51 protein-coding genes, 1 other RNA gene and 1 pseudogene (1 of these 53 cut by a window edge) are annotated in these 57,102 nt (G+C 60.1%); 36 read left to right on the top strand and 17 right to left on the bottom strand.

Going from position 1 to position 57,102, the window contains the following annotated elements:
- Nucleotides 1-94: 94 nt before the first annotated feature.
- The 8 genes from PMI31_RS14645 to PMI31_RS14610 all read left to right on the top strand — a co-directional run bounded on the left by PMI31_RS14645 (nt 95) and on the right by PMI31_RS14610 (nt 8,932).
- Nucleotides 95-685 carry an NAD(P)H-dependent oxidoreductase gene (locus tag PMI31_RS14645; protein ID WP_008018839.1) on the top strand — a complete coding sequence of 197 codons (591 nt, stop codon included), beginning with the start codon at nt 95-97 and terminating at the stop codon, nt 683-685.
- Nucleotides 686-844: 159 nt separating this feature from the next.
- Complete coding sequence (locus PMI31_RS14640; RefSeq protein ID WP_008018837.1) at nt 845-1,756, top strand: LysR family transcriptional regulator; 912 nt, start codon at nt 845-847, stop codon at nt 1,754-1,756.
- 103 nt (nt 1,757-1,859) lie between these two features.
- On the top strand, nt 1,860-2,753 hold the full coding sequence (locus tag PMI31_RS14635; RefSeq protein ID WP_008018835.1) for an NAD-dependent epimerase/dehydratase family protein: 894 nt from the start codon (nt 1,860-1,862) through the stop codon (nt 2,751-2,753).
- A 223-nt stretch (nt 2,754-2,976) separates the two neighbouring features.
- The gene (locus tag PMI31_RS14630; RefSeq protein WP_008018833.1) at nt 2,977-4,422 is read left to right on the top strand and encodes a SulP family inorganic anion transporter; all 1,446 of its coding nucleotides are present in this window, start codon (nt 2,977-2,979) and stop codon (nt 4,420-4,422) included.
- 221 nt (nt 4,423-4,643) lie between these two features.
- On the top strand, nt 4,644-5,993 hold the full coding sequence (locus tag PMI31_RS14625) for a GntP family permease (protein ID WP_008018832.1): 1,350 nt from the start codon (nt 4,644-4,646) through the stop codon (nt 5,991-5,993).
- 14 nt (nt 5,994-6,007) lie between these two features.
- Entirely contained in the window at nt 6,008-6,868 is an 861-nt protein-coding gene (locus PMI31_RS14620; RefSeq protein ID WP_008018830.1) for a MurR/RpiR family transcriptional regulator, read from the top strand.
- Between the two features lies 1 nt (nt 6,869).
- Nucleotides 6,870-8,327: an N-acyl-D-amino-acid deacylase family protein gene (locus PMI31_RS14615; RefSeq protein ID WP_008018828.1), complete on the top strand. Its 1,458-nt coding sequence runs from the start codon at nt 6,870-6,872 to the stop codon at nt 8,325-8,327.
- A gap of 236 nt (nt 8,328-8,563) precedes the next feature.
- A complete protein-coding gene (locus PMI31_RS14610; protein ID WP_008018827.1) occupies nt 8,564-8,932 on the top strand; it encodes a glyoxalase superfamily protein in 369 nt (122 codons plus the stop codon).
- A 26-nt stretch (nt 8,933-8,958) separates the two neighbouring features.
- Here PMI31_RS14610 and gliR read toward each other — a convergent pair whose 3' ends face one another.
- The gene (gene gliR / locus PMI31_RS14605; protein WP_008018826.1) at nt 8,959-9,987 is read right to left on the bottom strand and encodes an AraC family transcriptional regulator GliR; all 1,029 of its coding nucleotides are present in this window, start codon (nt 9,985-9,987) and stop codon (nt 8,959-8,961) included.
- Nucleotides 9,988-10,196: 209 nt separating this feature from the next.
- Between gliR and PMI31_RS14600 the strand changes: the two genes are divergently transcribed.
- From PMI31_RS14600 to PMI31_RS14565, 8 genes are all read left to right on the top strand, one after another.
- Nucleotides 10,197-11,792 carry an FAD-binding oxidoreductase gene (locus PMI31_RS14600; protein ID WP_008018825.1) on the top strand — a complete coding sequence of 532 codons (1,596 nt, stop codon included), beginning with the start codon at nt 10,197-10,199 and terminating at the stop codon, nt 11,790-11,792.
- A 5-nt stretch (nt 11,793-11,797) separates the two neighbouring features.
- On the top strand, nt 11,798-13,387 hold the full coding sequence (locus tag PMI31_RS14595) for a glycerol-3-phosphate dehydrogenase/oxidase (RefSeq protein WP_008018823.1): 1,590 nt from the start codon (nt 11,798-11,800) through the stop codon (nt 13,385-13,387).
- 20 nt (nt 13,388-13,407) lie between these two features.
- Nucleotides 13,408-14,976 carry an FGGY-family carbohydrate kinase gene (locus tag PMI31_RS14590; protein ID WP_043302384.1) on the top strand — a complete coding sequence of 523 codons (1,569 nt, stop codon included), beginning with the start codon at nt 13,408-13,410 and terminating at the stop codon, nt 14,974-14,976.
- Nucleotides 14,977-15,217: 241 nt separating this feature from the next.
- Complete coding sequence (locus PMI31_RS14585; RefSeq protein ID WP_008018821.1) at nt 15,218-16,519, top strand: hypothetical protein; 1,302 nt, start codon at nt 15,218-15,220, stop codon at nt 16,517-16,519.
- A gap of 41 nt (nt 16,520-16,560) precedes the next feature.
- On the top strand, nt 16,561-18,516 hold the full coding sequence (locus tag PMI31_RS14580; protein ID WP_008018820.1) for a DUF1302 domain-containing protein: 1,956 nt from the start codon (nt 16,561-16,563) through the stop codon (nt 18,514-18,516).
- A 161-nt stretch (nt 18,517-18,677) separates the two neighbouring features.
- Complete coding sequence (locus PMI31_RS14575) at nt 18,678-20,051, top strand: DUF1329 domain-containing protein (RefSeq protein ID WP_008018819.1); 1,374 nt, start codon at nt 18,678-18,680, stop codon at nt 20,049-20,051.
- A gap of 87 nt (nt 20,052-20,138) precedes the next feature.
- Complete coding sequence (locus PMI31_RS14570) at nt 20,139-20,384, top strand: FitA-like ribbon-helix-helix domain-containing protein (RefSeq protein ID WP_008018818.1); 246 nt, start codon at nt 20,139-20,141, stop codon at nt 20,382-20,384.
- A complete protein-coding gene (locus tag PMI31_RS14565) occupies nt 20,381-20,800 on the top strand; it encodes a type II toxin-antitoxin system VapC family toxin (protein WP_008018817.1) in 420 nt (139 codons plus the stop codon). Before PMI31_RS14570 ends, PMI31_RS14565 begins: the two co-directional genes overlap by 4 nt.
- Nucleotides 20,801-20,925: 125 nt before the next feature.
- On the opposite strand, the gene PMI31_RS31870 is transcribed toward PMI31_RS14565, so the two are convergent.
- Nucleotides 20,926-21,789 (bottom strand): methyl-accepting chemotaxis protein, encoded by an 864-nt coding sequence (locus PMI31_RS31870; protein ID WP_443217004.1) that lies wholly within the window; start codon nt 21,787-21,789, stop codon nt 20,926-20,928.
- Nucleotides 21,784-22,710 (bottom strand): annotated as a pseudogene (locus tag PMI31_RS31865) (methyl-accepting chemotaxis protein); the annotation flags it as partial. The pseudogene PMI31_RS31865 and the gene PMI31_RS31870, both read right to left, overlap by 6 nt.
- Before the next feature lie 394 nt (nt 22,711-23,104).
- On the opposite strand from PMI31_RS31865, the gene PMI31_RS14555 reads away from it, so the two are divergent.
- The 4 genes from PMI31_RS14555 to PMI31_RS14545 all read left to right on the top strand — a co-directional run bounded on the left by PMI31_RS14555 (nt 23,105) and on the right by PMI31_RS14545 (nt 26,089).
- Nucleotides 23,105-23,776 carry a histidine phosphatase family protein gene (locus PMI31_RS14555; RefSeq protein WP_043302382.1) on the top strand — a complete coding sequence of 224 codons (672 nt, stop codon included), beginning with the start codon at nt 23,105-23,107 and terminating at the stop codon, nt 23,774-23,776.
- Between the two features lie 33 nt (nt 23,777-23,809).
- Nucleotides 23,810-24,643, top strand: coding sequence for a phosphatase PAP2 family protein (locus PMI31_RS14550; protein WP_008018814.1), 834 nt, complete (start codon nt 23,810-23,812; stop codon nt 24,641-24,643).
- Nucleotides 24,644-24,715: 72 nt separating this feature from the next.
- Nucleotides 24,716-24,943: a hypothetical protein gene (locus PMI31_RS30945; protein WP_008018812.1), complete on the top strand. Its 228-nt coding sequence runs from the start codon at nt 24,716-24,718 to the stop codon at nt 24,941-24,943.
- Nucleotides 24,944-25,093: 150 nt separating this feature from the next.
- Nucleotides 25,094-26,089 (top strand): metallophosphoesterase, encoded by a 996-nt coding sequence (locus PMI31_RS14545; RefSeq protein WP_238539289.1) that lies wholly within the window; start codon nt 25,094-25,096, stop codon nt 26,087-26,089.
- A 189-nt stretch (nt 26,090-26,278) separates the two neighbouring features.
- On the opposite strand, the gene PMI31_RS14540 is transcribed toward PMI31_RS14545, so the two are convergent.
- Nucleotides 26,279-27,685, bottom strand: coding sequence for a DUF2252 domain-containing protein (locus tag PMI31_RS14540; protein WP_008018810.1), 1,407 nt, complete (start codon nt 27,683-27,685; stop codon nt 26,279-26,281).
- A 142-nt stretch (nt 27,686-27,827) separates the two neighbouring features.
- Here PMI31_RS14540 and PMI31_RS14535 point away from each other — a divergent pair, with 142 nt between their 5' ends.
- Entirely contained in the window at nt 27,828-28,736 is a 909-nt protein-coding gene (locus PMI31_RS14535) for a YeeE/YedE thiosulfate transporter family protein (RefSeq protein ID WP_008018809.1), read from the top strand.
- A 59-nt stretch (nt 28,737-28,795) separates the two neighbouring features.
- Here the strand turns inward: PMI31_RS14535 and PMI31_RS14530 are convergent, their stop codons facing one another.
- Entirely contained in the window at nt 28,796-29,257 is a 462-nt protein-coding gene (locus tag PMI31_RS14530) for a cysteine hydrolase family protein (RefSeq protein ID WP_008018808.1), read from the bottom strand.
- A gap of 296 nt (nt 29,258-29,553) precedes the next feature.
- On the opposite strand from PMI31_RS14530, the gene PMI31_RS14525 reads away from it, so the two are divergent.
- Complete coding sequence (locus PMI31_RS14525; RefSeq protein ID WP_008018806.1) at nt 29,554-29,817, top strand: hypothetical protein; 264 nt, start codon at nt 29,554-29,556, stop codon at nt 29,815-29,817.
- Nucleotides 29,818-29,914: 97 nt separating this feature from the next.
- Here PMI31_RS14525 and ssrA read toward each other — a convergent pair.
- The 8 genes from ssrA to PMI31_RS14490 all read right to left on the bottom strand — a co-directional run bounded on the left by ssrA (nt 29,915) and on the right by PMI31_RS14490 (nt 39,085).
- Nucleotides 29,915-30,311: a transfer-messenger RNA gene (gene ssrA, locus PMI31_RS29950) on the bottom strand.
- A gap of 94 nt (nt 30,312-30,405) precedes the next feature.
- On the bottom strand, nt 30,406-30,684 hold the full coding sequence (locus PMI31_RS14520) for a hypothetical protein (protein ID WP_008018805.1): 279 nt from the start codon (nt 30,682-30,684) through the stop codon (nt 30,406-30,408).
- A 334-nt stretch (nt 30,685-31,018) separates the two neighbouring features.
- Entirely contained in the window at nt 31,019-31,294 is a 276-nt protein-coding gene (locus PMI31_RS14515; RefSeq protein ID WP_008018804.1) for a hypothetical protein, read from the bottom strand.
- A 192-nt stretch (nt 31,295-31,486) separates the two neighbouring features.
- Nucleotides 31,487-34,297: an FAD-binding and (Fe-S)-binding domain-containing protein gene (locus tag PMI31_RS14510; protein WP_008018803.1), complete on the bottom strand. Its 2,811-nt coding sequence runs from the start codon at nt 34,295-34,297 to the stop codon at nt 31,487-31,489.
- Nucleotides 34,294-34,965 carry a LutC/YkgG family protein gene (locus PMI31_RS14505; protein WP_008018802.1) on the bottom strand — a complete coding sequence of 224 codons (672 nt, stop codon included), beginning with the start codon at nt 34,963-34,965 and terminating at the stop codon, nt 34,294-34,296. Before PMI31_RS14505 ends, PMI31_RS14510 begins: the two co-directional genes overlap by 4 nt.
- Entirely contained in the window at nt 34,965-36,419 is a 1,455-nt protein-coding gene (locus PMI31_RS14500; protein ID WP_008018801.1) for a LutB/LldF family L-lactate oxidation iron-sulfur protein, read from the bottom strand. The genes PMI31_RS14505 and PMI31_RS14500 overlap by 1 nt, the downstream gene beginning before the upstream one ends.
- Complete coding sequence (locus PMI31_RS14495; protein ID WP_008018800.1) at nt 36,416-37,240, bottom strand: (Fe-S)-binding protein; 825 nt, start codon at nt 37,238-37,240, stop codon at nt 36,416-36,418. Before PMI31_RS14495 ends, PMI31_RS14500 begins: the two co-directional genes overlap by 4 nt.
- A 150-nt stretch (nt 37,241-37,390) precedes the next feature.
- On the bottom strand, nt 37,391-39,085 hold the full coding sequence (locus tag PMI31_RS14490) for a lactate permease LctP family transporter (protein ID WP_008018799.1): 1,695 nt from the start codon (nt 39,083-39,085) through the stop codon (nt 37,391-37,393).
- Nucleotides 39,086-39,347: 262 nt separating this feature from the next.
- On the opposite strand from PMI31_RS14490, the gene PMI31_RS14485 reads away from it, so the two are divergent.
- A complete protein-coding gene (locus tag PMI31_RS14485; protein WP_008018798.1) occupies nt 39,348-40,115 on the top strand; it encodes an FCD domain-containing protein in 768 nt (255 codons plus the stop codon).
- Nucleotides 40,116-40,215: 100 nt separating this feature from the next.
- Here PMI31_RS14485 and smpB read toward each other — a convergent pair whose 3' ends face one another.
- Nucleotides 40,216-40,698, bottom strand: a complete 483-nt coding sequence (gene smpB, locus PMI31_RS14480) for an SsrA-binding protein SmpB (RefSeq protein WP_007988707.1) — start codon at nt 40,696-40,698, stop codon at nt 40,216-40,218.
- 117 nt (nt 40,699-40,815) lie between these two features.
- Between smpB and PMI31_RS14475 the strand changes: the two genes are divergently transcribed.
- Genes PMI31_RS14475 through PMI31_RS14465 form a run of 3 tightly spaced genes read left to right on the top strand, consistent with a single transcriptional unit; the run spans nt 40,816 to nt 42,968 of the window.
- On the top strand, nt 40,816-42,219 hold the full coding sequence (locus tag PMI31_RS14475) for a sodium-dependent transporter (RefSeq protein WP_008018797.1): 1,404 nt from the start codon (nt 40,816-40,818) through the stop codon (nt 42,217-42,219).
- A gap of 7 nt (nt 42,220-42,226) precedes the next feature.
- A complete protein-coding gene (locus PMI31_RS14470; RefSeq protein WP_008018796.1) occupies nt 42,227-42,661 on the top strand; it encodes a type II toxin-antitoxin system RatA family toxin in 435 nt (144 codons plus the stop codon).
- Nucleotides 42,654-42,968, top strand: coding sequence for an RnfH family protein (locus PMI31_RS14465; RefSeq protein ID WP_008018795.1), 315 nt, complete (start codon nt 42,654-42,656; stop codon nt 42,966-42,968). The genes PMI31_RS14470 and PMI31_RS14465 overlap by 8 nt, the downstream gene beginning before the upstream one ends.
- Nucleotides 42,969-43,028: 60 nt before the next feature.
- Here the strand turns inward: PMI31_RS14465 and PMI31_RS14460 are convergent, their stop codons facing one another.
- Nucleotides 43,029-43,556 carry an outer membrane protein assembly factor BamE gene (locus PMI31_RS14460; RefSeq protein WP_008018794.1) on the bottom strand — a complete coding sequence of 176 codons (528 nt, stop codon included), beginning with the start codon at nt 43,554-43,556 and terminating at the stop codon, nt 43,029-43,031.
- 97 nt (nt 43,557-43,653) lie between these two features.
- On the opposite strand from PMI31_RS14460, the gene fur reads away from it, so the two are divergent.
- Nucleotides 43,654-44,058, top strand: coding sequence for a ferric iron uptake transcriptional regulator (gene fur / locus PMI31_RS14455; protein WP_003197684.1), 405 nt, complete (start codon nt 43,654-43,656; stop codon nt 44,056-44,058).
- 79 nt (nt 44,059-44,137) lie between these two features.
- Here the strand turns inward: fur and recN are convergent, their stop codons facing one another.
- On the bottom strand, nt 44,138-45,811 hold the full coding sequence (gene recN, locus PMI31_RS14450; protein WP_008018793.1) for a DNA repair protein RecN: 1,674 nt from the start codon (nt 45,809-45,811) through the stop codon (nt 44,138-44,140).
- Nucleotides 45,812-46,052: 241 nt separating this feature from the next.
- On the opposite strand from recN, the gene grpE reads away from it, so the two are divergent.
- The 8 genes from grpE to PMI31_RS14410 all read left to right on the top strand — a co-directional run bounded on the left by grpE (nt 46,053) and on the right by PMI31_RS14410 (nt 56,522).
- Nucleotides 46,053-46,619: a nucleotide exchange factor GrpE gene (grpE, locus tag PMI31_RS14445; protein WP_007988694.1), complete on the top strand. Its 567-nt coding sequence runs from the start codon at nt 46,053-46,055 to the stop codon at nt 46,617-46,619.
- A 103-nt stretch (nt 46,620-46,722) separates the two neighbouring features.
- Nucleotides 46,723-48,639: a molecular chaperone DnaK gene (gene dnaK / locus PMI31_RS14440; protein ID WP_008018792.1), complete on the top strand. Its 1,917-nt coding sequence runs from the start codon at nt 46,723-46,725 to the stop codon at nt 48,637-48,639.
- A 296-nt stretch (nt 48,640-48,935) separates the two neighbouring features.
- Nucleotides 48,936-50,060: a molecular chaperone DnaJ gene (dnaJ, locus tag PMI31_RS14435; RefSeq protein ID WP_008018791.1), complete on the top strand. Its 1,125-nt coding sequence runs from the start codon at nt 48,936-48,938 to the stop codon at nt 50,058-50,060.
- A gap of 9 nt (nt 50,061-50,069) precedes the next feature.
- Complete coding sequence (gene dapB / locus PMI31_RS14430; RefSeq protein WP_008018790.1) at nt 50,070-50,876, top strand: 4-hydroxy-tetrahydrodipicolinate reductase; 807 nt, start codon at nt 50,070-50,072, stop codon at nt 50,874-50,876.
- Between the two features lie 259 nt (nt 50,877-51,135).
- The gene (gene carA / locus PMI31_RS14425; protein ID WP_008018789.1) at nt 51,136-52,272 is read left to right on the top strand and encodes a glutamine-hydrolyzing carbamoyl-phosphate synthase small subunit; all 1,137 of its coding nucleotides are present in this window, start codon (nt 51,136-51,138) and stop codon (nt 52,270-52,272) included.
- 116 nt (nt 52,273-52,388) lie between these two features.
- Nucleotides 52,389-55,610, top strand: a complete 3,222-nt coding sequence (carB, locus tag PMI31_RS14420) for a carbamoyl-phosphate synthase large subunit (RefSeq protein ID WP_008018788.1) — start codon at nt 52,389-52,391, stop codon at nt 55,608-55,610.
- Between the two features lie 2 nt (nt 55,611-55,612).
- Nucleotides 55,613-56,089 carry a transcription elongation factor GreA gene (gene greA / locus PMI31_RS14415; protein ID WP_043302388.1) on the top strand — a complete coding sequence of 159 codons (477 nt, stop codon included), beginning with the start codon at nt 55,613-55,615 and terminating at the stop codon, nt 56,087-56,089.
- Between the two features lie 28 nt (nt 56,090-56,117).
- On the top strand, nt 56,118-56,522 hold the full coding sequence (locus PMI31_RS14410; protein WP_008018786.1) for a hypothetical protein: 405 nt from the start codon (nt 56,118-56,120) through the stop codon (nt 56,520-56,522).
- A gap of 9 nt (nt 56,523-56,531) precedes the next feature.
- On the opposite strand, the gene PMI31_RS14405 is transcribed toward PMI31_RS14410, so the two are convergent.
- Nucleotides 56,532-56,840, bottom strand: coding sequence for a YhbY family RNA-binding protein (locus PMI31_RS14405; RefSeq protein ID WP_007942889.1), 309 nt, complete (start codon nt 56,838-56,840; stop codon nt 56,532-56,534).
- A 105-nt stretch (nt 56,841-56,945) separates the two neighbouring features.
- On the opposite strand from PMI31_RS14405, the gene rlmE reads away from it, so the two are divergent.
- Nucleotides 56,946-57,102, top strand: partial view of a 23S rRNA (uridine(2552)-2'-O)-methyltransferase RlmE gene (rlmE, locus tag PMI31_RS14400; protein WP_008018785.1) — the start only. The gene runs 476 nt beyond the window's last position; 157 of the gene's 633 nt are visible here — the first part of the coding sequence; its start codon is at nt 56,946-56,948; the stop codon falls past the right edge of the window.

The following is a 57,102-nucleotide window of genomic DNA, read 5'->3' as shown; positions in this document are numbered from 1 at the left end:
GGGTCAAATGAATTTTGCCAAATCGATGCTTATTCCGCGCGAGGCAGATCGTTAACCTGCCGCCATCGAATTCCTGACCTTCCCGAGATCACTCATGAAAAAAGTCCTGTTGCTCAATGGCTGCAAAAAATTTGCGCACTCCGATGGTCGCTACAACACCACCCTGCATGAAGCCGCGTTGAGCGTGCTGGATCGCGGCGGCGTGGATGTCAAAACCACCTTCATCGACGAGGGCTACGACGTCGCCGAAGAAGTGGCCAAGTTTCTCTGGGCCGACGTGATCATTTACCAGATGCCCGGCTGGTGGATGGGCGCGCCGTGGACCGTGAAGAAGTACATCGACGAAGTCTTCACCGAAGGCCATGGCAGCCTCTATGCCAGCGACGGCCGCACCCGCTCCGACGCCTTGCAGAAGTACGGCAGCGGCGGCCTGATTCACGGCAAGCAGTACATGTTGTCGCTGACCTGGAACGCCCCGCAGCAAGCCTTCGACGACCCGAGTGATTTCTTCGAAGCCAAGGGTGTGGACGCGGTTTACTTCCCGTTCCACAAGGCCAACGAGTTCCTTGGCATGACCGGTTTGCCGACCTTCCTGTGCGTGGACGTGATGAAACGCCCGAACATCGAGGGTGACGTGGCGCGCTATGAGCAGCATTTGGCTGAGGTGTTTGGCCTGAAGGCCTGAGGCTCCGCTACTATCGATATCTGGAACCAGAACCTGTAGGAGCCGGCTTGCTGCGGGCGGCGTTCCGACGATGGCGATCTAGAGGACGCTATCGCCAGCAAGCCGGCTCCTACGAAGAGCGATTGATGCGCGTCGCTGAGCTATCGATAAGGAACACACGTGAAAGCCAGATCCGATGAATTGCAGATTTTCGTCTGCGTGATTGAATGCGGGTCGATTTCTGCGGCGGCCGAGCAGGTCGGGCAAACGCCGTCGGCGGTCAGTCGTACGCTGTCGCGACTGGAGGCCAAGCTCGACACCACGCTGATCAACCGCACCACGCGGCGCATGGACCTGACCGAAGAGGGCAAGTACTTCTTCGAGCACGCCAAGCGGATTCTCGATCAGATGGACGAGCTCGAAGAGCGTCTGTCCTCACGCCAGCAAACGCCGTCCGGGCGTTTGCGCATCAACGCGGCATCGCCGTTCATGCTGCACGCCATCGTGCCCTACATCGATGAATTCCGCCGGCTCTACCCCGACATCCAGCTCGAACTCAACAGCAATGACTTGATCATCGACCTGCTGGAACAGAGCACCGACATCGCCATCCGCATCGGCACCCTGACCGACTCGACCCTGCATGCCCGCTCCCTGGGTTGCAGCCCGTTGCACATCGTCGCCAGCCCCGCCTACCTGGAAAAGCACGGCACGCCGACCGCCGTGGCTGACCTGGCCAACCATACGCTGCTGGGGTTCACCCAGAATGAAGGCCTCAACCAATGGCCGCTGCGTTATGTGCAGGGCGATCGCTGGCCGATCCAGGCGTCGATCAGCGCCTCCAGCGGTGAGACCATCCGCCATCTGGCCCTGGACGGCCAGGGTATCGCCAGCCTGTCGCATTTCATGACCATCGAAGACATTCGTGCCGGACGCTTGAAAGTGTTGTTGGCCGAGTTCAACAGCGGTTATCGCCAGCCGATCAACGCGGTGTACTACCGCAACTCGCAGCTGGCCCTGCGGATTCAATGCTTCCTGGACTTTATCCAGGGCAAGTTGGCGGATTATGCGAGCGCAGACTTCAAGGGTTGATTCGTGATTCTTGCGCAAGAGTGAATTGGGCCGGCAGGGATTTTTCGCCAGGGATCGCTGCTGGATACTCCTTGCATCACTTATCAACGCAGGGAGTTTCTCCATGAACGTATTCGTTACCGGTGCTCCCGGTTTTATCGGCGGCTCCATCGCCACGGGTCTGGTCCAGGCCGGCCACAACGTCACCGGTCTGGCGCGCAGCGCCGAACAAGCTGATGAACTGCGTGCACTGGGCATCACACCGGTGATCGGCACCCTCGACGACTCCGCCCTGTTGGCCGATCAGGCGCTGGCTGCCGACGCGGTGATCAACGCCGCCAGCAGCGACCATCGTGGTGCGGTGCAAGCATTGCTCGATGCCTTGCGCGGTTCCGGCAAAGTGTTCCTGCATACCAGCGGTTCGAGCATTGTCGGTGATGCCTCGGGCGGTAAATCCAGCGATGTCATCTACTTCGAAGGCAACCTGCCGGAGCCGACTGTCGACAAGGCGGCGCGAGTGGCCATCGATAACCTGATCCTGGCGGCGGCCATGGACGGGGTGAACTCGGCGGTGATCTGCAACACGCTGATCTATGGTCACAGCCTGGGCGTCCATCGTGACAGCGTGCAACTGCCGCGCCTGCTCAAACAGGCGCGTAAAAGCGGCGTGGTGCGCCATGTCGGCACCGGCCAGAACATCTGGTCCAACGTGCACATCGAGGACGTGGTGGCGCTGTACCTGCTGGCGCTGACTCAAAATGTTCCCGGCACCTTCTACTTCGTCGAAAGCGGTGAAGCGTCGTTCATCGACATGACCACCGCCATGGCCCAGGCGCTGAACCTTGGCGAACCGCAAGACTGGCCGCTCAAGGACGCCGAAGCCGAGTGGGGCTATGAAATGGCCAACTATGGTTTGGGTTCCAACAGTCGGGTGCGTGGCAGTAAGGCGCGGGAGCTGCTGGGCTGGGTGCCGAAGCGGACGTCGGTGGTTGAGTGGATTCGCGGCGAGATGGTGTGAGTTCGCTGTAGACCGCGTCATCGTTCATCGTCGGAACGCCGCCCGGGGCAAGCCCGCTCCCACAGTGTCCGCGTCGTACACGAAGTCTGTGAACGCCATAGAGCCTGTGGGAGCGGGCTTGCCCGCGATGGCGTTTTCGAAGTCCCTGCAACTGGCCGGGCCGCCCCCGATTCCGTAACATCCGCACACTCATTTCTCGTCTCTCCCAGTGTGCGTTCCCCCCATGAAAGCAAAACGTCTACGCGCCGATGTCCTGGCCGGACTCACCACTTCCTTCGCCCTGCTGCCCGAGTGCATCGCCTTCGCGTTGGTGGCGCATCTCAACCCGCTGATGGGGCTCTATGGTGCATTCATCATCTGCACCCTGACCGCACTGTTCGGCGGACGACCAGGCATGGTGTCCGGAGCGGCCGGCTCGATGGCCGTGGTGATCGTCGCACTGGTGGTGCAACACGGCGTGCAGTATTTGCTGGCCACGGTGTTGCTGAGCGGACTGATCATGATCGCGTTCGGGCTGCTCAAGCTCGGCAAGCTGGTGCGCATGGTGCCGTACCCGGTGATGCTCGGTTTCGTCAACGGCCTGGCGATCGTCATTGCCCTGGCGCAACTGGAACACTTCAAGAACGGTGAGGCCTGGCTGAGCGGCACGCCGCTGTACATGATGCTCGGGCTGGTCGCGGTGACCATGGCCGTTGTCTATGTGATGCCGCGCCTGACCCGTACGGTGCCGCCGGCGCTGGTGGCGATTCTCGGTGTGGGCCTGGCGGTGTACCTGCTGGGCCTGCCGACCCGCACCCTGGGCGACATGGCGCACATTGCCGGTGGCTTGCCGACGCTGGCGCTGCCGGACATCGCGTGGAATCCGGACACCCTGCGGATCATCGCGCCCTACGCGATCCTGATGGCGCTGGTCGGGTTGCTGGAAACCCTGTTGACGCTGAACCTCACCGACGAAATCACCGAGAGCCGTGGTTACCCGGATCGCGAGTGCGTGGCGCTGGGGGTGGCGAATGTGGTGTCCGGTGCGTTCGGTGGCATGGGCGGTTGCGCCATGATCGGTCAGACCATGATCAATCTCAGTTCCGGCGGTCGCGGGCGCGTGTCCGGGGCGGTGGCCGGGGTGTCGATCCTGCTGTTCATCCTGTTTCTGTCGCCGCTGATCGAGCGCATTCCATTGGCCGCGCTGGTCGGGGTGATGTTCGTGGTGTCGCAACAGACCTTCGCCTGGGCCTCGTTGCGGGTGCTGAACAAAGTGCCGCTGAACGACGTGCTGGTGATCATAGCGGTGACGGTGATTACCGTTTTCACCGATCTGGCCATCGCGGTGCTCTGCGGCATCATCATTGCGGCGCTGAACTTTGCCTGGCAGCAGGCCCGCCAGCTGTATGCCGACAGTCATCTGGAGAGCGACGGCAGCAAGTTGTATCGGCTGCATGGCACGCTGTTCTTCGCCTCGACCACACCCTTTCTCAATCAGTTCGATCCGGCCAATGACCCGCCGCAAGTGACCCTGGATTGCCGCCACCTGAGCTTTGTCGATTACTCAGCCATCGCTGCGCTGGGCACCTTGCGCGAGCGCTACACCAAGGCCGGCAAGCACCTGCGGGTGCTGCATTTGTCCGAACGCTGCAAGAAATTGCTCAAGCGCGCCCGGATGCAGCACGACTGACCTTAGACATTCGATTTTTCCCACACTGAGCGTGGGAAAGATCTGTCTTTCGGCGATGAAAATTCGTACAGCCGACTTTCATAATTCGCGACACGCCATGTCTCTGTACGACACCTCTTACCCGTGCACGAAAATTACTTTCACCTCGTTTGAAAATCGCCTGTCGAAATGTTTTAAGAGTTTCACAAATATTTCGACGTGACCCTCTCGAGGAGTACCGCATGACCCCGTCCTTCGGCTATTGGCTGCTGGTGTATGCCGCCGTTGCCATCATCGCGCTGATCGTTCTGATCGCCCGTTACCGGCTTAATCCGTTCATTGTCATCACCCTGATTTCCCTTGGCCTGGCGCTGGTCGCCGGGATGCCACCGTCCGGTGTGGTGGGGGCGTACGAGGCCGGTGTCGGCAAAACCCTGGGGCACATCGCGCTGGTGGTGGCGCTGGGGACCATGCTCGGCAAGATGATGGCCGAGTCCGGTGGCGCCGAGCAGATGGCGCGCACGCTGATCGACCGTTTTGGCGAGAAGAACGCGCATTGGGCGATGGTGTGCATCGCGTTTCTGGTCGGGCTGCCGCTGTTCTTCGAAGTCGGTTTCGTCTTGCTGGTGCCGATTGCCTTTACCGTGGCGCGGCGCGTGGGCGTATCGATCCTGATGGTCGGCTTGCCCATGGTCGCCGGGCTCTCGGTGGTGCATGCACTGGTGCCACCGCACCCGGCGGCGATGCTGGCGGTACAGGTGTATCAGGCATCGGTAGGGCAGACGTTGCTGTACGCGATCCTGATTGGTATTCCGACGGCGATCATTGCAGGTCCCCTGTACGCCAAATTCATCGTGCCGCGTATTCAATTGCCGGCGGAAAACCCGCTGGAGCGCCAGTTCCTGGAACGTGAACCCCGCGACAGCCTGCCGGGTTTCGGCATCACCATGGCGACCATCCTGTTGCCAGTGGTGCTGATGCTGATCGGCGGCTGGGCCAATCTGATTTCCACGCCGGGCAGTGGCTTCAACCAGTTCCTGTTGTTCATCGGTAACTCGGTGATCGCGCTGTTGCTCGCCACATTGCTGAGCTTCTGGACCCTCGGCCTGGCCCAGGGCTTCAACCGCGAATCGATCCTCAGGTTCACCAACGAATGCCTGGCGCCGACCGCGAGCATTACGCTGCTGGTGGGCGCCGGTGGTGGCTTGAACAGGATTCTGGTGGACGCCGGCGTCACCGACCAGATCGTTGGCCTGGCCCACGAATTTCATCTGTCGCCGCTGTTGATGGGCTGGCTGTTTGCCGCGCTGATGCGCATCGCCACCGGTTCTGCCACTGTGGCCATGACCACCGCTTCAGGTGTAGTCGCCCCGGTGGCCATTGGTCTGGGTTATCCCCATCCGGAGTTGTTGGTGCTGGCGACGGGCGCCGGGTCGGTTATCTTTTCCCACGTTAACGACGGCGGTTTCTGGTTGATCAAGGAATACTTCAACATGACCGTTGCCCAAACCTTCAAGACCTGGACCGTGCTCGAGACATTGATCTCGGTCGTCGCCTTCGGCCTGACCGTTGGCCTTTCTTACCTGATTTAGCCGGAGTCACCTGCATGGACATCCTCTACCAGATTCGCGCCCGTCAGGATTCCTTCAGCGCCGGTGAAGGACGCATCGCCCGCCTGATGCTCGACGACGTAGGATTTGCCGCCTCCGCCAGCCTCGATGAACTGGCGCTGCGGGCAGAGGTCAGCACCGCGACGCTGTCGCGTTTCGCCCGCACGGTCGGCTGTAAAGACCTGCGCGACTTGCGTTTGCAACTGGCCCAGGCCAGCGGCGTTGGCAGCCGGTTTCTCGACCCGGCGGGCACGCCCGAGCAGTCGGCGTTCTACGGGCAGATCGTGAGTGACATCGAATCGACCTTGCGCCAGCACCTGGCGGCGTTCGATGAATCGCGTTTCGCCGATGCGGTGAAACTGCTGGGCAAGGCGCGGATGATTCATGCTTTCGGCATGGGCGGCTGCTCGACCCTGTGCAGCGACGAATTGCAAGTGCGTCTGGTGCGCCTCGGTTATCCGATTACGGCGTGCCACGATGCGGTGATGATGCGCGTCACCGCCGCCAGCCTCAGCGCTGAGCACGTGGTGATTGTCTGCTCGCTGACCGGGATCACCCCGGAGCTGATTGAAACGGTGGAGCTGGCGCGCAACTATGGCGCGCGCATTCTGGCCATTACGCTCGCGGGTTCACCGCTGGCGCAACTGGCCGACATCGTCCTGCCCCTGCAAAGTGCCGAAACCTCGTTCATCTACAAACCCACGGCAGCGCGCTACGGCATGCTGCTGGCCATCGACGTGCTCGCCACCGAGCTGGCCCTGGCCAATCCTGAAGACAATCAAGAACGTCTGCGGCGGATCAAACTCGCCCTGGACGAATACCGCGGCGGCGACGATCACTTGCCGCTGGGAGACTGACATGCAGTACGACACGCTGATTCGCAACGCCCTGATCATCGACGGCAGCAACAGCCCCGGTTACCCCGCCGACGTGGCCATTCTCAATGGGCGCATCGAGCGTATCGGCGACTTGCGCGATGCCCACGCAAATGAAGAAATCGACGCAGCGGGGCAGGTGCTGGCGCCGGGCTTCATCGACGTGCACACCCATGACGACACCGTGGTGATTCGTCAGCCGCAGATGTTGCCCAAGCTCAGCCAGGGCGTGACCACGGTGATCGTCGGCAACTGCGGGATCAGTGCCTCGCCGGTGAGTTTGCGCGGCGATCCGCCGGATCCGATGAACCTGCTCGGCACGGCCGCGGCGTTCGTTTATCCGACCTTCCGCGACTACCGCACGGCGGTCGAAGCGGCGAATACCACGTTGAACGTTGCCGCACTGGTCGGCCATACGGCGTTGCGCAGCAATCATCTGGACGACCTGTTTCGCACCGCCACGGCCGATGAAATCAGCGCGATGCGCGAGCAACTGCGTGAAAGCCTTGAAGCCGGCGCCTTGGGCTTGTCCACCGGCCTTGCCTATGCCAGCGCCTTCTCGGCATCGACCGATGAAGTGATGCAACTGACCGAAGAGTTGACGGCATTCGGTGCCGTCTACACCACCCATTTGCGCAGCGAATTCGAACCGGTGCTGGAGGCCATGGACGAGGCGTTCCGGATTGGTCGCCATGCACAAAGCCCGGTGATCATTTCCCACCTCAAATGCGCCGGCGCCGGTAACTGGGGGCGTAGTCCGCAGTTGCTGGCGTCCCTCGAACAGGCGGCGAAGACCCACCCGGTCGGTTGCGACTGTTATCCCTACGCCGCGAGTTCATCGACCCTGGACCTCAAGCAGGTGACCGATGCCCACCGCATCACCATCACCTGGTCGACCCCGCATCCGGAAATGGGCGGCCGCGACCTGATGGACATCGCCGCCGAATGGAATGTGCCGCTGCTGGATGCCGCCCGCCAACTGCAACCGGCCGGTGCGGTGTACTACGGAATGGATGAGGCGGACGTCCGGAGAATCCTCGCGCATCCATTGTCGATGGTCGGCTCGGATGGCTTACCGGAGGACCCGTTCCCACACCCGCGCTTGTGGGGCGCATTCCCCCGGGTGCTCGGACATTTCAGCCGTGACGTAGGACTGTTCCCGCTGCACACCGCCGTACACAAAATGACCGGGCTGTCGGCGGCACGCTTCGGTTTGAAGGAGCGCGGTGAAATCCGTGAAGGTCATTGGGCGGACCTGGTGTTGTTCGATCCGGCAACCATCCGCGATGTCGCCGATTTCAACGACCCACAGCGGGCGGCGCAAGGCATCGAGGGCGTATGGGTCAACGGTGTGTTGAGTTACCGCGAGGGCCAGGCCAACGGGCGCAGGGAGGGGCGGTTCCTGGCTCGGGAAGGGGATTTGCGTACGGGGTTTGAGTGAGTTTCGAGGACTGCGTCACAGTGGTGGCATTTTGAGATTAAAGAATGACATTTCCGGGCCGAAGGACTGATATCAAGCCCGACAACCATGATTGTTCGGTTACGTATTCTGTAGGAGCGAGCTTGCTCGCGATGGTCGTTAACGATAACGCGTTTTGACTGGCTAAACGCGGTGCCTTTGACTCCATCGCGAGCAAGCTCGCTCCCACAGGTCTTTCACCGTCTGGGAGCAATTCGATGAGCTTCGGCAAAACCACTCCGGTCCTGCGTATTTTCGACGAAGCCAAGGCAGTGGAGTTCTATGTCGACTTCCTCGGTTTCAAGATCGACTGGCAGCATCGATTCGAAGCGAATTTCCCGCTGTACCTGCAAATCTCCCGTGGCGAATGTGTGCTGCACTTGTCCGAACACCATGGCGACAGCACGCCGGGTTCCGCGTTGCGGATCGAGACGGATGAGCTGGAGTCGTTTCAACAGCAACTGTTGGCCAAGGAATACAGCTTTTCCCATCCACAGATTCAGGCCATGCCGTGGGGCAGCCAGGACATGACCATCGCCGACCCCTTCGGCAATCGGTTGGTGTTCACCAACGCAATCAGCCTCTGAGCCTTCAGCCCCTCAGACTTAAGCCTTCAGCCTTCGTTCTCCACCCGGTGGGTTTGGCGAAACTCGCCAGGCGGCATCCCGCGCCGGCTTTTGAACGTGCGGTGAAACGAGCGGGGTTCGGTGAAACCCAGGTACTGGGCGATGTCCTGAATCGGCAAGGTGCTGTTGAGCAGGTAATGCTCGGCCAGTTCCTGGCGCAGGTCATCGAGGATCTGCTGGTACGACGTACCGGCCTGATGCAACTGGCGTTGCAGCGTGCGCACTGACACGGCGAGATGCTCGGCCACCTGCTCTTTGCGTGGCAGACCTTCCTTGAGCAACTGGCGCAGGATGCTTTTGACCCGCTGTTCCAGCGATGCATCCTCCAGCGTGGCCATCAATCCTTGGGCATGTTCTTCCAGCGTACGCAGCAATTGCGCATCGGCCTGGCGCAATGGCAACTGCAAATACGGCAACGGGACAATCAGCGCCGAATACGGCTGGTCGAACAGTACCGGGCAGTCGAAGAACTGCTCGTACTGTGCCAGCGTCGTGTCGGCCGGACGTGCATGTTCCAGCCAGACGGCGGCCGGCGACATATAAGTGTCAGCGATCCAGCGCGCGTATTGCAGCCAGGAACCGAGCACGTTTTCCACCAGGTGCCGGCGAATTCGCGGGCGTTGATGGCGGCATGTCCAGATCAGGTGCACGTTGCTGTCCTGCACCTCGGCGCGGCTGACGCCCATGTCACCCACCAGCTTCTCGAACGGCATGATGCGGCTCATGGCGTCGCCCAGTGTCGCGCAGTTCATGGTGATGTAACCCAGCACGCTCCAGGAGTTGGGCAACACAAAACGCGCAGCGTTGAGACCGAACAACGGATCGCCCGAGTGTTCGCAGAAATAATCGAGCAGCCGTTCATGGGCTTCACCCGGCAAGCGCAGGCTGTTGTCACTCAACTGCTGCGCCTGCAACCCGGCAGCCGCCAACGCAGGCTCGATGGCCATGCCCAGTTGTTCGGCATGACGCAGGTATTTGAGCAGCGGCGGAACTGAAGTGAAGCCCAGGGATTGCATGATCGTTTCCTTTGATCAAGGCCCGCGTGCGCGGATGAATGCCCTGAAAGGTAATTTGAAACCACGGCTAAAGTAAATGGCTGACGCTTGCCCGACGTTTGACTCAATTGGCTACTCGAACTGGCCGGATGCGACCGTGACACTTTCCGGCGGCTGACTAGTATGGGGACCTGAAATATCACTGATCAGAACCGCAAAAGGACACACGCATGCGACGCTGGAACGGCTGGGGAGATGCAACCACGGTGGTCGAACTGCCGGCCCAGGGCACGAGTTTTCTCGCCAGGCGGGTGGGCGACGGTCGAGCGCTGCCCGATGCGACACTTGAGACGGCATTGGCCCGCGTGCCCCCGTCGCGGTTGCCGCAGCACTTCCTGTACAGCGTGGATGCCCATGATCGCTTGCTGCATGCTCGCGGCCAGAGCCTGCCGGACTGGCTGGCGTTGCGTGAAGGCGCGTTGGGCAATTATCCCGACGCCGTGGCCTTTCCCGTGAGTGCCGAACAGGTTCGCCAGTTACTGACGCTCGCCTATGAGCAGGACCTGTGCCTGATTCCTTATGGCGGCGGCACCTCGGTGGCCGGTCACATCAACCCGCCGAGTTCCGCGCGGCCGGTGGTGACGGTTTCCCTGGCCCGCATGAATCGCCTGCTGGATCTCGACGAAGAGAGCCTGCTGGCCACCTTCGGCCCCGGCACCAGCGGACCGCAGGTGGAAAGTCAGTTGCGTGCCCGGGGTTACACCTTGGGGCATTTCCCGCAGTCGTGGGAGCTATCGACCCTGGGCGGTTGGGTTGCCAGCCGCTCCAGTGGCCAGCAGTCGTTGCGCTATGGGCGCATCGAGCAATTGTTCGCCGGCGGGACACTGGAAACCTTCGCTGGCCCATTGGAGATTCCCTCCTTCCCGGCCTCGGCGGCCGGCCCTGATCTGCGCGAGGTGGTGTTGGGCTGCGAGGGCCGTTTCGGGATCATTTCCGAGGTGAAGGTACGGGTCAGCGCATTGCCCGCCGATGAACGTTTCTACGGGGTATTTCTGCCCGATTGGCCCAAGGCGCTGCAAGCCATCCGCCAGTTGGCCCAGGCGCGCGTACCGCTGTCGATGCTGCGCCTGTCCAACGCGGTGGAGACCGAAACCCAGCTGGCGCTGGCCGGTCACCCGCAGCAGATCGCCTGGCTGGAAAAGTACCTGGCCCTGCGCGGCGCCGGTGCGGGCAAATGCCTGCTGACGTTCGGCGTGACCGGCAATCGTCGGCAAAATGCGCTGTCCCTGCGTCAGGCCCGGCAGCACCTCAAGGCGTTTGGCGGGGTGTTTACCGGCACCTTGCTCGGCAAGAAGTGGGCGCAGAACCGTTTTCGTTTTCCCTACCTGCGCGAAAACCTGTGGAACGCCGGTTACGTGGTGGACACCCTGGAAACGGCCACTGACTGGAGCAACGTCGATAACCTCCTCACGCTGGTTGAAAACAGCCTGCGCGACGCCTTGGCTGCCGAAGGCGAGAGGGTGCATGTCTTCACCCACCTTTCCCATGTCTACGGCGAAGGATCGAGCATCTATACCACCTATGTGTTTCGCCCGGCGGCGGACTACCCAGCGACCCTGGCGCGCTGGCAGGCACTCAAGCAGGCGGCCAGCCAGACTATCGTCGACAACCACGGCACCATCAGTCACCAGCATGGCGTGGGCAAGGACCACGCACCGTACCTGCTACGGGAGAAGGGCGCGCTGGCGATGGAGACCCTGCAGGCACTGAGTCGGCATTTCGATCCGGCCGGGCGACTGAACCCTGGCACGCTGTTGCAGGAGTGACGGCCATGAGCCTGGACTGGAACGCGGCGTGGCGACAGCAGGTGCTGCCGACGCTGGTGCATGAAACCTGGGACCTGATCGTCATCGGCGGCGGCATCAGCGGCGCCGGTATCCTGCGCGAAGCCGCGCGCCGAGGGTGGCGTTGCCTGCTGCTGGAGCAGCGCGATTTCGCCTGGGGCACCTCCAGCCGCTCCTCGAAAATGGTCCATGGCGGCCTGCGATACATCGCCAAGGGCCAGTGGCGCCTGACCCGCGATTCGGTCCGCGAACGCCAGCGCCTGCTCGACGAAGCGCCAGGGCTGGTGGAGCCAATGAGCTTCATGATGCCGCATTACCGTGGCGGCTTTCCCGGGCCGCGGGTGCTGGGTGGTTTGCTGTCCGTCTATGACGCATTGGCCGGGCGACGCAGCCATCACTTCCATGACGCGCAACAACTGCGTTATCTGGCGCCAGGGGTGAAGGAAGATGACTTGCTGGGCGGCACCTGTTTTGTCGATGCGCTGACCGATGATGCCCGCCTGGTGATGCGCGTATTGGGCGAGGCCCGGGCCGACGGCGCCGTGGTGCTCAACGGTGTGCGCGTGCAGCAATTGCTGCGTGAAGAAGGGCGCGTTTGCGGCGTTCAGGTCGAAGACTGCGAGGGTGGCGGATTACTGACATTGCGTTGTGGTGTGCTGGCCGTGGCCACCGGCGCGTGGGCCGAGCGCTTGCGCCCGCCCGATGCCCCTCGCCAGTTGCGCCCGTTGCGTGGCAGTCATTTGTTGTTGCCGGGCTGGCGCCTGCCAGTGGCACAAGCCTTCACCTTCCTGCACGAGCGCGACCGTCGCCCGGTGTTCGTTTTCCCGTGGGAGGGTGCCACGGTGATCGGTACCACGGACCTCGATCATCACGGTGATCTGGACCAGAGCGCGAGCATCAGCCTTGAGGAACTCGACTATCTGCTGGCTGCCTGTAGCCAACAGTTTCCCCAGGCCGAGGTGGTCGCTGCCGATGTGCTGTCGACCTGGTCGGGCGTGCGACCGGTGGTGGGCAGCGCAGCAGGTGAACTCCAGCCCTCGAATGAAACCCGTGAGCATGTGCTGTGGCAGGAACCGGGTTGCGTGACCCTGGCCGGCGGCAAGCTGACCACCTTTCGCCCGCAGGCGATCGAAGTGCTCAAGGCCTGTGCGAGCATGCTCGGCCGGCCCTTCGATGATGACGCCGCACCGGTGTTCGCCAACGTGCCGCCGCTGGCGATACCGGGGCTCAGCGCCAACCGGTGGCGGCGCCTGGCCGGGCGGCATGGCCGTGACTTGCCGAGGCTGGCGAAACTGATCGCGGAACTGGGCCATGACACCGTCGGCGGCACTGACACCTTGTGGGCGGAGCTGGCCGTTGCCTGCGATATGGAAATGGTCCTGCACCTGGATGACCTGCTGCTGCGCCGGACTCGCCTGGGCCTGTTGCTGCCTCGAGGCGCCGAAGATTATTGGCCGGCGATTCGCCGACTCTGTCAGCCGCGGCTGGGCTGGGATGACGAGCGTTGGCAACAGGAGCAGCAGCGCTATCTGGCGTTGTGGCAACGCCATCATGGTTTGCCGGATGCCGCGCATTGATGCCCATTGAAGAGAGCTCCATGGATAACCACCCGAACAAGCGTTACCTGTTGGCCATCGACAATGGCACCCAGAGCGTGCGCGCGCTGCTCTTCGACCTGCAGGGCAATCTGCTGGGCAAAGGCAAGGTCGAGTTGCAGGCCTATTACTCGACTCAGCCCGGCTGGGCCGAGCAGGACCCGGAGTATTACTGGGCCAAACTGGGTGAGGCCTGCCAGCAGTTGTGGCAGCAAACCGGCATCGATCGCTCGCAGATTGCCGGTGTATCCCTGACTACCCAGCGCGGCACAGTGATCAACGTCGATGCCCAGGGCAGGGCGCTGCGTCCGGCGATCCTGTGGCTCGATCAACGCCAGGCCGAAGTCGAAGGCGGTATCAAGGGACCGTGGGGCTGGCTGTTCAAACTGGTCGGCGCGCAAGCCACAGTGGACTACTTTCGCGCCCAGGCCGAGGCCAACTGGATCGCCCGCCACCAGCCTGAGGTCTGGGCGGCGACCGACAAGTTTTTGCTGCTCTCGGGGTTTCTCACCCATCGCCTCTGTGGGCGCTTTGTCGATTCCGTAGGCTGTTGCGTCGGTTACCTGCCGTTCGACTTCAAACGCCTGAAATGGGCTGCACCCGCCGACTGGAAATGGCAGGCGCTGGCGGTGTGCCCCGAGCAACTGCCGAGCCTGCACAAGCCCGGTGAAACCCTGGGCTATATCAGCGCCGAGGCCAGCCGCCACACCGGCATTCCCGAGGGGCTGCCGCTGATCGCCGCGGGGGCCGACAAGGCCTGCGAAGTCGTGGGTTCCGGCGTCGTCGACGCCGGCACCGTGTGCCTTTCCTACGGCACCACAGCGACGATCACCAGCACCCGGTCGCGCTACCTGGAAATCGTCCCGTTGATTCCGCCTTACCCGTCGGCGGTGCCGGATCAATTCAACTGCGAGGTGATGATCTATCGCGGCTACTGGATGGTCAGCTGGTTCAAGAACGAGTTCGGCCTGCGCGAGATGCAACAGGCCAAAGCCCAGGGTGTGGAGCCTGAGCAACTCTTCGATGCGCTGGTCGACGCCGTGCCGCCGGGCTCCATGGGCCTGATGTTGCAGCCCTACTGGTCGCCCGGCATCCGCGAGCCGGGTGTGGAAGCCAAGGGCGCGATGATCGGCTTCGGCGACGTGCATACCCGCGCGCACATTTACCGGGCGATCCTTGAAGGTCTGGCGTATGCCTTGCGTCAGGGCATGGAGAAGATCGAGAAGCGTTCGAGGGTCTCCATCACGCGCTTGCGCGTCGCTGGTGGAGGTTCGCAGAGTGATGCCGCGATGCAACTCACGGCGAACATTTTCGGCCTGCCGGCCGAGCGTCCGCATGTCTACGAAGCGTCCGGCCTGGGCGCGGCCATTTGCTGCGCGGTGGGGCTGGGGCTGTACGCGGATTTCCCCACGGCGACGGCCGCCATGACTCGGGTCGGTGCGGTATTCATGCCGCAACCCGAGGCGCAGCAGATCTATGAGCGACTGTACAAGGAGGTGTACCTGCGCATGTATCGACAGCTCAAGCCGTTGTACCAAAGCATCCGCAAAATTACCGGTTACCCCGCCTAGGAAAACACCCGGGAACCCTGTGGGAGCGAGCTTGCTCGCGATGGCGGTATATCACTCGGCAACTATGTCGACTGACACTCCGCTATCGCGAGCAAGCTCGCTCCCACAATGTTCGGTGGTGTTTTCATGCCACCTGGCGTGGCGCTATCGGAGAACTTTTCTGGTGAGATTGGACAGTGTCAGGGGCAGGGGCGGTTGTTAGGCTCAACTCTCACTGCACATCCAATAAGAACCAAAAGCAATGAAGCTGACATTCCTCCTGTTGCTGCTTTGTGCAACGGCCCCGACGGCCTGGGGCTGGTCCAACCATACGGTGGGCAGCTACCTGGCGTTGCAGGACCTGCCGGCGTTGCGCGATGCGCCGCCGGTCGAAGTCGAGCCACTGGAGCAGTTTCTCGCGCAGCAGTATCAAGCCGTGAGCGCGCTGCTGGACGAGCAGGAACGCTTTGCCCGCGAGCACTTCGCCCAGTACCCACCGCGCCCCGACAGCCTGAAATTGCCAGCCGTACCTGGGGACAATCTGCGCCACGACTTCCTCACCGCGCTGCGGATCAATCCGCAAATTCATCTGGCAATGGTCATTCAGCCGCTGCCCGGCAAGGATCTGCCCGAGCGTGAACACCTTACGGCCGAGCAGGTCATGGTCGAGCAGACGCTCTCGCCATGGAATCGCCAGCGCTTCATCCGCATAACCGAACACGAACAAGTCACGCCCCTGGCCGTGTTGGCCAGCGCCGCTGACGAGCCTGATTACGGCCACGACATCAACCTGTTCAGCGACAACCCCGGCGAAGTCGGCGCGCTATACGGCTTCGGCCCGCAGCCCTTCGGTGACGCGCGGTTTCAGTACAGCTCCCAGGCGCCGTTCCATATGGGCTTCTTCCATGAGAGCCCGGTGGTGTACGCCGCTGCCGGATTTCTCGAACGCAGCTGGCCGGACTGGCGCGCCTATCAATACATGGGGTTGGCGCGACTGGCCTTTGCCAGCGGCCATTCTTACTGGGGCTATCGCTTTTTGGGCTGGGGCCTGCACCACATTCAGGACCTGACCCAGCCTTATCACGCCAAGCCATTGCCCGGCGTCGACCTCGCCAGTCTTCTTCTGTTGGAAGGCAAGGCACTGGCCGGTTTCGCTGCCGACAAGCAGGCGTCCATCGAACGCGTTGCGACCCGGCACATGGAAGTGGAGAAGTATCAGTCGACCTGGCTGCGTCGTTTGCTGCGCGCGGGTCAGCCCCATCCGATGCTCGACGCTTATGCCGATTCTGCCCAGGACGCCCATTACCCGCCGTACTCGGTGGACTACCTGCGTGAAGTGGTGAGTGCCGAGTCCGTCGACGCATCCGCAGCGTTCGATGACGCCATCGGCCAGTGGCTGGACACCGCACCGATCACCAGCGATTTCAGCAGCGGTAATCAGCTGCAGCGCGAAGACTTCGACCATCCGGCACTTAACCAACAGCTGTTCAAACTGCTGGGACATTTCGGTGCGCACAGCCGGATTTATGCCGGTGCGGGATTGGCGCCCCAACCATCGCAGTAACGCACACAAAAACAATAAATCCAGGGAAAGAGGAACGGATCATGAGCACTCGATTTCGCCTGTCTGGCGCGGCGCTTCCCGGCGTTGGCCTGGCAGGGCTGCTGCAACTGTGCGCGGTCGACGGCGTGCAGGCCGGGGAGTTCAGCGTGCTGGACAATCAGGTCACCGGTTCATTCGACAGTACCTTGTCTTATGGCCGCTTGTGGCGGGTCCAGGGCCGGGACAAGAACAACGACGACATCAACACCAACGACGGCAATCGCAACTTCGACACCGGGCTGGTTTCCGAGGTGTACAAGATCACCTCGGAGCTCGAGGCCAACTATCAGAACTACGGGATGTTCGTGCGCGGCACCGCGTTCTATGACACCCAACTGATGGACAAGCGCAACGATTACTTGCGCAACAACAACCCGTCGCAACCCAGTCAGAGTTTCCCGCAGGATGACCATTTCACCAGCCAGACCCGCGATATCGCCGGCAGTCGGGTGGAGTTGCTCGACGCCTACCTCTATGGCAATTGGGACGTCGCGCAGATGCCGGTCACGGCACGTATAGGGCGCCAGGTGTTCAACTGGGGCGAGGGGATTTTCTACCGTGGCGGGATCAACACCACCAACCCGGTGGATGCGGCCAAGTACCGTTTGCCCGGGGCCGAAGTCAAGGAAGTGCTGGTGCCGGTGGAAGCGCTCAGCTTCAACATCGGCCTGACCGACACCCTGACCATGGAAAGTTTTTACCAGACCAACTGGAAGGAAACCCGCATCGACCCGGTCGGCACTTTCTACTCGCAGACGGACCTGTTCGCCGACGGCGGCAACACCGCCTACAACAATTTTACCGGTACCGCGCTGGACACCCCGGTGCCTGGCTTCGGCAACGTGATTGGTCTGTACAGCGCGCTGGGCAACAACCCGGTACTCAACCAGGCCCTGAGCACCACCGGCCTGTACGCCAAAGGGGTCACCCCTGCCTTTGGCAACACCGTCAAAGTGGCCTCGGTCGGCAAGGATTTCAACGCGCGCAACGACGGCCAGTTCGGTTTCGCTTTTCGCTACATCGCAGAAGAGCTCAACAGCACCGAGTTCGGCTTGTACATGGTCAACTATCACGCCAAGGAACCGACCATTTCCGCCGATCTGGGCGGGTACAAGGGCATCGACATGAATGCCCTGACCAACCTGTTGACCGGTGTCGCTGGCAGTCAGGCGGGGCAACTGGCCAACGGTCTGGCGACCGTGGATGTGCTGGGCAATATCCAGGCGCATCGGCGCTACGCCGAAGACATCCGCATGTACGGCTTCAGTTTCAACACCACCCTGGGCCAGGCGTCGGTGTTTGGTGAAGTGGCTTATCGGCCGAACCTGCCCATCGGGGTCGCCGCCACCAACGACCTGATCGGCGACCTGGCCAACGGCGCTGCCGCCGCGGCGGCCGGCCAGACCATCAACATTGGCGGGCAGCAGGTCACGCTCGCCAGCCAGATCAATAACGCTGAGCGGGTGGAAGCGTTCAACACGTCCTTAGGCACCATTTACAACTTTGGCCCGAGCCTGTCATTCGACTCGATGTTCGGCGTGTTCGAGCTGGCGTCCGAGCACCTGCGCGGTAGCAGCCTGCAATACACCGCCTTTGACGGCAGTACCCGTTACTTCGCGGGCACCGGTAACTTTTCCTATGTGTCCGGCGGCGAACGCAGCGACCAGGTCAACCGCAACTCCTACAGCTACACGGCGATGCTCAACGGCACCTGGAACGACGTGTATGCCGGGGTTAACGTCTCGCCATATGTCGTCTACAAGGATGACTTCGAGGGCAACAGCTATCAGGCGGGCAATGTCATCGAGGGCCGCAAGGCCTACACCCTGGGGATCAAGGCCAACTACCAGAACAAGCTGGAGGCCGAGCTGCAATACACCGAGTTCTATGGCGGCGGGCAGGACAACGGCCTGCGTGACCGCGACAACGTCGGCTTCAACCTCAAGTACTTCTTGTGAAAGCTCATCCCCCCTGTGGGAGCGGGCTTGCCCCGGGCGGCGTTCCGACGATGACGGCAGCACATTCGACATCAATGTTGGCTGACCCACCGCTATCGCTGGCAAGCCAGCTCCCACAAGTGCCGGGTGCAGTGCATCTGCCTTTAATTCGGAGAACGATTATGTTTGATACTTCACGACTGACCAAGACCACGCTGGCGCTGTTCCTGAGCCTGGCCGCCGGCAGCGCGCTGGCCGCCGTCACGCCCCAGCTGGCCGAGCAATTGAAAACCACGCTGACGCCGCTGGGAGCCGAGCGTGCCGGCAATGCCGCCGGGACCATACCGGCCTGGAGCGGTGGCATCACCCAGGCCCCGGCGGGCTACAAGCCTGGCCAGCATCACCTGGACCCCTATGCGGCGGACAAGCCGCTGTTCACCATCACCAAGGCCAACCTCGATCAGTACAAGGCTCACCTCAGCCCGGGTCAGATCGCCCTGTTCAACAGCTACCCCGACAGCTTCCAGATGCCGGTCTATCCCTCTCGCCGATCGGGTTCGGCGCCGCAGTGGCTGTATGACAACACCTTGAAAAATGCGACCTCGGCCAAGCTGCTCGATGGCGGGACCGGTTTTGCCGATGCCTACGGCGGTGTGCCGTTCCCGGTGCCCAAGGACGGGATCGAGGTGCTGTGGAACCACATCACCCGTTATCGCGGCATCTATGTGGTCCGGCGTGCCTCCGAAGCGCCGGTACAACGCAACGGCAGCTTCGCGCTGGTGACCTCGCAGCAGGAAGGGCTCTTCAACTATTACCGCCAGGGCGGGCAGTTTGCCGACCTGAAAAACATCCTGTTCTACTACCTGGCGTTCGTGAAGAGCCCGGCCCGGCTGGCCGGCGGTGCGGCGTTGGTGCACGAGACCCTGGACCAGCTCAAGGACCCGCGTCAGGCCTGGGTCTACGACGCGGGCCAACGCCGTGTGCGCCGGGCGCCGAACCTCGCGTATGACACCCCGATCGCTTCATCCGACGGCCTGCGCACGGCGGACGATACCGACCTGTTCAACGGCTCGCCAGACCGCTACGACTGGAAGCTCAAGGGCAAGCAAGAGGTCTACATTCCCTATAACAATTACAAAGTCGGCAGCCCTGAGGTGAAGTACGCGCAGTTGCTCACACCGGGCCACCTCAACCCGCAATTCACCCGTTATGAGCTGCATCGGGTCTGGGTGGTCGAAGGCACGCTCAAGCCGGGCGCGCGGCATATCTATTCCAAGCGCGTGCTGTTTCTGGACGAGGACAGCTGGGGCGCCGCACTGGTGGATCAATATGACGGACGAGGGGAGTTGTGGCGGGTGTCGATGGCCTACCTGAAAAACTTCTACGACCTGCCCACCACCTGGAGTGCACTGGACGTCTTCCATGACTTGCAGGCGCGTCGTTACTACGTGCAGAACCTGGACAACGAAGAACCGGCCACCGTGGACTTCGCCCAACCGGTACCAGAAGACGCGTACTTCATGCCGTCGGCGTTGCGCCAGCGCGGGACGCGGTGATATTGGCCATTCGGAAGATGACCGGGTTTTGGTTGAACAGAATGTGCTAGCCTGCAATCAATGATTTCATTGATTGCAGGAGGCGTCATGGCCAGCATCACAATTAGAAACCTTGATGAAAAGCTCAAGGAACAGTTGCGTATCACAGCGGCTCATAACGGACATTCCATGGAAGAAGAGGCTCGCCTGATTCTGGGCAGGGCCTTGGCGACTGTTGATCGCGCCGGTGGACTTGGAAGCAGGATCCGCAACAGATTCAGCGACCTCGGCGGAGTTGAGCTTGATTTGCCAGAGCGTTCAGAGAAAGCAACGGCGGTGGATTTTTCTGAATGATAGTGCTCGATACCAACGTTTTTTCAGAGTTTATGCGAGTTGAGCCTGAAGCCCGGGTGCTTGCCTGGGTTGATGCGCAGCCATCGATGGATCTGGCAGTCAGTGCGGTAACGGTGGCAGAAATACTCCACGGCATTGCGCGCCTGCCTTCTGGCAAGCGCAAACAAAAACTTGAAGCCCATGCCATGGCAATGTTCGAAGAGGACTTTGCCGGACGCATTTTGCCGTTCGATGCTCATGCCGCTGTTGAGTACGCAACGTTGACAGCAGGTGCTGAAGCAAATGGGCGTGTGGTTTCAATGGCAGATGCGCAAATTGCCGCCATTTGCCGAAGCCATGGGGCTGCCATAGCCACCCGCAATGTTCGGGATTTCGAGTTCAGCGGTGTTGAAGTAATAGATCTCTGGATGAGCTGAGCTCCCCCTGTAGGAGCGAGCTCGCTCGCGATGGTGGTCAACGATAACGCGTGCATTCTGAATGACCGCAGCCCTGGCAAGTTCTTCGCGAGCAAGCTCGCTCCTACAGGGCGAGCCTGAAGTCATCACACGCGGAAGTGGCTCACCATCTGCTGCAATTGACCACCCAGCCGCGCCAGCTCAACGCTGGACTTGGCGGTCTCATCGCTGGCGGTCGCAGTCTGTTCAGACACGTCGCGCACGTTGATGATGCTGCGGCTGATCTCTTCGGCCACGGCGCTTTGCTGTTCGGCAGCGGCGGCGATCTGCTGGTTCATCGACTGGATATTGGACACCGTGCGGGTGATGTTCTCCAGTGACTCGCCGGCCTTGCGGGTCAGGGCCACGCTGCTGTCGGTGAGGGTGCGGCTGTTGTTCATCACGGCCGACACTTGTTGCGTGCCGTTCTGCAGGCCGGCCACCAGGCCTTCGATTTCCTCGGTGGATTTCTGCGTGCGCTGGGCCAGGCCACGGACCTCGTCGGCCACCACCGCAAAACCACGACCGGCTTCCCCGGCGCGGGCCGCTTCGATGGCGGCGTTGAGCGCCAGCAGGTTGGTCTGCTCGGCCACGGCCTTGATCACGTCCATGACGCTGCCGATCTTGTCGCTTTCCTGTTGCAGCACGCTCATGGCTTCGGTGGAACGCGCCACTTCGCTGGCCAGACGCTCGATCTGGGCGATGGCTTCGTTGACCACCTTGTCGCCTTCACGGGCTTCGCCGTCCGCCGCCGCAGCGGCTTGGGAGGCTTCTTCTGCGTTGCGCGCGACTTCCTGCACGGTGGCGGTCATCTCGTGCATGGCGGTCGCGACCTGATCGGTCTCGACTTTCTGACTGTTGACCCCGGCGCTGGTCTGCTCGGTCACGGCCGACAGCTCTTCGGCGGCGCTGGCGATCTGGGTGACGCCGTCGCGGATGCCGCTGATCAAGTCGCGCAGGGTCACGCCCATGCGTGCGATGCCTTGCTGCAACACGCCGAGTTCGTCGCGACGGGTGACCAGCACGTTCTGGGTCAGGTCGCCGCTGGCAATGCGGTCGACCACCGCCAGGGTTTCGCGCAAAGGACGGGTGATCTGGCGAGTGATGACCACGGCGGCAATGACGCCCACCAGCAAGGCCAGCAACGTGCTGACCAGCTGCAAGGTGCGCGCCCGGGCGCTTTCGGCGTCACGCCGGTCGAGCTGGATCTGATACAGCTGATCGCTCTGGGACACAATGGCGGCGCCCTGGTCGGTCATTTCCTTGCGCGCTTGCACCGCGTTATTGCTCGCGGCCTTGTAGGCCTGCAAGGCGCTGCGGTAGTTGCCCAACGCAGCCTCCAGCTGACGCAAGGCGTCTTGTTGGGTATCGGCGAAATGCGCGTTCAGCGGTTTCAGGCTGGCGATGGCGGCGTCCAGTTGGCCGAGCGCTTTTTGCTCGGTCTCGGCATTGGTACTGGCGGTGTAGCCGCGCACTTCGTAGCGGGCCAGCAGAAACGCTTCCCTGGCAGCCGTAATGGCCTGGAACTGTTCAAAGCGCTGGTCGCTTGGCGGCATTTGCTGCACGCGGGTATTGATGTCGTTGATCAGCGTGTTGGCGGTTTCGGCGTTGGTACTCATGGCGTCGCGGGCGCTGTTGCCGGCGCGATAAGCGTTGCGCATTTTGCCGAGGGACATCTTGTAGGCGTCGATGACGGCACCCTGCTCTCGGAGCAGCTTGAGGTTTTCCGGGCTCTTGAACTTCGCCAGCAGGGCTTGTTGCTGGGCCGAGAAGGCGTCGAGGGTGGTCTGCACGCTCTGCGCGGCGGTTTCGTCGCCGTTGGTCAGCATGTATTGCAGGCGAACCACGCGCAGCTTGGTCAGGCCGGCGTTGAGCTGGGTGATGTCACTCATCCAGTTGCTGCGGTCAATCAACCCGCCCAGGCTGGTCCAGCCGGTCAGGGCGAGGACGCAGGTCAGTGCCAGGACCAGGCCGAATCCCAGGCCCAGTTTCAGGTTCACGCTGATGTTGCCGAACCAGCTATTCATCAAATTCCTCCAGGAACGTAGTGCTTCTATTTCGTCGGTTGGCTGGAAGATTGTTTTTTTTGGGGGCCGCCAAGCTGTGTAAGCAGGATGTATCGGCAGCAATCCTGGGAGCTGAAAGGTTTTTGTGCGGCGAATTCTGTAACAAGGTTTTTGCAGCGTTTTAAGCTTTTTTTCACATGTCTTTCACCCGCCGGCAACGCACGTTTCTTTAACCTTTCGGGATCTAATGAGGTGGTCTGTGCCGGCGAGGCGGCTTGATGTGGAATTAAGACTGAGTCTTTTCGGGATAAAACGCTTGATCGATCTGAACCGCTTCGCCCGTTATCGCAATGCTGCGGTGGTGTTGGCCTCGGCGCTGTTGGTTGTCCCGCTGACCGTGTTTTTGCTGCGTCCCGCCACTGCGCCGGACCTGGCTCACGGCAATGTAGCCGGTACACAGGCCTTGATGACAGGATGGGCCAAGGGCGACATGATCGTGCTGGTGCGCCACGTCGAGCGCTGCGATCACTCCTCGGCACCTTGCCTAGTGGGCAACGATGGCATTACCGCGCGCTCTCGCAGTGTTGCCGAGAGTCTCGGGGCACAGTTCAAACGCCTTGGCCTGGACAAGGCCGATATCTACAACAGCCCGATCCTGCGCACGGCACAGACCGCCAACTTCATGTTCAACAAGGTTGGCACGGGGGAGGACTGGCTGATCAGTTGCAAGGGCACCATGCTGCGCGACGCGCTTGCGCACAAAGTGGCCGGGCGTAACCTGGTTCTGGTGACCCACAGCGAGTGCATGGAACAACTGGAAAAAGACCTGAAGCTACCGCCTACGACGCTGGGTTATGGTGCTTCGCTGTTTATTTCCGCCGAAACCCCGCAAACTCCGCGCATGCTTGGTTTCATCGATGCCTCTGACTGGAGCTCGGTGAACACTCATTGAGTTTTCCCTCCTTTTTTTGAATCAGGATTCACAATGCTGACCGCTTCTCGCTACCGCTTTTACTGGGTGAATTTCGGTATTCCGCTGGCCTGCGCGGTCGTGGTGTTCCTGATGTTCGACATGACCACAATCGACATTGCCTTCAACAATTATTTTTTTGATCCGGTGACGCAGACGTACCCGTTGGACCAATCCCATCTGTTCGAAAAAATTACCCATAAATGGGCGCGGATCATTCCGAACTGGACCGGCGAAATTGCGATTATCGGTGCCTTGCTGTCGTTTCTCTGGCCGCGTCTGAAGGCTGAAAAGCACTCGAAAATCATCGCTTTCCTGGAAAAAATCAAAGTCGCACCGGTGCTGCGCTTTGCCACCCGGCACCGTCGGGACTTTCTCTATGTGGTGTTCGCGTTTTCCATCAGCACCGGGGTCATTCACTACCTCAAGGGCCACACCAGCGTGTATTGCCCGATCGAGACCACCCAGTACGGCGGCAAAAAGGAGCACGTGGAGTGGTATGAAAATTTCGACCTGCTGAAAGTCGCCGGTGACGGTCGCTGCTGGCCGGGCGGACATGCGTCGGGTGGTTTCACCATGCTGGCGTTGTACTTCGTGGCTCGCCGTTATCGCTGGCGCTATTCCAAGGCGATCATGTACGGCTCGCTGACCCTCGGTTTCATCTACGGCACAACGCGGGTGTTGCAGGGCTGGCATTACATGTCCCACACCCTCTGGGCCGGGATCTTTGTGTGGCTGGCGTGTTTGCTGACGGCGCTGGCGTTTTACGGGCGAGCGAGGCTGGAACAGCCGGTGCTTTCCAAAGCGCAACAAGCGGTGCCGGCGACTCAGGCTCAGCCCGTGAATTGAGTTGGCTTTGAACAGAAAAACCCGCAACCCGAAAGGGCTGCGGGTTTTTTGTTGCCTGGGGGGGAGCCTTCAGTGAGCTCGGGGGAGTCTGTTCTAGTCATTATCCAGGTGCATTTCCATGGCAACTCCGGCGACCCGCGTTTCGGTGGAGCCTTGCAATGGGTGGTTGCCAAGGGCGAAGAAAAACAGCAGGCAACACAGTGCAAACAGCAGTGGGACAGGGCGCGACATGACTTCTGGCTACCGGAAAAGGAAGGCCGAAAAAAAGGCTGGAAAAAAGTATACGGAACGCTTTCTTAACGAAGCTTGAACAACTGCTGTGATCTATTAGGGGTTAAGGTCGACCTTCATTTCGCCAACCAATCTGACATTCGATGCCCGGTGAGTCCCTGATTGAATCGCACAAATCCCCCCTCGCAATTTATAAAACGCCTGGTGCTCAGAAGGGGCGTGCTCGGCTCAAGCATTGCCCTTGTTCTACTGCTGATCGCGGGCAGTTACTGGCTATTCACGCCGCCGTCACCCTATGTTCCGCTGAGCGGCCTGGACCCCGCGGCAGTGTCGTTGATTGCCGTGGGCGATCAAGGCAGCGGTGACCTGCAACAGTGGCGAGTGGGGCAAGCCATGGAGCGCGTCGCGGCCCGGGAGGGGCGCCTGGACATGGTGGTTTTCCTCGGCGACAACTTCTACGGCAAGCCATTGACCGGGACTCACGATTATCGTTGGGGAACCCGATTCGAACGTGTCTATTGGGGGCACTGGCTCAGCCATGTGCCGTTTTACGCCGTGCTGGGTAACCACGATTACCCGGTGTCGCAAAAATACGAGATCGAGTACGGCCAACAGCGCAAGGGGTCGGGTCGCTGGCAGATGCCGGCGAATTTCTACGTCAAGGATTTCGGTGACGTCGACGGGCGACCATTGGTGCGAATGGTGTTCCTCGACACTTCGGCGCCACGTGAACGTCTGCAGCAGCAAATCGACTTGATCGATCAGGCGTTCCAGGCACCCGGACCGGCTCCGGTATGGCGAATAGCCGCGTCCCATCACCCGGTGCGCAATCAAGGCGAGCATGGCGAAGAGTCGGATCTGGTTACCCGGCTGTTGCCAGTGTTGCAACGCAACCACGTCGATCTGCTTTTGTCGGGTCATGATCACAACCAGCAATTGCTGTTGCGTGCTGGTGAACCCGCGTGGGTGATTTCCGGGGCGGGTGGCCAGAAACTGGATGTCCTGCAAACGCCAACGCCGAATAGCACCTTTACTGCCTCACGGGCTGGTTTTGCCAAACTCGACCTGAGTGCCACTCAACTCAGGCTGGGGTATTACAACGACCGAGGCTATCTGGAATCCGGTTATCGCTGGGCCAGAGACTGCCAGTGGATGGCCAAAGGCTGTTTGCTGCCCGAGCAATCGCAAGGGAATGGCGCGCAAGCGGCACAGTGATGGGCAGTGTCGGCCGGATAAAATCAGCGGTGGCCGTCAGACAAAATCGCAGGCAAAAAAAAGCCCGCGGGAGGGCGGGCAAACCGTAGTTTCTTGAATGAGCCAGTGCAATGTACAGGCAGGAACGCAACCGTGGGGTGAAGAAAAATTCATCTCGACCAAAGCCCTGTACCAGAGCTTGCGACACCGTTACGGCAAATGATCCGCGGCAAAATCGGCTTCCGACCGTGCACGCAATCGGCCCTTGCGGCAGGCTTGCTGGAACTGCTCGAAATCGCGCTCGTTCTGCTCGGTATAACCCCGGGCGTATTTGTAGAGCGCGTCGGCCAGTGCCTCGCTCTTGCCGATGTAGCCGCTGATCACTGCCGCGCGCCCGGAAGACTTGGCATGGGCACGAGCCAGGGCCCGGCCGCAGAGCCGTCCATAGGCCGCGAATGCGTCGCCATCGAAGGTTTCGAGTTCGGCGGAGATTTTCATATCGCGCAATTGCCGCACATAGAAATGCCGCCCGCTGGGACCGGTGGTCCAGCCGAGGAACAAGTCGCTGGCCGACTGCATCAACCGCTGACCGTCGACCACTCGCTGCCCTTCATGCCGCACCCGCGACTTGGCCTTCACGTAGCCGGCGAGCACCGAGCGCCGCGCCTCCTTGAATTGCAGGAACAACGGGAACTCCTGATCGTCGGTCAGCAGCGCCACCAGGCAACGGGTGCCGACACTGCCGACGCCCACCACTTTGAACGCCATGTCCTGAACGTGAAAACGCGACACCAGATCGCGGCGGTCCGCTTGCAGGGTGCCGCGATAGTCGCGCATGAAGGTGTCGTAGAGCGGACGCCAGTCCGAGAGGCGCAACCAGTCATCATCGGCGTCCAGCAGCGTGGTGTTCTTGTGCAGGTGGAAAATTTCCGGCAGGTCATCGCGAATAATCAGACGACCATGGGCGTCGCGTTCGCTGATTTTTGGCAGCAGTTCGGCATGGGTGCGACGCTCGGCTTTTTCGATGGCGCGTTGCACGTGTTCCAGGGTGCTTTTGTTGGCCTGTGCCAGCAGGTCGTCATAGCTGATGGATTCGTACCAGGTTTCCAGCGAACTTTGTTCGGCGCATTCGAGCATGGTTTTCTGATAGGCCCCCACAACCTGATGGCAAACCGTCTCTTCAACCGTTTCCCCATGACGCAGATCGTGAGCCGCCACCAGGAAACTCGCCACCAGACGTTTCAAGTCCCACTCCCACGGTCCGGGATGGGCTTCGTCGAAGTCGTTGACGCTGAACAACAGGTTGCGCTCAGGCGTTGCGAACCCCCCGAAATTCATCAAGTGGCAATCGCCGCAAATCGGCGAAACCAGCCCCATGTTAGAAGTGCCCGCCAAGTCGTGGGCCTGCAGCAGCGCATTGCCGCGATAGAAGGTGAACGGTGACACCAGCATGCGACCGTAGCGCAACTCCACCAGCGATTTGACGCGTCCTTCACTCGACGCCTTGATCAGCGGTATCGGGTCGCGGGCGACATTTCCCAAGGACGCTTGCGAACGGCGCGAGCACTTCTTGCGCGCATTCTTGCCTTGCTTCAAACGGTCGGTGAGGGTGGTCATGGGGGCCTATTCGACAGGTGTTGTAGGGCGTTTGCGAATGGAGTGTAGAAGGGCTTTGCGGGTTCATCCGAAGTGTTTGCCCAGCGACTAATCTGTCTGTCAGGCATCGACCCGATGCGACCACCTGGAAACAAGGAGGCCTGTGTATTCACTGCTCATTTCGCTATTGCTGGCGTTCCTCATCGGCTGGGTGTCTCAGCGCATGGGCATGTGCCTGGTCAATGCCATGGGGCTGCTGCTCAAACGCCGGCCGACCCTGTTCGTGTCGCTGGTCAGTTGCGGTTTGTTCGGTCTTTTACTCGCGCCGGTCTATGCCTTGTCTGGCGTCAGTCAGCCGCTGTTCATCCCCGAGGTTGGCTATCTGTCACTGGTCGGTGGCGGAGTGCTGTTCGGCCTTGCCTCGGTGCTCAACGACGGATGCAGCGTCGGTACTCTCACCAAGCTCGCCAGCGGCAACCTCAACAAGGCCTTTACCATCCTCGGTTGGGTGCTGGGCATCGTGCTGTGGCATCACCTGAACATGCTGACCGAACAGCGGGCGCTGCAAATGCCGATGATCACTGGCCGTCATTACTGGCTGGTCATCGGCATCGTGCTGCTGATTCTTCTGTACTTGATCCGGATTCACGGCGACAAACACCTGGTGCTGTCGAGCCTGTTGCTGGGCGCCCTGACCGGTGCTCTCTACACCTTCGAACCGCAGTGGACGCCCAGCGTGTTCTTCTATGATCTTTCGCAAATGTTCCGGGGCCCGGGCGACACCTCATTGACCACCCCGCGTGTGGCGGTGTTCGCCATGCTGATGCTGGGCATGCTCTGTTACACCTTGCATCGCCGCACGTTCAACTATCAGCGGTTCGCAGTGATGACCGCGGGCAGGCACCTGCTCGCGGGCGTGTTGATGGGGACCGGCGCGTCGATGATGCTGGGTGGCAATGACTCGCAGATTCTGTTGGTGTTTCCGACGCTGACCTGGGTGGGGGCGGTGCCGTTGGTGTCGATTGTATTGGGGATATTGGTGGGGGTTGGGGTGAGGCGGCTGCGTGGTTGATTGATCGCGGCTTTGAGTTGGTGGATCTCAAACGACAGCTTTAGCGTGAATGCAACAGCTTACAAATCCACCCATTTTACCGTGTGCTTGAAATGATGCTCCCAAAGCCTGACCCCTAACCCGCCCGTCCGGTCCAGCGACGACCCCACCGTCAAATCCGTAATCAGCGTCGGCTGCAAACCTGCATCAAACAGCGCAAACCCCGCCGCCAGGCAGCAGGTTTCGGTCTGCAGGCCACACACCAGCACGCGCTCGACATTCAGGCTTTTCAGGTAGTCGATGGTTTCCGCTGTGGGCGCGTAGCCGTGCTTGATAAAGATGCGGTCGGCGGGGATCAGGCTGTCATCGCCCGGCGCGGGGTGCCAGCCGAGCTGTTTTTCAAAGGGGGTTATGGACTCGTCGTGGCGCTCGACCGTGGCGACACTGGGCAGGGTGCCGATGAGAGCCTGGATACCGTCGACCAGCCACTGCGGCGGGGCGAAGCTGGGTTGAACGTCGATGATCAGGAGGGCTTGGTGCATGAGCTTCTCGGGGGGAGATGGCTGTGAGATAGGCGACTGTGAATGCAACATATTCTGGAGGGTCTCGCTGGCCTCTTCGCGGGCAGGCCAGTTGCAAAGCTAAGTCGTTAGGGATGTCCTTATTGAAATCATGCACATAACAACCATTGCGCGACTGCTGATGCGACCCTATCGTCAGATTTTACGTACCACAACGTGTTTTTGTGAGTTGTGAGCGTACGATGTAATGCACGTTTTCGCGGAATTCCCGGGTGAGTAATCGAAGTGACTGATCGATAAAGCGTTGGAGAAAAATCATGATTCGCAAGCGCTACTTGAAAGCCTTGGCAATGCTGCTCATCGCCGCTGGCGTGCAGTGGGTGACGCTACCTGCCTACGCGACCGAGCAGGGTCAACAGCGGCGTGAAGCTCGCGATACCAGGCAGGAAGGGCGCTCCGCTGCCCGGCAAACCAAGGATGATTGTAGAAGGGGCAATGACAAGAGCAATGTTGAATGTCGCCAGGACAAGCGCAGTACCAAGCAGGATACCCGTCGCACAGCCCGGGATATCAAGTACTGATCGGTTGGCGTGAGGCCTGCTTCAGACTGTTGTAGAGCTTGCGATACACCCAGAAACAAGAAAGCCCGCACAAGGCGGGCTTCGTTGGTGTCTCAATTGGTGGAGCCGGGGGGATTTGAACCCCCGTCCGCCAGTACTCCGCTGTCGGTACTACATGCGTAGCCGTGTCTATTAAGTTAACCCTCAGCGACCCGACGGGCAGGGTGCTTTGGGCGAGTTGTGTAAGTTTTAGCCGCTTCGTCCACAACGTACTGCACGGCGATTCTGTTCTATATGACAATCACTTTGGGTTTACAGACATCCCCTGGTGATTGCTGGACCCGAAGGTACCAGAAGCTCAGGGCTAAGGCTGCTTACGCAGCGAGAGCGAATTCCTGGCCGTAGTTTTCGTCATTGGCAACTATAAGTAGTTGCAACAGTGGATTTACGAGTTCTGTTACCAACTCGGCATGCACCTAAAGTTTCGCAACCGGCGTCGAATCCTAAACGGCCCCGAGCCTGATGCTCTGTGAATCAAGTGAGCAGCAGGCACATACAGTGTACGTCATCACGCTCCGGAAGGCCAACCCGAAGGTTGGCCACCGCAAATCATGGGTTGGGCTCGTTGCTCTGTTTGTCAGCAAGTGCCAAGGCCTGGGTGGCCTCGGTGACGCATTTTCTGTCGTCTCCGGAAGCTTGTGAGGCTTCGGCGCTGGACATCAGTCTTTTGATCTCCATTGTGGTGTTTCCGGAGGTCGCCGGCAGCGCATTCACTTTGCCTTTGAGCTCTTGCAGCTTGCTCCTGCAAAGGTTGTTGTCCGCAGCAAATACGGGAGAGGTCAACATTGCAGCAGAAATGAGCAAACCAGCGAGTGCGGTACGTTTCATGGATATCTCCTGGAGCGGATGGTCTCGGTGCTGACGTGTGAGGGGGCGGTCAGGCCGAGTCCGAAAAACAGCCACGATTGATGGGCCCTGTCTAAAAGACTGCGACGCAACGCAAGAATTCGGTTTTTTCAGAAAACGTGTCGAGTTTTTTCCAGCGATGCGCACGGTCACACATTTCCAGACCCCAGATGCACAAAACCCGCTTCTGGCGGGTTTTGGTTTGCTTCGTATCGGACGCAGCCGGGCTTTGAACTCCCGGCTGCCGGTACTCCGTTGTCGATGTACGCCAACAAGGCCCGGAAGGCCAGCCCGAAGGCTGGCCCCGAGCTGAGAGTTACTTCCCGCCTTTGCTCGCGTTCTTGAGGTCCTGGATGGTTTGGTTGGTCTCGGCGATGCAATCATCAGTACCTTGTTTGGTGCCTTTTGCATGGTCGGTTTTGGCTTTCTCGACAGAGTCCGCCACTTGCTCAGCCATTTCTGGAGGAATCTGTGCCTTGGCGTTTTCGATGGTTTGCAGATTCACCGCGCATTGATCTTTTTCGGCGGCAAACGAGGGGGAAGCCAGCATTGAGGCAGTAACGAACAGACCAAACAGTACAGAACGTTTCATGAGTATCTCCTTGAACTGAGTGGCCAGGCATCGCTGACCATCAGGACGGGCTGCCGAGTATTGGAAAATCCCGCATTGGCGGGACTTGATCGGTGGACTGCGGCGACACGTCAGGGTTCTGTCTTTCTGTGTTGATACCCGCAAGAAACTACTGATCAGGCGCCTGAATGCGCCTTCCTTGAGGCCTTGTCATCAGGTCACCCTGGCCTGGGTAACGCGGTCCACCAGATAGACTAGCCCGTGGTAGTCGATTCCGCCGTGTTGTGTCAGGCCAATCTCGCAAGTGCGGCTGGTGGAAACCCCCTCGCTGCATTGCTGCACCGCGTCCTTGAGCGTGCGCAGCGAATGGGCGTTCAACTGCGGCGTGGTGAAACCTTTGTCGCCAGCGAAGCCGCAGCAGTGGATACCTTCGGGAATGACCACATTTTTGCTGCACTTGCGCGCCAGATCGATCAGCGCCTGGCTTTCTCCGAGGTGCTGAGTGCTGCAGGTCACGTGCACGGCAATCGGTGCCTCCTGAGGCGTGAACGTCAGGCGATCCATCAGGTGCGTGCGGATGAAGCGCACCGGGTCGTACAGGTCCAGGCGGGTGTCACCCAGGTCCTGGACCAGACGCAAGGTGCACGGGCTGGTGTCGCAGTAGATCGGGTCGAGCCCGCCGCGGCTGGCGTGCAGCAAGGCGCCAATCAGTTCCTGGCGTTTGTGTTCGGCTTGCTCTGCGTAGCCTTTGGACGCGAACGGCTGGCCGCAGCACAGGCTGTCCAGGTTGTCCGGGAAAACCACTTGATAACCGGCCTTTTCCAGCAGGCCGCGGGTCTTGTCGTGCAGCGACATTTGCTCCTTGTCGCCCGCCGCCGGCCCCATGGCCCTTGATACGCACGCGGCCAGGTACACCACCCGCGGACGCTCATCGGTGATCGCCGGGCTGAAGCGAATCGGCCGTTCAGGCTGGGGCATCGCATTGGTCCACTGCGGGATTTGCCCTTTGGACAGTTTGCTCACGGTTGCGGAAAGCCTTGCCAGTCGCGGCGCTCCCAGCAACAGGCGCGCACCATTGGCGACATGCAGGGTAAAACGCGCCCCTTGCAGTGCCGTGGCGAAATGTCCTTCAAGCCAGTTGGCAGTTTTCGTATGCGTTGCCTTGCGGCTGCGCAGCTTTTTCACCAGCTCGCCGGTATTGATGCCGACCGGGCAACGTTGCGCGCACAGGCCGGTGGCGGCACAGGTGTCGATGCCCTGGTATTCGTACGCGGCTTCGAGTTCGGCGGTATCGATGCCGGCGCGTTTTTTCGCCTGAATGTCGCGCCAGATCACGATGCGTTGGCGCGGGCTCAAGGTCAGGTCTTTCGACGGGCAGACCGGCTCGCAGAAACCGCATTCGATGCACTTGTCGACAATTTCGTCGGCAGCCGGCAATGGCTTGAGGTGCTTGAGGTGGATTTGTGGGTCTTCGCTGAGCACCACGTCGGGGTTGAGAATGCCGTTGGGGTCGAGCAGACGCTTGAGTTGCCACATCAACTGGTAGGCATCGCTGCCCCATTCCAGCTCGACGAACGGCGCCATGTTGCGCCCGGTGCCGTGTTCGGCTTTCAGCGAACCGCCGAACTCCACGGCCACCAGTTGCGCCACGTCGTCCATGAATGCCTGATAGCGTGCGACTTCTTGCGCGTTGTTGAAGCCTTGGGTAAAGACGAAGTGCAGATTGCCTTCCAGTGCGTGTCCGAAAAGAATCGCTTCGTCGTAGTGATGTTTGTCGAACAGTTCGATCAGGCGGTTTACGCCGATGGCCAGTTGTTCGACCGGGAAGGTCACGTCTTCGATGATCACCGTAGTGCCGGTCTTGCGCACGGCGCCGACGGCAGGGAAGGTGTCTTTGCGGATGGCCCAGAGGCGGGCGTTTTCCTGCGGGTCTTCAGTGAAATCGACCTGCTTTTCCACCGGGAACGCCTGCAGCGACGCCATGATCTGCGCCAGTTGTTCGTGCAGCAAGGTGGTCGACGCGGCGCGGGACTCGATCAGCAAGGCGCAGGCATTGTTCGACAGATGCTGTACGAAAGGCGGCATGCCGGGCTTGTCCTGCACTGAACGCAGGCTGCGTCGGTCCAGCAGTTCCACGGCCGATACCGGTTGGCTTTTCAATACGGTGACGGCGTTGCAGCAGGTCTCGACATCGGGGAACACAATCAGGGCCGAGGCCTTGTTCGGGTGGTCGATCACTGTGTCGTAGGTCACCGCACTGATGAACCCGAGCGTGCCTTCGGAGCCCACCAGCAAGTGGCTCAAGATATCCACAGGCTCGTCGAAATCCACCAGGGCATTGAGCGACAGGCCGGTGGTATTTTTCAGACGGTATTTGTGGCGGATTCTTGCAGCCAGCTCGGCGTTGGCGCGGGTCTCGCGCCCCAGTGTCGCCAGGCGCTCCAGCAGGGCGGCGTGGCTTTGGCGAAACGCCGCGACGCTGGCGGGATCTTCAGTGTCGAGACGACTGCCATCGGCCAGCACCAGGCGAATGCCGGCCAGGGTGTGATAGGTATTTTGCGCCGTGCCGCAGCACATGCCGCTGGCATTGTTGGCGACGATGCCGCCGATTTTGCAGGCATTGATCGAGGCCGGGTCGGGGCCGATCTTGCGTCCGAACGGCGCCAGCCAGGCGTTGGCCTGGGCACCGATCACGCCGGGTTGCAGGCGGATTTGCGCGCCTTGGCCGCGGATCTCGCGACTGTTCCAGTTATCCCCCAGCACGATCAGCACCGAATCGCTGATCGCCTGACCGGACAAACTGGTGCCGGCAGCACGGAAGGTCACCGGCACCCGATCGCGTTGCGCCAGTTGCAGCAGCGCCACCACTTCTTCTTCGGACTCGACACGGATCACCAGTTGCGGAATCAAACGATAGAAGCTGGCGTCGGTGCCGAAGGCCAGGGTCGACAGCGGATCGTCGAAACGTCGCTCTTGAGGAATCAGTTGTTGTACATCACGCAGGAAAGCGGCCGGTAGACTCATTGGTCCTCCAGGATCAGCACCACCAGGTCTTTCGGACCGTGGGCGCCGTACGCCAGCACTTGCTCGATGTCGGCGGTTTTCGACGGGCCGGACACCAGCAACGCATTGGTCGGCATGCCCTGTGCCCATTCGAATTCCTGCTGCACCTGATAGAAGTTGTCGCGGATTTCGCTGGCCTTGAGCAGGGCGAAATGCACCGGTGGCGCGAGGCTCATCAAACGCGGTTCTTCCCGCGTCGGCCAGAGAATCAGGCTGCCAGTTGCCGCAATGGCGCCGAGGGTGCCGGTCAGACTCGCTGGAGTGTCGTTGAACAGTTCGGCCTTCCACTCCTCAACCGGGCGGTCGTAGGCCTTGAGCATTGGCAGGCCGGGATTTTTCGCCCAGTGCTGGGTGATCCGTTGACCGTGTGGCGTGGTTGGTGCGATCAGCAGGCTCGGCAACTGGCGGTCCCGCAGTAATTGCGCGAGTAGCTTCGGCCACTTCTCGCCGGACGTCAGATGGATTTCCGTGTGCACCGCTTCCATCAGTTTGCGCAGTTGCGCAATGCGTTGCTCAGGCGCGTAGGTGTAAGGTTGGGTCACCAGATCGACATCAAAGTTGTCGGCCACCGGCGTGGTGCCTGTCAGACTTTTACGCAGTTTGGCGAGGATATTTTGCTTGGCGCTCATCAGCGGTCCCCCTGTTTGGCCAAGTGCTCGCGGGCCATGTCATGCAGTGAGCGGGCGGCGGGTTTTGGTGCGCTGTGGTTTTGCGTCCACGGGCCGACATTGCTCGGCGTGAGGGCGCGCAAACGGGTGGCGAAGAAGCCGAACAGGCGATACAGCGTCGGCGAACTGTTGAGCTTCGCCCAGGCGTTCCAGAGGAACCGTTCCTTGCGCGAATACTTGCTGCCCTGGCCTCGCATCACTTGATGGGGGCTGTCCGGGGCCTTGACGTTTTCTTCCCGCAGGCGCCGCAGTAGCGAAGGGATCGGGATTTTGACCGGGCAGACTTCTCCGCAGGCGCCGCACAGCGAAGAAGCGCTCGGGTGATCCGGGACTTTCGCCAGGCCAACCATGTGCGGGGTGACGATTTTTCCGATAGGGCCGGGGTAAACCTCTCCATAGGCATGGCCGCCGATTCGGGTATACACCGGGCAATGATTCATACAGGCGCCACAGCGGATGCAGTTCAGGGTCTGGCGCAATTCGCTGTCGGCAAAGGCCTGGCTGCGGCCATTGTCGAGCAGCACGAGGTGCACTTCCTGCGGGCCGTCGAGCTCATGCGCTTTGCGCGGGCCGGAGATCATATTGACGTAAGTGGTGATCGGAATACCCAGGGCCGAACGGGTCAGCAGCGACAGCAGCGGCACCACATCGCGCAGGTTTTCCACGACTTTTTCGATACCGGTGACGGCGATATGCACCGGCGGCACAGTGGTAGTCATGCGGCCGTTGCCTTCGTTTTCCACCAGCAGCAGGGTGCCGGTTTCGGCCACGGCGAAGTTGACACCGGAGACGCCAATGTCCGCTTCGAAGAATTTCTGCCGCAAGACCTTGCGACCGATCTGAATGAGTTGGTCAACGTCCTTGGTGTATTCCACCCCAAGTTTGTCGTGGAACAAGGACGCGACCTGACCGGCATTCTTGTGGATCGCCGGCATGATTATGTGTGAAGGCTTCTCGTGGTCGAGCTGGACGATGTATTCCCCCATGTCGGACTCCAGGCATTCAATGCCTTGAGCCTCGAGGAAATGGTTCATCTCCATCTCTTCGCTGACCATCGATTTGCCCTTGATCACTTGCCGCCCCTCGTGAGCGCGGATGATCGAGAGGACGATGCCATTGGCTTCGTCCACCGTTTCCGCCCAGTGCACTGTCACACCGTTGCGGGTCAGGTTCTGTTCCAGTTGCTCGAGCAGCTCGGGCAACTTGGATAACGCGCGGGCGCGGACGGCATTGCCCAGCGCGCGCAAATGTTCTCTTTCATGGGCATCGCTGAAAGCCGCTGCCCGTTTGCTCATCAGTGAATCCATCGCCTTGCGAAAGTTGTTTCGCAATTGCGCGTCACCCAACGCTTGGTGGGCGCGGGTGCGGAAATCTTCTTCTACGGCGACCGTAGGAATAATCGCGGAAGTGTTCATCTGGCACCTCCGGTACGCTGCCAGAGGAAACTGGCCAGATGCTGGCCGCGCAACGCTTCCTGCTGTTTTTCCAGCGAGCCGTTGATGTTCATCAAACAACCGCAGTCGGCACTCAACACCTTGTGCGCGCCGGACTCCTTCAACGCCCGGGTCTTGTCAGCCACCATCGCGCCGGAAATGTCTGGCATACGGACGCTGAATGTCCCGCCGAAGCCACAACACTCACTTTCGTGATCGTGATTGACTCGTTCCACATTGCTCAACTGCGACAACAATTCGCGGCCATGCAGGTGGGTGTTCATTTCACGGCGTGCCGAGCACGAGGTGTGCAGCGCCACTTTTACCGGATCGCCTTTGTCCTTGAACTGCACCTTGCAGACAAACAACAGGAACTCGGCCAATTCGTAGGTTCTGGCGGCCAGCGCCTGAACCTGTTTCAACGTCTGCGGCTCGTCCTTGAACAAGTCCGCGTAATGCTCGCGCAGCATGCCCGCGCAGGAACCCGACGGCACCACCACCGGATAATCCCCGGCAAACAACGCCAGTTGCGAGCGCGCCACGGTCCGTGCCTGTTCGGTGTAACCCGAGGTGTAGGCCGGTTGGCCGCAGCAGCTTTGCCCTTGCGGGTACTCGACACGAATGCCTTCGCGCTCCAGCAGGTGGATCGCGTCCATCCCGGCTTCGGGGTAGAACAGATCGACCACGCACGTCCCGAACAGGTAAACCCGTGACGGTTTCTCGCTGGGGTATTGCCGAGGCTCGGGCAGTGGCGGGGCGACACGGGTCGCATTCGGCACAGCGTTGTAAAAAAGCTCGCTCATCAGGCGTGTCTCCGGGTGGGCCCGGTTATCCGTCCGCTGAGGCTGCTGAATATAGAGAGAGTTGCTTTCAGCAGCCTTACAGACCGGGTTGTGAATTGCTGACACCGGAATCACGGACCGGCGTCGGTTATTTCCATGTCGCTTGTAGTCTTAATGCACCAGCATGCCGGTGAACCAGTAGGCCTGGGCCAGGGTGATCAAGCCGACAATCGTTGCAAAGAATAGGCTGTGCTTGAGGGTGAAGCGGAACAGATCCGATTCTTTGCCCACCAGACCGGTTGCGGCGCAGGCCACGGCGATCGACTGTGGCGAGATCATCTTGCCAGTCACGCCGCCGCTGGTGTTCGCCGCCACCAGCAAGGTGTCGTTGACACCGATCTGGTGCGCGGTAGTCGCTTGCAGCGAACTGAACAGGGCGTTGGACGACGTATCGGAACCGGTGAGGAACACGCCCAGCCAACCGAGGAACGGCGAGAAGAACGGGAACGCCGCGCCCGTCGCCGCCAGTACCAGGGCCATGGTCGAGGACATGCCCGAGTAGTTGGTGACAAAGGCAAACGCCAGCACCATGCCGATGGACAGGATCGGCCAGCGCAGTTCGTAGAAAGTCTCTTTCAAAGTGGTCAGACCAGTTTTGAAGTTGACCTTCAGCACCAGCATCGAGATCAGCGCCGAGAAGAAAATCGCCGTGCCGGTGGCGGAAATCGGGTCCAGTTTGAACACTGCCGGAATGGCGGTTGGCGTAGCCACGATCGGCGCGGTCTTGATGACCAGTTGATCCAGATGTGGAATGGCAAAGTTGAACACGAAGCTGTACATCGAACCGCCGGCGGCAAACATGGCCTTGAACGGCTTCAGGGTCCAGATGGTCACCAGTACGGTGAGAATCAGGAACGGCGACCAGGCCTTGAATATTTCCCCGAGGCTGTAGGGCGATGCCACGGTGGTGCGCTTCTGGCCGAAACCACCGGCGCTGGCGCTTACTACCGAGGCCGATACAGCCCCCACGATGTGTTGGCCGGCGGCGCGTTTCGGTTGCCAGACTTTCAGGAACAGGGTCAGAGAAATCAGACTGGCCAGGGCCGAGGTGATGTCCGGCAGTTCCGGGCCGATGAAGTTCGAGGTGAAGTACTGGGTCACGGCAAAGCTCAAACCGGCCACCAGGGCTGCCGGCCAGGTTTCCCGCACGCCGCGCAGGCCATCCATCATGAACACCAGCCAGAACGGCACGAACATCGACAGCAGCGGCAGTTGGCGACCGGTCATGGCGCCGATCTTGAAGGCGTCGATGCCGGTCACTTGCCCGGCGACAATGATCGGAATGCCCAGAGCGCCAAAGGCAACCGGTGCGGTGTTGGCGATCAGGCACAAGCCGGCGGCGTACAGCGGGTTGAAACCCAGTCCTACCAGTAGGGCCGCGGTAATCGCCACCGGTGCGCCAAAACCGGCCGCGCCTTCGAGGAAGGCGCCGAAGCAGAAACCGATCAGCAGGACCTGCAGGCGCTGGTCATCGGTGATCGACAGCACCGAACTGCGGATGACTTCGAATTGGCCACTCTTGACCGTCAGTTTGTAGAGGAACACCGCTGCCACAATGATCCAGGCAATCGGCCACAGGCCATAGGCGAAGCCATACCCGGCGGCGGCGAACGCCATATCGACCGGCATCTGGAAGGCGAAGATCGCTACCAGAATCGACAATGCCAGGGTGATGCTGCCGGCGACATGCCCTTTGAGACGGAACACGGCCAAGGCCAGGAAGAAAAATACGATGGGGATAACGGCTGCGAGTGCGGACAGGCCGAGGCTGCCGAGCGGGGTATAGAGCTGTTGCCAGGTTTGCATATGGGGTGGCCCCTAATTGTTGTTGGTCAGGCACTGATCAGCGTTCTTGGATAATTGGTAAGACCAATTTACAATCGCTGTTGGCTAGGGTAAAAGCCTTGTAGGCGGTGTGTCAATTTGCCGCCCTAAAACTTTTGTCGAATGCAAAGTGCGCAGGCCGTCTGACTGGTATGACCAAATGCGCCGTGGCAGGTGCTGGCGCGGCGCCGATAGGCCAGAATAGAGCCCCCGGCGAACCGTCGGATCGTGGAGAAATCGAGTTATGGGGTTTGATCAAATTCGTCAGCGCCGTTTGTCTGACGATATTGTCGAGCAGCTTGAGGGCATGATCCTCGAGGGCACGTTGAAGGCGGGTGAGCGTTTGCCGGCCGAGCGTGCGTTGGCCGAACAATTTGGCGTGTCACGCCCTTCGTTGCGCGAAGCCATTCAGAAGCTGACCGCCAAGGGATTGCTGGTCAGTCGCCAGGGCGGTGGCAACTATGTGGTGGAATCACTGGGGAGCACTTTCAGTGATCCTTTGCTGCATCTGCTGGAAAGCAACCCCGAGGCGCAACGCGATCTGCTGGAGTTTCGTCATACGCTGGAAGCGTCCTGCGCCTACTACGCGGCGCTGCGTGCCACTGATGTGGATCGCGAGCGACTGACCGCGGCATTCAACGAATTACAGGACTGCTATTCGCGTCACGAAGAGGTGAGCCGCGCCGAAGAGGGGGCTGCGGACGCAAAGTTTCATTTGGCGATCGCCGAGGCCAGCCACAATGCCGTGTTGCTGCACACCATTCGCGGGCTGTTCGACCTGCTCAAGCGCAACGTGGTGACCAACATCGGTGGCATGTACAAGCAGCGCACTGAAACCCGCGACATGCTGATCACGCAGCATCGGGAGTTGTATCAGGCGATTATCGAAGGGCGGGCGGAGCAGGCGCGGGAAGTTTCCAGTCGACACATATTGTATGTGCAGGAAGTGCTGGAAGAAGTGCGTCAGGAGGTGCAGCGCATGGCCCGGGCGGAGCGGCGCAAGGGGATGTAGCCAGTCGGTTCTGTATCGTTTGCGAGATTGCTTTCGCGGGCAGGCCCGCTCCTACAGGTACACCGAAACCCTGTGGGAGCGGGCTTGCCCGCGAAGGAAATTACTCTTCCTTGCCCTTGTTGCGCACCGCGCGCTGCAACTCGCGACCGGCGTCGCGTTCGCGCTCGGTATCACGCTTGTCGTATTCCTTTTTACCCTTGCCCAGAGCGATCTCGCACTTGACCATGTGCTTGCTCCAGTACCAGGACAGGCACACGCAGGCGTAACCCTTTTGCTGCACGGCAGCGGAGAGTTTTTCCAGCTCGCGCCGATTGAGCAGCAATTTACGGGTGCGAACCGGATCAGCGATGACGTGGGTGCTGGCGGTCGTCAGGGGCGTGATGTGACTGCCGAGCAGCCAGGCTTCGCCATCCTTGAGCAGTACGTAGCTGTCGACCAGCTGCAACTTGCTTGCCCGCAGACTTTTTACTTCCCAGCCGGCCAGGACCAGGCCAGCCTCGAACCGATGCTCGATGAAGTAATCGTGTCGCGCCTTTTTATTTTGCGCGATGGTCCCTGTTGGGTGTTTCTTCTGTTTAGCCATAGGGGCGGCATTATAGGGAGTTGCACGCGAGTCGGCTACGGTGTTGCTACGTGCTTGAGCAGGTTGATTGAATCCCGGACAATGCGGCCTCTTTTTTGAACGCTGGGCGTGATAGCGATGTCGACAGACAAGGTTTCAGTCCACGGCAGTTGGGCTAGCCGCTGGGTCTTCATACTCGCCGCGACCGGTTCGGCTGTGGGGCTGGGTAGTATCTGGAAATTCCCGTACATGGTCGGCGTCTATGGCGGCGGCGCCTTCGTGCTGATGTTCCTGGTTTGCATTGCGCTGATTGGCGTGCCGGTCATGCTGGCGGAAACCCTGATCGGCCGGCGTGCCCGGCACAGCCCGGCCAATGCCTTGAAGGCGCTGGCGATTGAGGCGGGGCACTCGGGCAAATGGTCCTGGGGCGCATTTGCCGGAATGATCACGGCGTTGCTGATCCTGTCTTTCTACAGTGTGGTTGGCGGCTGGTCGCTGGATTACATCATCGACATGGGGCGTGGCGACTTCCAGGGCGTGACGCCGGATCAGGTGGGGGCTTACTTTGGCAATGTGATCGCCGATCCCTGGCGCCTGACACTTTGGCACACGATTTTCATGCTGTTGTCCGCGGTGGTGATCGCCAAGGGCGTGGTTGCCGGGCTTGAACGCAGTTTGCGTATCATGATGCCCTTGTTGTTCGTGATGGTCCTCGTGCTGCTGGGTTACAGCATGACCACCGGCCATTTCATGGACGGTGTGCATTTCATGTTCGACTTCCATCCGGAAAAGGTCCTGGACGGTTTGTTGCCCGCGATGGGGCATGCGTTTTTTTCCCTGAGCGTCGGTGTAGGCTCGATCATGATCTATGGCGCCTACATGCCAAAGGACTCGTCGATATCGGGGACTGTCGTTGGCGTGGCGCTGCTCGACACCTTCGTGTCCCTGGTGGCCGGCCTGGCATTGTTTCCGATTGTTTTTGCAGCGGGCCTGAATCCGAGCGAAGGGCCGGGGCTGATGTTCGTCAGCCTGCCGTTTGCCTTCGGTAACGTGGCGTTCGGGCAATTGATGGGGGTGGTGTTCTTCGTGCTGGTGGCGGTCGCTGCCTGGAGTTCGGCGATTTCCCTGCTTGAACCGATGGTGGCCTACCTGGTCGAGCGCACTAAAGTGAGTCGTGCATGGGTCACCTTCTGGTTGGCTTTCAGCTGCTGGTTTGTCGGCCTGGGTACGGTGTTTTCCTTCAATATCTGGAAGGAGGCCAAGTTCTTCGTGAGCGAAGGCGGTATGTTCCACCTCTACCAGTGGGGTGCAACCGGTGGTCTCGACTTCTTTGGCGTGATTGATTTCTTTACCTCGCGACTCATGTTGCCGCTTGGCGGTTTGTGTTTCGTGGTGTTTGCGGGCTGGATCATGGGGCGTGAAGCGGTGCGCGACGAGTTGTCGATGCGCAATCCTGCGCTGTTTGGTCTGTCCTTGTTCTTGATGCGCTATGTGGCGCCCATCGGCATCCTCGTAGTGTTTGCCGCCCAGCTGTGGAAGTAACGCTGACATGACGACACACATTTCACGTTCGGCCTTGCTGCCGTACCCGGCACAAGCGCTGTATGACCTGGTCAACGACGTTGCTCGTTATCCGGAGTTTCTGCCGTGGTGCTCATCGGCTGAAGTCCTGGAGAGCTCGCCTGAGCATATGCGGGCGAGCGTTGGCGTGGCGAAGGGTGGCCTCAGCCAGCATTTCGTGACGCGCAATACCCTGGTTCCTGGCCAGTCGATCGAAATGAACCTTGAGGAAGGCCCGTTCACTCAGTTGCACGGCATCTGGGTGTTCAAGGCGTTGACCGATAAGGCTTGCAAGATCAGCCTGGACCTTTCATTCGATTACGCAGGGCCGATTGTTCGGGCGACCCTGGGACCCTTGTTCAATCAGGCGGCCAATACGCTGGTGGATGCATTCTGCCAGCGGGCCAAGCAAATGCATGGTTGAGGCGGATATCGGGGTTGAGGTGGTGTATGCCGCCGTTGATCGCCAGATGCTTGTGCCGGTGAAAGTGCCAGCAGGAACGACTGTTCGCGCCGCTTTGCTGAAATCCGGTATAGGTCAGGCATTTCCTGAGCTGGATTTGGCTGAATGTCCTGTGGGGATCTTCGGTAAGGTCGTTGCCGATCCCGACAGCCGTTTGGTTCAGTCGGGGGATCGCATCGAGATTTATCGGCCGTTGCTGGCTGATCCGAAAGAGGTTCGCCGGCTGCGTGCGGCCAAGGCTGCCGAGGCGAAGGCCCGGAATCAGTAAGCCACCGAACGCCAGACAATAAAAAGCCCGGGCATGCCGGGCTTTTTATTGCGTCGCAAATTATTGCGGCGAGGTTTCCAGTGGTCGCGGCGTCGGGACAGGAACGGTTTCTACACCGTCGACGTCCTTCTGGATCTGGTCCAGCAACGAGCCTGGCTTGACCGGTTTTTCCGGTTTTGGCTTTTCGACGTTTTCTGCAGGGGCAGTCACTGTCGTGCCGCTGTCCTTGCCGAGAATGGCTTCGTCGCGGCTCACGCCTGGCATGAAATCGCCAGAGAGGCTGACAAGCTGATCATTTGGGTTGAAGATAACGCTGATGCGTTCTTGCTGGCGTTCACCGCCACCTGGTTGCAGGCTGTACAGATAATCCCAGCGATCGGCATGGAACGTGTCAGTCAACAGAGGGTTGCCCATGATAAACCGTACTTGCTTACGGGTCATTCCCGGGCGTAACTGGTCTATCATGTCCTGCGTGACGACATTGCCCTGCTGGATGTCGATTTTGTAAACCCCGGGGAATGAACAACCGGCGAGTGCGAGCAGTCCCACAAAGGTGAAACTGGTTAGCAAGAGCTTGGTGTTTTGCATCGGTGGGCGACTTCCACTATCTTGGCTGGGACAACGTAAACGCCGATCATACCCGCATTAAGAGAAGCTGCGAAGCAGCATCGCGAGAAAGCTGACCATGGTTGAAAATAGCGAACTACGCAAAGCCGGCCTCAAAGTGACCCTTCCACGGGTCAAAATTCTGCAAATGCTCGATTCCGCCGAGCAGCGCCACATGAGTGCCGAGGATGTCTACAAGGCCCTTATGGAGGCTGGTGAGGACGTCGGTCTGGCCACGGTTTACCGTGTGCTGACCCAGTTCGAGGCAGCTGGCCTTGTGGTGCGGCACAACTTCGACGGAGGCCATGCGGTCTTCGAACTGGACGACGGAAAGCATCACGACCATATGGTCAACGTCGAAACCAGCGAAGTGATCGAATTCTTCGACGAAGAAATCGAGCGGCTTCAGAAAGCAATCGTCGACAAGTATGGCTTCGAGATGGTTGATCACAATCTGGTGCTGTACGTGCGCAAGAAAAAGTAAGCATGTCGCGCGAACATCGGTTCGCGAAACGAACGAAGGCGACCCCAGGGTCGCCTTCGTGCTTTCTGTCTCTATCTATTTAAGCTTTTGCGGCAACCACCATTTTTCTGGCATGGGCCAGGGACTCCTTGGTGAGGTCAATACCGCCCAGCATCCGAGCGACTTCTTCGACGCGGTCGTTTTTACTCAATCTGGAAACGGCTGTACGGGTGGCATCCTCACCGCGCACCTTGTGCACAAATAGATGCTGATGACCTTGCGCTGCCACTTGCGGCAAGTGGGTTACGGTCAGTACCTGCCCGCGCTCGCCGAGTCGGCGCAGCAGCTGGCCGACAATTTCTGCGGTCGGGCCGCCAATGCCGACGTCGACTTCGTCGAACACCAGGGTCGGAACGCGGGAAGTCTGTGCGGTGATGACCTGGATCGCCAGGCTGATCCGCGACAGTTCGCCGCCGGATGCCACTTTCGCCAGGGCCTTCAGCGGCTGGCCAGGGTTGGCGCTGACCAGCAGTTCTACCTGTTCCAGGCCATTGGGCAGTAGCTCATCGCTGCTGTTGGGGCGCAGTTCAATGGTAAAGCGCCCGCCAGGCATGCCCAGTCGCTGGATTTCCTGCTCGACCGCGCTGGCCAGGCTGTTCGACGCCTGGTGCCTCAGGTCGCTCAGTTCCCGGGCCCTTTCCTGATAGTGCCGAGCATAGGACGACAACTCATCGCTCAGTCGCTCGATGGATTCGTCGTTGGCGTTCAGGGTTTCGATCTCATCCAGCAGTTTCTGTTGCATCTCGGCAACTTCGGTTGGCTGGATGCGGTGCTTGCGTGCCAGGGTGTAGATCGCGTCGAGGCGTTCTTCAAGGTATTGAAGGCGCGACGGGTCGGCGTCGAAATTGTCGAGGAAGCGGTTCAGTTCACCTACGGCCTCTTCAACCTGGATCTGTGCGCTGGTCAACAAGCTGCTGGCTTCACCCAGCGCACCGATCGAGCTGTTCACGCTCGACAGGCGGTTGAGGCTGGCGGTGAGGGCGTTGAGGACATTCCCCGAATCACTTTCACTGCATTGCTCGACGACTTGCCGACAGATTCCTAGCAGGGTTTCAGCATTGGTCAGGTTCTTATGCTCTTGCTCAAGCTGCTCCAGCTCGTTGTCGCCAAGGCCGAGGTTTTCCAGCTCTTCGAGTTGATAGCTGAGCAACTGATGGCGGGCGCGTTGTTCGTCGCCGGAGTTGGAGAGTCGCTCCAGTTCCTGGCGGGTCTGGCGCCAGCGTTGGGCGGCGAGCTGAACCTGGCGGGCAAGATCCGTCGCGCCGGCATATTCATCGAGCAGGCGACGGTGGGTATCGGTCTTGAGCAGGGATTGATGTTCGTGCTGGCTGTGAATGTCGATCAACAATTCGCCCAGCGCCTTGAGGTCGCCCAGTGGGCAGGGCGTGCCGTTGATGTAGCCACGCGAGCGTCCTTCGGATGTGATCACCCGGCGCAGGATGCACGGGCCGTCGTTTTCCAGGTCGCGCTCGGCCAGCCAGGCGCTGGCTTCCGGAATGTCGACCAGGTCAAAGGTGGCCAGGATGTCGGCCTTGTCGGCGCCGGGGCGGACCACGCCGCTGTCGGCGCGATCACCCAGGGTAAGGCCTAGCGCGTCGAGCATGATCGACTTGCCCGCGCCGGTTTCCCCGGTGATCACGCTCATCCCGCGATCGAGTTCGAGATCGAGATGTTCAACGATGGCGTAGTTGTGTACGGACAGGTGCACCAGCATATGGGCCGCTCCCAGGTGTTAGGTCTGGTTATTTATACAGTGTTTTGTTTCTGGCTGACAATGCCCCTCGTTAGCTCGATTGGCTCGGTCCGACGAAACCCTTATCGCCCGCTGGAATGACAATGCAGTTGTTTTTTGTAGGGTTAATGATCGAGCCCCCCTTGAAGCCGGATTTTGCGGCCCCATATAGCTGGGCAGAAGCGCGAGTTGAGCTCGCGGACGATATTGAAAGGAGAAATCTATGGCTGACGAACAGACAGTGGATACGCAAAACCCAGACGCCAACCAGGCGCCCGAGGCTTCGGGTGAAGACCTGGCGGCTCGTGTACAAGTGCTCGAAGAGCAACTGGCAGGCGCTCAGGATCAGGCTTTGCGTGTAGCCGCCGATCTGCAGAACGTCCGCCGTCGCGCCGAGCAGGATGTGGAGAAGGCTCACAAGTTCGCGCTGGAAAAGTTCGCCGGCGACCTGCTGCCGATCGTCGACAGCCTGGAGCGCGGCCTGGAACTGTCCAGCCCGGACGACGAAAGCATCCGTCCGATGCGCGAAGGCATCGAGCTGACCCTGAAAATGTTCCACGACACCCTCAAGCGTTATCAGCTTGAAGCGATCGATCCGCATGGCGAGCCGTTCAATGCTGTTCAGCATCAGGCAATGGCCATGCAGGAAAGCGCCGATGTCGAACCGAACAGTGTTCTGAAGGTGTTCCAGAAGGGCTATCAGCTCAATGGACGCCTGCTGCGCCCAGCCATGGTCGTGGTCAGCAAGGCGCCTGCGCCGGTTTCGCCCTCGATTGACGAGCAGGCTTGAAATCCGCCGCAAGGCCCCCCATTTATAAGTCAAGCGTTTAAGTGCTACCGCAGTTAGCCACCACTGCTGCGGCAACCAAATCCAAAGTTTCGGGAGAGTGAACATGGGCAAAATCATCGGTATCGACCTGGGGACTACCAACTCCTGCGTCTCCGTGCTGGAAAACGGCAAGGCAAAAGTTATTGAAAACGCTGAAGGCGCGCGTACCACGCCGTCGATCATCGCTTACGCCAACGATGGCGAAATTCTGGTTGGCCAGTCGGCCAAGCGTCAGGCCGTGACCAATCCGCACAACACCCTGTATGCGGTGAAGCGTCTGATCGGTCGTCGTTTCGACGAAGAAGTCGTACAGAAAGACATCCAGATGGTCCCTTACAAGATCGTCAAGGCTGACAACAGCGACGCCTGGGTTGAAGTGAACGGCCAGAAAATGGCACCGCCACAAATCTCGGCTGAAATCCTGAAGAAGATGAAGAAGACCGCCGAAGACTACCTCGGCGAGACCGTGACTGAAGCGGTGATCACCGTTCCGGCCTACTTCAACGACAGCCAGCGTCAGGCGACCAAAGACGCTGGCCGCATCGCCGGTCTGGACGTAAAACGTATCATCAACGAACCAACCGCAGCCGCACTGGCCTACGGTATGGACAAGGCGAAGGGCGATCACACCGTGATCGTTTACGACCTGGGCGGCGGTACTTTCGACGTTTCCGTGATCGAGATCGCTGAAGTCGATGGCGAGCACCAGTTCGAAGTACTGGCCACCAACGGTGACACGTTCCTGGGTGGTGAAGACTTTGACATTCGTCTGATCGACTACCTCGTCGACGAATTCAAGAAAGAAAGCGGCATGAACCTCAAGGGCGACCCGCTGGCCATGCAGCGCCTGAAAGAAGCTGCTGAAAAAGCCAAGATCGAACTGTCCTCGAGCCAGTCGACCGACGTGAACCTGCCGTACATCACTGCAGACGCCACCGGTCCAAAGCACCTGAACGTGAAGATCTCCCGCGCCAAGCTCGAAGCGTTGGTGGAAGACCTGGTTCAGCGCACCATCGAACCTTGCCGCATCGCGATGAAAGATGCCGGTATCGACGTTGGCGCGATCAACGACGTGATCCTGGTGGGCGGTCAGACCCGTATGCCACTGGTTCAGAAGCTGGTAACCGAGTTCTTTGGTAAAGAAGCTCGTAAAGACGTGAATCCGGACGAAGCGGTTGCCATGGGTGCTGCCATCCAGGGCGCGGTACTGGCCGGTGACGTGAAAGACGTTCTGCTGCTCGACGTCAGCCCGCTGACCCTGGGTATCGAAACCATGGGTGGCGTGATGACTGCGCTGATCGAGAAAAACACCACGATTCCTACCAAGAAATCGCAAGTGTTCTCGACTGCCGACGACAACCAGGGCGCCGTGACCATTCACGTGCTGCAGGGCGAGCGTAAGCAAGCCGCGCAGAACAAGTCCCTGGGCAAGTTCGACCTGGCCGACATTCCACCAGCTCCACGTGGTGTGCCGCAGATCGAAGTGACCTTCGACATCGACGCCAACGGCATCCTGCACGTAGGTGCGAAGGACAAGGCTACCGGCAAGACTCAGTCGATCGTGATCAAGGCCAACTCCGGTCTGTCCGATGAAGAGATCGAGCGCATGGTGCGTGATGCCGAGGCGAATGCCGAGGAAGACCGCAAGTTCGAAGAGCTGGCTACTGCCCGCAACCAGGGCGATGCACTGGTTCACTCGACGCGCAAAATGGTTGCCGATGCCGGCGATAAAGTGACTGCTGAAGAGAAGACTGCAATCGAAGCGGCAGTGGTTGCCCTGGAAGCCGCCGTTAAAGGCGACGACAAGGCTGCTATCGAAGCCAAGGTTGAAGAGCTGTCGAAAGTCTCCGCTCCAGTGGCGCAGAAGATGTACGCCGAACAGGCTCAGCCTGCTGAAGGCGCGGCACCGCACGACGACAAGGCGCAAAAGGCTGACGACGTTGTCGATGCCGAGTTCGAAGAAGTCAAAGACCACAAGTAAGTTGTTGGTCGGCCGGTTGACTGCCTTTGGGCGGTGACTGGTAGGATGTCGCCGCGCGGGAGCTTGCTCCCGCGTTGGCGTGTCTGGAATACGCGAATTTTTACAGCATGCGACGAAGTTCGGATGCTGGTGGTATGGCCGGGAATGCTCCTGCTTTTCGAGCCGCAAGTACCGCATTGAATCAAAGACCAGGATCGTTGAATTGACGTGAGTTGGGTCCGGGCCTGTATTGGGGCTCAACGAGTTCGGCAGACTCAGGAGGGTTTTGTCGGACGTCCTCAAGAGTGCAAAGACTTATGGCAAAGCGTGACTATTACGAAGTGTTGGGTGTTGAGCGTGGCTCAAGCGAAGCGGACCTGAAAAAGGCCTACCGTCGCCTGGCGATGAAGCATCACCCGGACCGTAATCCCGATGACAAGGCGTCGGAAGAGAAATTCAAGGAGGCCAACGAGGCCTACGAAGTGCTGTCGGACTCCAGCAAGCGCGCGGCATACGACCAGTACGGCCATGCCGGTGTCGACCCAAGCATGGGCGGCGGCGGTGCCGGGTTCGGTGGTCAGAACTTCTCCGACATCTTTGGCGATGTCTTCAGTGATTTCTTCGGTGGTGGTCGCGGCGGCTCCCGTGGTGGCGCTCAGCGCGGCAGTGACTTGCGCTACACCCTGGAACTGGACCTCGAGGAGGCGGTGCGCGGTACGACCGTGAACATCCGCGTTCCGACGCTGGTCAACTGCAAGCCTTGCGACGGCTCCGGTGCCAAGAGAGGCTCTGCGCCGGTGACCTGCCCGACTTGCGGCGGTATCGGCCAGGTGCGCATGCAGCAGGGCTTCTTCTCGGTGCAGCAGACCTGCCCGCGCTGCCATGGCCAGGGCAAGATCATTTCCGATCCGTGCGATTCCTGCCACGGCGAAGGTCGTGTCGAAGAGTACAAGACCCTGTCGGTGAAAGTGCCGGCCGGTGTCGATACCGGTGACCGCATTCGTCTGTCCGGCGAAGGCGAGGCGGGTGCCCAGGGTGGCCCGACTGGCGACCTGTACGTGGTGATCAATGTGCGTGAGCACGCGATCTTCCAGCGTGACGGCAAGCATCTGTTCTGCGAAGTGCCAATCAGCTTCGTCGACGCTGCGCTGGGTGGCGAGCTGGAGATTCCGACCCTTGATGGTCGCGTCAAACTGAAGATCCCTGAAGGGACCCAGACCGGCAAACAGTTCCGTGTTCGTGGCAAGGGTGTCGCACCCGTGCGCGGTGGCGGTGCCGGTGACCTGATGTGCCGTGTGGCGGTCGAGACTCCGGTCAACCTGAGCCGTCGCCAGCGCGAAATGCTCGAGGAGTTCCGCAGTTCACTGGCAGATGACAACAGTCACTCGCCGAAAACCACTGGCTGGTTCGAAGGCGTCAAGCGCTTCTTCGGCGATTTGTAAGGAGTCGGCATGCGACGTATAGCTGTGATGGGCGCTGCCGGGCGCATGGGTAAAATCCTGGTCGAGGCGGTGCAGCAGCGCGCGCCTCTGACCGGTCTGACGGCAGCCGTTGTGCGCCCTGGCAGCACGCTGATTGGCGTGGATGCGGGTGAGCTGGCTTCGCTGGGGCGCATTGGTGTGCCGCTGACCGGAAGCCTGGAGTCCGTGGCGGAAGAGTTCGATGTGTTGATCGACTTTACGCTGCCGGAAGTCATGCTGAAAAACCTGGCCTTCTGCCGCAAGGCGGGCAAGGCCATGGTGATCGGCACCACCGGGCTGGATGCTGCGCAGAAGCAGTTGCTGGCTGAAGCGGGCAAGGATATTCCCATTGTGTTCGCTGCCAACTTCAGCGTTGGTGTGAACCTGTCGCTGAAGCTGCTGGATATGGCTGCACGCGTGCTGGGTGATGAGGCGGATATCGAAATCATCGAAGCGCATCACCGTCACAAGATCGATGCGCCGTCCGGTACGGCCCTGCGCATGGGTGAAGTGATCGCTGGTGCGCTGGATCGTGATCTGCAGAAGGTCGCGGTTTATGGTCGTGAAGGCCATACCGGTGCGCGTGAGCGTGAAACCATCGGTTTTGCCACCGTGCGCGGTGGTGATGTGGTTGGCGATCACACGGTGCTGTTTGCCTGCGAAGGTGAGCGTCTGGAAATCACCCATAAGGCCTCCAGCCGCATGACCTTCGCCAAGGGCGCGGTACGTGCTGCTTTGTGGCTGGACGGGCGTGAACCTGGTCTTTACGACATGCAAGACGTGCTCGACCTGCGTTAAGATGCACCCGAAATCGGGCTCGCGCACAGCGTTTGAGCCCGTTTTTACCCCGCCAAGCGACGTCCTGTCGCATTCTCCAGCCTTTAAGGCTCATTGGCGGTAGACCAAAAATGCCTTTTTCTGTAAGCTACAGCTTTAGTGTGTCCACTAAAAGCGCGCAGAATAATTCAGTGAAGAAGCGGGGTGACGTGTCCATACGTCACTCCGCTTTTTTACAACCTGCGATCGCCCTTTCAGGCTTTATTTACGGGAGGTCTTCTTGACTAAGCCAGCCATACTCGCCCTTGCTGATGGCAGCATTTTTCGCGGCGAAGCCATTGGAGCCGACGGTCAAACCGTTGGTGAGGTGGTGTTCAACACCGCAATGACCGGCTATCAGGAAATCCTTACCGATCCTTCCTACGCCCAACAAATCGTTACCCTGACTTATCCGCACATCGGCAATACCGGCACCACGCCGGAAGACGCCGAGTCCAACCGCGTCTGGTCTGCCGGCCTGGTCATCCGTGACCTGCCACTGGTGGCGAGCAACTGGCGTAACACGATGTCCCTGTCCGACTACCTGAAGGCCAACAACGTTGTGGCCATCGCCGGTATCGACACCCGCCGCCTGACGCGCATCCTGCGTGAAAAAGGCGCGCAGAACGGCTGCATCATGGCCGGTGACAACATTTCCGAAGAAGCCGCCATCGCCGCCGCCCGGGGTTTCCCTGGTCTCAAGGGCATGGACCTGGCGAAAGTCGTCAGTACCAAGGAAAGCTACGAGTGGCGCTCGACTGTCTGGGATCTGAAAACCGACAGCCACGCGACCCTGGAAGCCTCCGAGCTGCCGTACCACGTTGTGGCCTACGACTACGGCGTCAAGGTGAACATCCTGCGCATGCTGGTCGAGCGCGGTTGCCGCGTGACCGTCGTGCCTGCGCAAACGCCTGCTGCCGAAGCGCTGGCGCTGAAGCCGGACGGCGTGTTCCTGTCCAACGGCCCTGGTGATCCGGAGCCTTGCGACTACGCGATCCAGGCGATCAAGGACGTGCTGGAAACCGAAATTCCGGTCTTCGGTATCTGCCTCGGTCACCAGCTGCTGGCCCTGGCCTCCGGCGCCAAGACCCTGAAAATGGGGCACGGCCACCACGGTGCCAACCACCCCGTCCAGGATCTGGACAGCGGCGTGGTGATGATCACCAGCCAGAACCACGGTTTTGCCGTAGACGAAGCGACCCTGCCAGCCAACGTTCGCGCGATCCATAAGTCGCTGTTCGACGGCACCCTGCAGGGTATCGAGCGTACCGACAAGAGCGCCTTCAGCTTCCAGGGTCACCCTGAAGCCAGCCCTGGCCCGAACGACGTAGCGCCATTGTTCGATCGCTTCATCAACGAGATGGCCAAGCGACGCTGATCGCTCGTCCTTGATGTAGCACAGCTTGAGGGCGGCCCCGATACCGGTGGCCCCCTCAAGTCAGAGATTGAACAAGACGGCTTGCCGACTGACCTGCGGATTTGAGTGACAAACCCATGCCAAAACGTACAGACATTAAAAGCATCCTGATTCTCGGCGCTGGCCCGATCGTGATCGGCCAGGCCTGCGAATTCGACTACTCCGGCGCCCAGGCCTGCAAGGCCCTGCGCGAAGAGGGTTACCGCGTCATCCTGGTGAACTCCAACCCGGCCACCATCATGACCGACCCGGCCATGGCCGACGCCACCTACATCGAGCCGATCAAGTGGCAGACCGTTGCCAAGATCATCGAGAAAGAGCGTCCGGACGCATTGCTGCCAACCATGGGTGGTCAGACCGCTCTGAACTGCGCCCTGGACCTGGAGCGCGAAGGCGTTCTGGAGAAGTTCGGCGTAGAGATGATTGGCGCCAACGCCGACACCATTGACAAGGCTGAAGACCGCTCGCGTTTCGACAAGGCGATGAAATCCATCGGCCTGGCGTGCCCGCGTTCCGGTATCGCCCACAGCATGGAAGAGGCCAATGCGGTCCTCGAGAAGCTCGGCTTCCCGTGCATCATTCGTCCGTCCTTCACCATGGGCGGCACCGGTGGCGGTATCGCTTACAACCGTGAAGAGTTCGAAGAAATCTGCGCCCGTGGTCTGGACCTGTCGCCGACCAAGGAGCTGCTGATCGACGAATCGCTGATCGGCTGGAAAGAGTACGAGATGGAGGTTGTCCGCGATAAGAAGGACAACTGCATCATCGTCTGCTCCATCGAAAACTTCGACCCGATGGGCGTGCACACCGGCGACTCGATCACCGTGGCTCCTGCACAGACCCTGACCGACAAGGAATACCAGATCCTGCGTAACGCCTCCCTGGCGGTACTGCGCGAGATCGGCGTGGAAACCGGTGGTTCCAACGTTCAGTTCGGCATCTGCCCGAACACCGGCCGCATGGTCGTGATCGAGATGAACCCGCGCGTTTCCCGTTCTTCGGCACTGGCCTCGAAGGCCACTGGCTTCCCGATCGCGAAGGTCGCGGCCAAATTGGCTGTTGGTTACACCCTCGACGAACTGTCGAACGACATCACCGGCGGCAAGACCCCGGCGTCCTTCGAGCCGTCCATCGACTACGTTGTCACCAAGTTGCCACGCTTTGCCTTCGAGAAGTTCGCCAAGGCTGACGCGCGCCTGACCACTCAGATGAAGTCGGTCGGTGAAGTCATGGCCATCGGCCGTACCTTCCAGGAATCCCTGCAGAAAGCCCTGCGCGGCCTGGAAGTCGGTGTTTGCGGCCTGGACGAGAAGGTTGATCTGGGCAATCCGGAAAGCATGAGCGTACTCAAGCGCGAGCTGACCGTACCGGGCGCCGAGCGTATCTGGTACGTGGCGGACGCAATGCGCGCCGGCATGAGCGTTGAAGACATCTTCGGCATGACCATGATCGATCCTTGGTTCCTGGTTCAGATGGAAGATCTGATCAAGGACGAAGAGAAGGTCAAGACCCTGGGGCTGACCAGCATCGACCGCGATCTGATGTTCCGCCTCAAGCGCAAAGGCTTCTCCGATATGCGCCTGGCCAAGCTGCTGGGCGTGACCGAGAAGAGCCTGCGTGCTCATCGTCACAAGCTTGAAGTGTTCCCGGTCTACAAGCGCGTCGACACTTGCGCCGCCGAGTTCGCCACCGACACCGCTTACCTGTACTCGACGTACGAAGAAGAATGCGAAGCCGCACCATCGGGTCGCGACAAGATCATGATCCTGGGCGGCGGTCCGAACCGTATCGGCCAGGGCATCGAGTTCGACTATTGCTGCGTACACGCGGCACTGGCCCTGCGCGATGACGGGTACGAGACCATCATGGTCAACTGCAACCCGGAAACCGTATCCACCGACTACGACACCTCCGATCGCCTGTACTTCGAACCAGTGACCCTGGAAGATGTGCTGGAAATCGTCCGCGTCGAGAAGCCGAAAGGCGTGATCGTCCAGTACGGCGGCCAGACCCCGCTGAAACTGGCTCGTGCCCTGGAAGCCGCTGGCGTGCCGATCATCGGCACCAGCCCTGATGCAATCGACCGTGCCGAAGACCGTGAACGCTTCCAGCAGATGGTCCAGCGCCTGAACCTGCGTCAGCCGCCAAACGCCACCGTGCGCAGCGAAGACGAAGCCATTCGTGCCGCCAGCAAGATCGGTTACCCGCTGGTGGTGCGTCCGTCCTACGTACTGGGCGGTCGTGCGATGGAAATCGTTTACGAAGAAGAAGAACTCAAGCGCTACCTGCGTGAAGCTGTTCAGGTGTCCAACGACAGCCCGGTGCTGCTGGACCACTTCCTCAACTGCGCCATCGAAATGGACGTGGATGCGGTCTGCGACGGCAAGGACGTGGTGATCGGTGCGATCATGCAGCACATCGAGCAGGCCGGTGTTCACTCCGGTGACTCCGCGTGCTCGCTGCCGCCGTACTCGCTGCCGGCCCACATCCAGGACGAGATGCGCGAACAGGTCAAGAAAATGGCCCTGGAACTCGGCGTGGTCGGCCTGATGAACGTTCAGTTGGCGCTGCAAGGCGAAGACATCTACGTCATCGAAGTCAACCCGCGTGCTTCCCGTACCGTACCGTTCGTATCCAAGTGCATCGGCGTTTCCCTGGCGATGATCGCAGCACGCGTGATGGCCGGTAAAACCCTGAAAGAGCTGGGTTTCACCAAGGAAATCATCCCGAACTTCTACAGTGTGAAAGAGGCGGTGTTCCCGTTCGCCAAGTTCCCTGGCGTTGACCCGATCCTCGGCCCTGAGATGAAGTCCACCGGTGAAGTGATGGGCGTGGGTGACACCTTCGGCGAGGCGTTCGCCAAGGCCCAGATGGGTGCCAGCGAAGTGTTGCCGACCGGCGGTACTGCGTTCATCAGCGTCCGTGACGACGACAAGCCGCTGGTTGCGGGCGTGGCCCGTGATCTGATCAACTTGGGCTTCGAAGTGGTTGCCACTGCCGGTACTGCCAAGCTGATAGAGGCTGCAGGCCTGAAAGTGCGCCGTGTGAACAAGGTGACCGAAGGTCGTCCGCACGTGGTCGACATGATCAAGAATGACGAAGTCACGCTGATCATCAACACCACCGAAGGTCGTCAGTCGATCGCTGATTCGTACTCCATTCGTCGTAATGCCCTGCAGCACAAGATTTACTGCACCACCACCATTGCTGCTGGCGAAGCTATCTGTGAAGCGCTGAAGTTCGGTCCCGAGAAGACCGTGCGCCGCTTGCAGGATCTACACGCAGGATTGAAGGCATGAGCATAACGAAGTACCCAATGACTGTTCAGGGCGCTCGCGCCCTGGAAGAAGAGCACATTCACCTGACCAAGGTCGTCCGTCCGAAGCTCAGCCAGGACATCGGTACGGCCCGCGAGTTGGGTGACTTGAAGGAAAACGCCGAATACCACGCTGCCCGTGAGCAGCAGGGTATGGTCGAGGCGCGGATCCGTGATATCGAAGGCCGCATGCAGAATGCGGTGATCATCGATGTGACGACCATTCCTCACTCCGGCAAGGTGATTTTCGGCACAACCGTCGAAATCGCCAACGTCGAAACCGATGAAAGCGTGACTTACCAGATCGTTGGTGAGGACGAGGCTGACATCAAGCTCGGCAAGATCTCTGTCGGCTCGCCGATTGCCCGCGCCTTGATTGCCAAGGAAGAGGGTGATGTGGTTGCAGTCAAGACGCCTGGCGGCGTTATCGAGTACGAGATTGTCGAAGTTCGCCACATCTGAAGGCCGGCGCCCGCTTCGTGCGGGCGCCATGCTTTGGCAGCTGACCCAGATGTTGTGGGTCGGCGGCTTGTGGCTGTTGCAAATCGGTCTGTTGCCGGTGCTGGGGCGAATTGGCCTGGCGCCGCTACTGATCGACGAAATCGCAGGCACGCTCAATGCGTTGATAGTGGGGTTCGCCACGGCGTGTTTGATTTTTCAGGCTTTGGTGCTGATTAAGGCCGAGGGTCTTGTCAGTCTATGGCGGGATATTCGCGGGCAACTGTTGTTGATGGCGCTGTGCGCGTGCGCGATGTACTTCGCGGTGCGTTTTGGCTGGCCGGATGCCGTGCGTTGGCAGGCGTTCAGCTATCTTGTTCTGGGCTTTACCGGAGTGGTGCTGGTGCTGCAACCGGTGCCGGGGTGGAGTGGCGGGGTGCGCGAAGCACACCCTTGACCCTTGCCATCACTTGAAGCGATGGACGTTCGACAGCTGCTTGTTGACGCTGAAGTTCTTGCGGTAGATCAGTGCCATCTTGCCGATGACCTGAACCAGATCCGCTTTGCCGACCTTGCAGAGCTCTGCAATGGACGCCAGGCGCGATTCGCGATCGAGGATGTTGAGCTTGATCTTGATCAGCTCGTGATCCGCCAAAGCGCGTTCGAGTTCGGCTAACACACCTTCAGTCAAACCATTGTCTGCCACAATCAATACTGGTTTCAGATGGTGGCCAATGGATTTGTACTGTTTCTTCTGCTCTTGAGTGAGCGGCATAATCTGACCCCTGCGTCTGATCTTGTAAAAAGCGGCGGCCAGTTTACCCGAGCGAGTCCGGGACCGCCCAGTTAATCACGACCCGTTTTATTTCCGAGGTATCCCGTGGCCCGTTCCAAGACAAGCCTTAACTGGCTGAAAGAACATTTCAACGACCCATTCGTCAAAATGGCACAAAAAGACGGGTACCGTTCCCGTGCCAGCTACAAGCTGCTGGAGATCCAGGAAAAGGACCGGCTGATCCGTCCGGGCATGAGCGTAA

Origin of the sequence: Pseudomonas sp. GM55, assembly GCF_000282395.1 — a bacterium.
Lineage (GTDB): Bacteria > Pseudomonadota > Gammaproteobacteria > Pseudomonadales > Pseudomonadaceae > Aquipseudomonas > Aquipseudomonas fluorescens_CC.
Note: the sequence above shows the minus strand (reverse complement) of the source record. Positions and strands in the feature narration are given on the sequence as shown.

Bases quoted from the DNA above. Each gene is read 5' to 3' on its own strand.
- PMI31_RS14405 (WP_007942889.1), bottom strand. From the start codon at position 56,840: ATGCCGCTCACTCAAGAGCAGAAGAAACAGTACAAATCCATTGGCCAC.
- PMI31_RS14615 (WP_008018828.1), top strand. From the start codon at position 6,870: ATGCAGTACGACACGCTGATTCGCAACGCCCTGATCATCGACGGCAGC.
- PMI31_RS14585 (WP_008018821.1), top strand. From the start codon at position 15,218: ATGAAGCTGACATTCCTCCTGTTGCTGCTTTGTGCAACGGCCCCGACG.
- PMI31_RS14635 (WP_008018835.1), top strand. From the start codon at position 1,860: ATGAACGTATTCGTTACCGGTGCTCCCGGTTTTATCGGCGGCTCCATC.
- PMI31_RS14530 (WP_008018808.1), bottom strand. From the start codon at position 29,257: ATGCACCAAGCCCTCCTGATCATCGACGTTCAACCCAGCTTCGCCCCG.
- dnaJ (WP_008018791.1), top strand. From the start codon at position 48,936: ATGGCAAAGCGTGACTATTACGAAGTGTTGGGTGTTGAGCGTGGCTCA.
- PMI31_RS14590 (WP_043302384.1), top strand. From the start codon at position 13,408: ATGGATAACCACCCGAACAAGCGTTACCTGTTGGCCATCGACAATGGC.
- PMI31_RS14410 (WP_008018786.1), top strand. From the start codon at position 56,118: ATGCTTTGGCAGCTGACCCAGATGTTGTGGGTCGGCGGCTTGTGGCTG.
- PMI31_RS14485 (WP_008018798.1), top strand. From the start codon at position 39,348: ATGGGGTTTGATCAAATTCGTCAGCGCCGTTTGTCTGACGATATTGTC.
- PMI31_RS14495 (WP_008018800.1), bottom strand. From the start codon at position 37,240: ATGAGCGAGCTTTTTTACAACGCTGTGCCGAATGCGACCCGTGTCGCC.
- PMI31_RS14520 (WP_008018805.1), bottom strand. From the start codon at position 30,684: ATGAAACGTACCGCACTCGCTGGTTTGCTCATTTCTGCTGCAATGTTG.
- PMI31_RS14470 (WP_008018796.1), top strand. From the start codon at position 42,227: ATGACGACACACATTTCACGTTCGGCCTTGCTGCCGTACCCGGCACAA.
- PMI31_RS14505 (WP_008018802.1), bottom strand. From the start codon at position 34,965: ATGAGCGCCAAGCAAAATATCCTCGCCAAACTGCGTAAAAGTCTGACA.
- PMI31_RS14595 (WP_008018823.1), top strand. From the start codon at position 11,798: ATGAGCCTGGACTGGAACGCGGCGTGGCGACAGCAGGTGCTGCCGACG.
- PMI31_RS14630 (WP_008018833.1), top strand. From the start codon at position 2,977: ATGAAAGCAAAACGTCTACGCGCCGATGTCCTGGCCGGACTCACCACT.
- PMI31_RS14510 (WP_008018803.1), bottom strand. From the start codon at position 34,297: ATGAGTCTACCGGCCGCTTTCCTGCGTGATGTACAACAACTGATTCCT.
- gliR (WP_008018826.1), bottom strand. From the start codon at position 9,987: ATGCAATCCCTGGGCTTCACTTCAGTTCCGCCGCTGCTCAAATACCTG.
- dapB (WP_008018790.1), top strand. From the start codon at position 50,070: ATGCGACGTATAGCTGTGATGGGCGCTGCCGGGCGCATGGGTAAAATC.
- PMI31_RS14460 (WP_008018794.1), bottom strand. From the start codon at position 43,556: ATGCAAAACACCAAGCTCTTGCTAACCAGTTTCACCTTTGTGGGACTG.
- carB (WP_008018788.1), top strand. From the start codon at position 52,389: ATGCCAAAACGTACAGACATTAAAAGCATCCTGATTCTCGGCGCTGGC.
- PMI31_RS14540 (WP_008018810.1), bottom strand. From the start codon at position 27,685: ATGACCACCCTCACCGACCGTTTGAAGCAAGGCAAGAATGCGCGCAAG.
- PMI31_RS14570 (WP_008018818.1), top strand. From the start codon at position 20,139: ATGGCCAGCATCACAATTAGAAACCTTGATGAAAAGCTCAAGGAACAG.
- PMI31_RS14525 (WP_008018806.1), top strand. From the start codon at position 29,554: ATGATTCGCAAGCGCTACTTGAAAGCCTTGGCAATGCTGCTCATCGCC.
- smpB (WP_007988707.1), bottom strand. From the start codon at position 40,698: ATGGCTAAACAGAAGAAACACCCAACAGGGACCATCGCGCAAAATAAA.
- PMI31_RS14575 (WP_008018819.1), top strand. From the start codon at position 18,678: ATGTTTGATACTTCACGACTGACCAAGACCACGCTGGCGCTGTTCCTG.
- dnaK (WP_008018792.1), top strand. From the start codon at position 46,723: ATGGGCAAAATCATCGGTATCGACCTGGGGACTACCAACTCCTGCGTC.
- PMI31_RS14645 (WP_008018839.1), top strand. From the start codon at position 95: ATGAAAAAAGTCCTGTTGCTCAATGGCTGCAAAAAATTTGCGCACTCC.
- PMI31_RS14600 (WP_008018825.1), top strand. From the start codon at position 10,197: ATGCGACGCTGGAACGGCTGGGGAGATGCAACCACGGTGGTCGAACTG.
- PMI31_RS14490 (WP_008018799.1), bottom strand. From the start codon at position 39,085: ATGCAAACCTGGCAACAGCTCTATACCCCGCTCGGCAGCCTCGGCCTG.
- PMI31_RS14620 (WP_008018830.1), top strand. From the start codon at position 6,008: ATGGACATCCTCTACCAGATTCGCGCCCGTCAGGATTCCTTCAGCGCC.
- grpE (WP_007988694.1), top strand. From the start codon at position 46,053: ATGGCTGACGAACAGACAGTGGATACGCAAAACCCAGACGCCAACCAG.
- PMI31_RS14515 (WP_008018804.1), bottom strand. From the start codon at position 31,294: ATGAAACGTTCTGTACTGTTTGGTCTGTTCGTTACTGCCTCAATGCTG.
- recN (WP_008018793.1), bottom strand. From the start codon at position 45,811: ATGCTGGTGCACCTGTCCGTACACAACTACGCCATCGTTGAACATCTC.
- fur (WP_003197684.1), top strand. From the start codon at position 43,654: ATGGTTGAAAATAGCGAACTACGCAAAGCCGGCCTCAAAGTGACCCTT.
- PMI31_RS14500 (WP_008018801.1), bottom strand. From the start codon at position 36,419: ATGAACACTTCCGCGATTATTCCTACGGTCGCCGTAGAAGAAGATTTC.
- PMI31_RS14565 (WP_008018817.1), top strand. From the start codon at position 20,381: ATGATAGTGCTCGATACCAACGTTTTTTCAGAGTTTATGCGAGTTGAG.
- PMI31_RS14465 (WP_008018795.1), top strand. From the start codon at position 42,654: ATGGTTGAGGCGGATATCGGGGTTGAGGTGGTGTATGCCGCCGTTGAT.
- PMI31_RS14475 (WP_008018797.1), top strand. From the start codon at position 40,816: ATGTCGACAGACAAGGTTTCAGTCCACGGCAGTTGGGCTAGCCGCTGG.
- PMI31_RS14550 (WP_008018814.1), top strand. From the start codon at position 23,810: ATGCTGACCGCTTCTCGCTACCGCTTTTACTGGGTGAATTTCGGTATT.
- PMI31_RS14625 (WP_008018832.1), top strand. From the start codon at position 4,644: ATGACCCCGTCCTTCGGCTATTGGCTGCTGGTGTATGCCGCCGTTGCC.
- PMI31_RS31870 (WP_443217004.1), bottom strand. From the start codon at position 21,789: ATGGGCGTGACCCTGCGCGACTTGATCAGCGGCATCCGCGACGGCGTC.
- PMI31_RS14580 (WP_008018820.1), top strand. From the start codon at position 16,561: ATGAGCACTCGATTTCGCCTGTCTGGCGCGGCGCTTCCCGGCGTTGGC.
- PMI31_RS14610 (WP_008018827.1), top strand. From the start codon at position 8,564: ATGAGCTTCGGCAAAACCACTCCGGTCCTGCGTATTTTCGACGAAGCC.